45 protein-coding genes (1 of these 45 running past the window's edge) are annotated in these 57,671 nt (G+C 62.2%); 36 read left to right on the forward strand and 9 right to left on the reverse strand.

The window, feature by feature from the left end:
* Window positions 1-212: 212 nt before the first annotated feature.
* The 4 genes from speA to AC07XZ_RS09620 all read right to left on the reverse strand — a co-directional run bounded on the left by speA (window position 213) and on the right by AC07XZ_RS09620 (window position 4,531).
* A complete protein-coding gene (gene speA, locus AC07XZ_RS09605; RefSeq protein ID WP_011332271.1) occupies window positions 213-2,126 on the reverse strand; it encodes an arginine decarboxylase in 1,914 nt (637 codons plus the stop codon).
* A gap of 218 nt (window positions 2,127-2,344) precedes the next feature.
* Entirely contained in the window at window positions 2,345-2,716 is a 372-nt protein-coding gene (locus tag AC07XZ_RS09610) for a translation initiation factor Sui1 (protein WP_007951016.1), read from the reverse strand.
* 186 nt (window positions 2,717-2,902) lie between these two features.
* The gene (locus AC07XZ_RS09615) at window positions 2,903-3,460 is read right to left on the reverse strand and encodes an NUDIX hydrolase (protein ID WP_085746565.1); all 558 of its coding nucleotides are present in this window, start codon (window positions 3,458-3,460) and stop codon (window positions 2,903-2,905) included.
* Window positions 3,461-3,463: 3 nt separating this feature from the next.
* Complete coding sequence (locus AC07XZ_RS09620) at window positions 3,464-4,531, reverse strand: DUF2333 family protein (protein ID WP_102688343.1); 1,068 nt, start codon at window positions 4,529-4,531, stop codon at window positions 3,464-3,466.
* Between the two features lie 428 nt (window positions 4,532-4,959).
* Between AC07XZ_RS09620 and gcbA the strand changes: the two genes are divergently transcribed.
* The 14 genes from gcbA to AC07XZ_RS09690 all read left to right on the forward strand — a co-directional run bounded on the left by gcbA (window position 4,960) and on the right by AC07XZ_RS09690 (window position 23,517).
* The gene (gcbA, locus tag AC07XZ_RS09625) at window positions 4,960-6,630 is read left to right on the forward strand and encodes a diguanylate cyclase GcbA (RefSeq protein WP_102688344.1); all 1,671 of its coding nucleotides are present in this window, start codon (window positions 4,960-4,962) and stop codon (window positions 6,628-6,630) included.
* A gap of 953 nt (window positions 6,631-7,583) precedes the next feature.
* Window positions 7,584-8,627, forward strand: a complete 1,044-nt coding sequence (locus AC07XZ_RS09630; RefSeq protein WP_371921040.1) for a methyl-accepting chemotaxis protein — start codon at window positions 7,584-7,586, stop codon at window positions 8,625-8,627.
* 58 nt (window positions 8,628-8,685) lie between these two features.
* On the forward strand, window positions 8,686-10,443 hold the full coding sequence (locus AC07XZ_RS09635) for a protein-disulfide reductase DsbD (protein ID WP_102688346.1): 1,758 nt from the start codon (window positions 8,686-8,688) through the stop codon (window positions 10,441-10,443).
* Window positions 10,444-10,575: 132 nt separating this feature from the next.
* Window positions 10,576-11,031: a type II 3-dehydroquinate dehydratase gene (gene aroQ / locus AC07XZ_RS09640; RefSeq protein ID WP_007951022.1), complete on the forward strand. Its 456-nt coding sequence runs from the start codon at window positions 10,576-10,578 to the stop codon at window positions 11,029-11,031.
* A 24-nt stretch (window positions 11,032-11,055) separates the two neighbouring features.
* Entirely contained in the window at window positions 11,056-11,523 is a 468-nt protein-coding gene (gene accB, locus AC07XZ_RS09645) for an acetyl-CoA carboxylase biotin carboxyl carrier protein (RefSeq protein ID WP_007951023.1), read from the forward strand.
* 17 nt (window positions 11,524-11,540) lie between these two features.
* On the forward strand, window positions 11,541-12,899 hold the full coding sequence (gene accC, locus AC07XZ_RS09650; RefSeq protein WP_064593229.1) for an acetyl-CoA carboxylase biotin carboxylase subunit: 1,359 nt from the start codon (window positions 11,541-11,543) through the stop codon (window positions 12,897-12,899).
* Window positions 12,900-13,134: 235 nt separating this feature from the next.
* On the forward strand, window positions 13,135-14,013 hold the full coding sequence (prmA, locus tag AC07XZ_RS09655; protein WP_007951025.1) for a 50S ribosomal protein L11 methyltransferase: 879 nt from the start codon (window positions 13,135-13,137) through the stop codon (window positions 14,011-14,013).
* A 30-nt stretch (window positions 14,014-14,043) separates the two neighbouring features.
* Window positions 14,044-15,309 (forward strand): DUF3426 domain-containing protein, encoded by a 1,266-nt coding sequence (locus AC07XZ_RS09660; RefSeq protein ID WP_102688347.1) that lies wholly within the window; start codon window positions 14,044-14,046, stop codon window positions 15,307-15,309.
* A 185-nt stretch (window positions 15,310-15,494) separates the two neighbouring features.
* On the forward strand, window positions 15,495-16,505 hold the full coding sequence (dusB, locus tag AC07XZ_RS09665; RefSeq protein ID WP_011332261.1) for a tRNA dihydrouridine synthase DusB: 1,011 nt from the start codon (window positions 15,495-15,497) through the stop codon (window positions 16,503-16,505).
* Window positions 16,502-16,822: a DNA-binding transcriptional regulator Fis gene (fis, locus tag AC07XZ_RS09670; RefSeq protein ID WP_002555375.1), complete on the forward strand. Its 321-nt coding sequence runs from the start codon at window positions 16,502-16,504 to the stop codon at window positions 16,820-16,822. The genes dusB and fis overlap by 4 nt, the downstream gene beginning before the upstream one ends.
* A gap of 82 nt (window positions 16,823-16,904) precedes the next feature.
* Window positions 16,905-18,512: a bifunctional phosphoribosylaminoimidazolecarboxamide formyltransferase/IMP cyclohydrolase gene (gene purH / locus AC07XZ_RS09675; RefSeq protein ID WP_102688348.1), complete on the forward strand. Its 1,608-nt coding sequence runs from the start codon at window positions 16,905-16,907 to the stop codon at window positions 18,510-18,512.
* Window positions 18,513-18,684: 172 nt separating this feature from the next.
* Window positions 18,685-19,977 (forward strand): phosphoribosylamine--glycine ligase, encoded by a 1,293-nt coding sequence (purD, locus tag AC07XZ_RS09680; RefSeq protein ID WP_007951030.1) that lies wholly within the window; start codon window positions 18,685-18,687, stop codon window positions 19,975-19,977.
* 102 nt (window positions 19,978-20,079) lie between these two features.
* Window positions 20,080-22,857, forward strand: a complete 2,778-nt coding sequence (locus AC07XZ_RS09685; protein WP_102688349.1) for a hybrid sensor histidine kinase/response regulator — start codon at window positions 20,080-20,082, stop codon at window positions 22,855-22,857.
* A 63-nt stretch (window positions 22,858-22,920) separates the two neighbouring features.
* Window positions 22,921-23,517: a MarC family protein gene (locus AC07XZ_RS09690; RefSeq protein WP_007951032.1), complete on the forward strand. Its 597-nt coding sequence runs from the start codon at window positions 22,921-22,923 to the stop codon at window positions 23,515-23,517.
* A 66-nt stretch (window positions 23,518-23,583) separates the two neighbouring features.
* Here AC07XZ_RS09690 and AC07XZ_RS09695 read toward each other — a convergent pair whose 3' ends face one another.
* The 5 genes from AC07XZ_RS09695 to cobG form a co-directional block, all read right to left on the reverse strand.
* On the reverse strand, window positions 23,584-30,723 hold the full coding sequence (locus AC07XZ_RS09695) for a TcdA/TcdB pore-forming domain-containing protein (protein ID WP_102688350.1): 7,140 nt from the start codon (window positions 30,721-30,723) through the stop codon (window positions 23,584-23,586).
* A gap of 324 nt (window positions 30,724-31,047) precedes the next feature.
* Window positions 31,048-32,751: a precorrin-3B C(17)-methyltransferase gene (cobJ, locus tag AC07XZ_RS09700; protein WP_102688351.1), complete on the reverse strand. Its 1,704-nt coding sequence runs from the start codon at window positions 32,749-32,751 to the stop codon at window positions 31,048-31,050.
* The gene (locus AC07XZ_RS09705) at window positions 32,751-33,485 is read right to left on the reverse strand and encodes a precorrin-2 C(20)-methyltransferase (RefSeq protein WP_007951035.1); all 735 of its coding nucleotides are present in this window, start codon (window positions 33,483-33,485) and stop codon (window positions 32,751-32,753) included. The genes cobJ and AC07XZ_RS09705 overlap by 1 nt, the downstream gene beginning before the upstream one ends.
* Entirely contained in the window at window positions 33,482-34,108 is a 627-nt protein-coding gene (locus AC07XZ_RS09710) for a precorrin-8X methylmutase (RefSeq protein WP_085609238.1), read from the reverse strand. The genes AC07XZ_RS09705 and AC07XZ_RS09710 overlap by 4 nt, the downstream gene beginning before the upstream one ends.
* A complete protein-coding gene (gene cobG, locus AC07XZ_RS09715; RefSeq protein ID WP_102688352.1) occupies window positions 34,101-35,399 on the reverse strand; it encodes a precorrin-3B synthase in 1,299 nt (432 codons plus the stop codon). The genes AC07XZ_RS09710 and cobG overlap by 8 nt, the downstream gene beginning before the upstream one ends.
* 144 nt (window positions 35,400-35,543) lie before the next feature.
* Here cobG and cbiE point away from each other — a divergent pair, with 144 nt between their 5' ends.
* The 22 genes from cbiE to AC07XZ_RS09825 form a co-directional block, all read left to right on the forward strand.
* Complete coding sequence (gene cbiE, locus AC07XZ_RS09720) at window positions 35,544-36,755, forward strand: precorrin-6y C5,15-methyltransferase (decarboxylating) subunit CbiE (RefSeq protein WP_102688353.1); 1,212 nt, start codon at window positions 35,544-35,546, stop codon at window positions 36,753-36,755.
* On the forward strand, window positions 36,748-37,845 hold the full coding sequence (locus AC07XZ_RS09725) for a cobalt-precorrin-5B (C(1))-methyltransferase (protein WP_102688354.1): 1,098 nt from the start codon (window positions 36,748-36,750) through the stop codon (window positions 37,843-37,845). The genes cbiE and AC07XZ_RS09725 overlap by 8 nt, the downstream gene beginning before the upstream one ends.
* Complete coding sequence (locus AC07XZ_RS09730) at window positions 37,842-38,561, forward strand: cobalt-precorrin-6A reductase (RefSeq protein ID WP_102688355.1); 720 nt, start codon at window positions 37,842-37,844, stop codon at window positions 38,559-38,561. Before AC07XZ_RS09725 ends, AC07XZ_RS09730 begins: the two co-directional genes overlap by 4 nt.
* 186 nt (window positions 38,562-38,747) lie before the next feature.
* Window positions 38,748-39,149, forward strand: coding sequence for a DUF2946 domain-containing protein (locus AC07XZ_RS09735; RefSeq protein WP_102688356.1), 402 nt, complete (start codon window positions 38,748-38,750; stop codon window positions 39,147-39,149).
* A gap of 48 nt (window positions 39,150-39,197) precedes the next feature.
* Window positions 39,198-39,677, forward strand: coding sequence for a copper chaperone PCu(A)C (locus tag AC07XZ_RS09740; RefSeq protein WP_102688357.1), 480 nt, complete (start codon window positions 39,198-39,200; stop codon window positions 39,675-39,677).
* Window positions 39,678-39,698: 21 nt separating this feature from the next.
* Entirely contained in the window at window positions 39,699-40,145 is a 447-nt protein-coding gene (locus tag AC07XZ_RS09745) for a DUF2946 domain-containing protein (protein ID WP_102688358.1), read from the forward strand.
* Window positions 40,146-40,229: 84 nt separating this feature from the next.
* Entirely contained in the window at window positions 40,230-42,350 is a 2,121-nt protein-coding gene (locus AC07XZ_RS09750; RefSeq protein WP_102688359.1) for a TonB-dependent copper receptor, read from the forward strand.
* Between the two features lie 79 nt (window positions 42,351-42,429).
* A complete protein-coding gene (locus AC07XZ_RS09755) occupies window positions 42,430-43,809 on the forward strand; it encodes a PepSY-associated TM helix domain-containing protein (RefSeq protein ID WP_102688360.1) in 1,380 nt (459 codons plus the stop codon).
* Window positions 43,810-43,971: 162 nt separating this feature from the next.
* A complete protein-coding gene (locus AC07XZ_RS09760) occupies window positions 43,972-46,098 on the forward strand; it encodes a TonB-dependent receptor (RefSeq protein WP_102688361.1) in 2,127 nt (708 codons plus the stop codon).
* Between the two features lie 222 nt (window positions 46,099-46,320).
* Complete coding sequence (locus AC07XZ_RS09765) at window positions 46,321-47,109, forward strand: ABC transporter ATP-binding protein (protein ID WP_102688362.1); 789 nt, start codon at window positions 46,321-46,323, stop codon at window positions 47,107-47,109.
* Complete coding sequence (locus AC07XZ_RS09770) at window positions 47,106-48,053, forward strand: ABC transporter substrate-binding protein (protein WP_102688363.1); 948 nt, start codon at window positions 47,106-47,108, stop codon at window positions 48,051-48,053. Before AC07XZ_RS09765 ends, AC07XZ_RS09770 begins: the two co-directional genes overlap by 4 nt.
* Window positions 48,050-49,060 (forward strand): FecCD family ABC transporter permease, encoded by a 1,011-nt coding sequence (locus AC07XZ_RS09775; protein WP_102688364.1) that lies wholly within the window; start codon window positions 48,050-48,052, stop codon window positions 49,058-49,060. The genes AC07XZ_RS09770 and AC07XZ_RS09775 overlap by 4 nt, the downstream gene beginning before the upstream one ends.
* A 205-nt stretch (window positions 49,061-49,265) precedes the next feature.
* The gene (gene urtA / locus AC07XZ_RS09780; RefSeq protein ID WP_007950596.1) at window positions 49,266-50,531 is read left to right on the forward strand and encodes an urea ABC transporter substrate-binding protein; all 1,266 of its coding nucleotides are present in this window, start codon (window positions 49,266-49,268) and stop codon (window positions 50,529-50,531) included.
* A gap of 252 nt (window positions 50,532-50,783) precedes the next feature.
* Window positions 50,784-52,286 (forward strand): urea ABC transporter permease subunit UrtB, encoded by a 1,503-nt coding sequence (gene urtB / locus AC07XZ_RS09785; RefSeq protein WP_102688365.1) that lies wholly within the window; start codon window positions 50,784-50,786, stop codon window positions 52,284-52,286.
* Entirely contained in the window at window positions 52,286-53,365 is a 1,080-nt protein-coding gene (gene urtC, locus AC07XZ_RS09790; protein WP_102688366.1) for an urea ABC transporter permease subunit UrtC, read from the forward strand. Before urtB ends, urtC begins: the two co-directional genes overlap by 1 nt.
* Entirely contained in the window at window positions 53,362-54,231 is an 870-nt protein-coding gene (gene urtD / locus AC07XZ_RS09795) for an urea ABC transporter ATP-binding protein UrtD (protein ID WP_007950599.1), read from the forward strand. Before urtC ends, urtD begins: the two co-directional genes overlap by 4 nt.
* 154 nt (window positions 54,232-54,385) lie before the next feature.
* Complete coding sequence (gene urtE / locus AC07XZ_RS09800; RefSeq protein WP_102688367.1) at window positions 54,386-55,084, forward strand: urea ABC transporter ATP-binding subunit UrtE; 699 nt, start codon at window positions 54,386-54,388, stop codon at window positions 55,082-55,084.
* A gap of 43 nt (window positions 55,085-55,127) precedes the next feature.
* Window positions 55,128-55,967 (forward strand): urease accessory protein UreD, encoded by an 840-nt coding sequence (locus tag AC07XZ_RS09805; RefSeq protein WP_102688368.1) that lies wholly within the window; start codon window positions 55,128-55,130, stop codon window positions 55,965-55,967.
* Between the two features lie 226 nt (window positions 55,968-56,193).
* Window positions 56,194-56,496, forward strand: coding sequence for an urease subunit gamma (ureA, locus tag AC07XZ_RS09810; RefSeq protein WP_039766748.1), 303 nt, complete (start codon window positions 56,194-56,196; stop codon window positions 56,494-56,496).
* A gap of 9 nt (window positions 56,497-56,505) precedes the next feature.
* A complete protein-coding gene (locus AC07XZ_RS09815) occupies window positions 56,506-57,039 on the forward strand; it encodes a GNAT family N-acetyltransferase (protein WP_007950603.1) in 534 nt (177 codons plus the stop codon).
* A gap of 5 nt (window positions 57,040-57,044) precedes the next feature.
* A complete protein-coding gene (locus AC07XZ_RS09820) occupies window positions 57,045-57,578 on the forward strand; it encodes a GNAT family N-acetyltransferase (RefSeq protein ID WP_039766745.1) in 534 nt (177 codons plus the stop codon).
* A protein-coding gene (locus tag AC07XZ_RS09825) for an urease subunit beta (RefSeq protein ID WP_007950605.1) crosses the window boundary here: on the forward strand, window positions 57,578-57,671 show its beginning. It continues 212 nt past the right edge of the window; only the first 94 of its 306 coding nucleotides appear in the window; the start codon lies at window positions 57,578-57,580; its stop codon lies beyond the right edge, outside the window. Before AC07XZ_RS09820 ends, AC07XZ_RS09825 begins: the two co-directional genes overlap by 1 nt.

Here is a 57,671-nt window from a genome sequence, read left to right on the forward strand (position 1 = left end):
GGCGGGCGGGGATTCTCGCCGAGAGCCATGGCCGAGTAGAGAGCCGAAGTACAAATTCGGAAATGACCTACGCGAAAAGCAGACGACATCACTTTGCTCGTCTGGACGAAAGCATTTTCGCGAAGAGAAAAAGAAGCGTCTCACCTGGTTGTCTGAAACGTCCGCAGTAAGCGGAACAATTTCAGACAACCAGATGAAAGCGGAACCTGGCCTCAGGAAGACAGGTAAGAGGAGCGGGTCAGACCCAGACGCAATGCATCGAGAAACTGAGTGCGCTCGCTGGCGCTGATGCGGGCACTGGCGCACTTGTCGCGGTAGTGGGTCATCAGCTCTTCCGGCGACAGGTGCACGTAGCGCAGCATGTCTTCGATGGTGTCGTGGGTTTCAATACCGGCGTGGTACACGCTGCCGTCGGCGTTCTGGTAGATGTTCACCGAGTCGGTGTCACCGAACAGGTTGTGCATGTCGCCGAGGATTTCCTGATAGGCGCCGACCAGGAATACGCCCAGCAAGTAATCTTCACCTTCGTTCAGCGCGTGCACCGGCAGGCTGGTCTCGATGCTCTGCTCGTCGACGTACTGGTTGATCTTGCCGTCGGAGTCGCAGGTCAGGTCTTGCAGAACGGCACGACGCAGCGGCTCTTCGTCGAGACGGTGCAGCGGGATGATCGGCAGGACCTGATCGATCGCCCAGGTGTCCGGCAGGCTCTGGAACACCGAGAAATTGCAGATGTACTTGTCGGCCAGCTTGTCGTTGAGTTCGTCCAGCACCTGACGGTGCGAACGCTGACGCGCTTTCAGCGAGTTGTGCAGGCGACGGCACACGGCGAAGTAGCACTGCTCGGCCAGTGCTTTCTCGGCCAGGGTCAGTTTGCCGTCGGCGTACTGGGCGGCCACGTCGCTCATGTAGTGGGTGGCGCGCCAGTAGGTTTCGGTGACCATTTCGATGTCGGTCGGGCCGAGCAGGTCAACCAGCCACTGCACGGTTTCCGGCAGCGCTTCCTTGTTCTCGATCTGTGGCACGTCGTCGTTGTGCTTCTCGACGTCGGTCACCTGCACCACCAGCATCGCGTGGTGGGCGGTCAGCGAGCGGCCGCTTTCGGAGAAAATGTGCGGATGCGGCAGAGCCTGCGCGTCGCAGAACTCTTTGAGCATGCCGACCACGACACCGGCGTAGTCGTCCATGTCGTAGTTGATCGAACTGGCGTTGCGCGAGTGCGTACCGTCGTAGTCCACACCCAGACCACCGCCGACGTCGATGTGATCGACCGGCAGACCGAGGTTGCGCAGTTCGCCGTAGTAACGGATCGCTTCCTTGAAGCCGTGCTGGTAGTCAGCGAGATTGGCGATCTGCGAACCCATGTGGAAGTGCAGCAGACGAATGCCCTGATCCAGGCCCGCCGCGCGGAAGCGCTCGACCACCGACAGCAGTTGCGCCGCCGACAGGCCGAACTTGGATTTCTCGCCACCGGTGTCCGCCCACTTCGACGACGCCAGCGACGACAGACGCACGCGCAGGCCGACCTGTGGCTTGACCTTCAGCGAGGCGGCTTCTTCGATCACCAGTCCGACTTCGGATTCTTTCTCGATCACGATGAACACGTTGTGGCCGAGCTTCTGGCCCATCAGCGCCAGACGGATGAACTCGCGGTCCTTGTAACCGTTGCAGACGATGGTGCCGCCCTTCGGCGCCAGCGCCAGCACCGCCAGCAGCTCAGGCTTGGAGCCGGCTTCCAGACCGATGGAAACGTTCTGGGTGGCGATGATGTTCTCGATCACCGCTTCCTGCTGGTTGACCTTGATCGGGTACAGCGCGGTGTATTTGCTCTGGTATTCCAGACGCTCGATGTTCGCATCGAAAGCGCCGGTCAGCTGACGGACGCGGTCTTGCAGGATGTCGGGGAAACGCACCAGCAGCGGCAGGGACAAGCCACTCTTGCGCAACTGGTCGACTTGTTCGAACAGATCGATAGGCGAGCTGCTTGGGCCGTTCGGACGAACTTCGACGCGACCGGCGTCATTGATCGCGAAATACCCGGCCCCCCAATGGCGAATCCCGTAAACACTGCGGCTGTCCGCAACTGTCCATTGGCTGCCATCGTCTTTGCGTGTGCGTCGTACGGACATCGAAGTCCCCTATAAAGAAGTCATAGTGCGTCGCCTGATCTCAGGCCGGCGCAGTCTAAAGAATGAAAATGACGGTTCGTCAGCGGGGCGGTAGACCGCGCTGACAGCGTTGAGTTTAGAAACCGGTCATGAACAGGCTCTGTGAAAACCATGGAAACGACGTCAGGCCCAGAAACGCTGGAGCTGAATCAAGCCGCCGGTGGGTTTCACAGAGGCTGCTAGCCGCCGGACTTCTTGGCCTTGAAACCGTGCTTGACCAACTCGGCCAGGAGCAGCTCGACATGGTCGCCCTGAATCTCGATGATCCCGTCTTTCAACGCACCGCCGGTGCCGCAACGTTTCTTCAACGTTGTCGCCAGCTCCTTGAGTGCGTCTTCGGCCAGGGGCACGCCGGTGATGGTGGTCACCGTCTTGCCGCCACGGCCCTTGCTCTCGCGGCGCACGCGGGCAATGCCGTCGCCGGCCGGGATCACGGTTTGTTTGCAGATACAGGCGTCCACCGGCTTGCTGCATTCCGGGCAATGACGACCTGCGTCGGTGGAAAATACCAGGCCGCCCAGGGCGGCGAAGGATGCGGCTTTTTTGGCCACCGGCAATCCTCTCGGGAGGACAAAGACTGATCGCAGCCTTGGGCAAGGCTATCGACCGCGAAGCCCCACTCAGGCAGGGGCAGCGCTACTGTGCCATCGGCTCGTGAAAGCGGGCCGGCACAGCTTGAAAAGGTCGCGCAGTGTAACGGCAAAAACGCCGATTGCTAAGTGCCAATCGGCGCCAATTTATGTGTTCTTTGCGACGTCGCTTTGCTGAGCCTTCAGATAGCGTTTCAACGCGGCCAGAGAGTCCGGGCAATAAGGCTTTTGCTGGATTTCCAGCATGACCTGCGCGACCGGAATGAAGCGCGCTTCGAGCACTTCTTCGGGCTGCAGGATCAGCGGCCCGTCCCACACCGCCGAAAACGCCGAACACCACAGGCGATTGCCGGTGTCTTCGAAGTAGAAATGGTCGTGGGCCGTCAGCTCGACGCCGCTCACCCCCAACTCTTCCTCCAGTTCACGGGCCGCCGACTCGGCGTACGTCTCGTTCGCCTGCACCATGCCGCCTGCCGCCACGTCCCAGTAACCGGGATAAATGGCTTTGCTCAACGTGCGCCGATGCACGCAAAGTTCACCGGCGGAGTTGAACAGCATGATGTAGGTGCCACGGCCGATCAGCCCGCGCTCGCGCAGGTCGGCGCGCACCAGGGAACCGAGCAGGTTGTCCTGCTCGTCGACCCACGCAATCTGCTCGGCATCCGAGGCGGCGCGGTGGGCCGCCTCTCTGGCGCTCTCGTCCATGACTCAGCCCTGATTGAGCAGTTGACGCAAATCGATCACGGCGGCGTTGGCCCGGGAAATGTAGTTGGCCATCACCAGCGAGTGGTTGGCCAGCACACCGAAGCCGCTGCCATTGAGGATCATCGGGCTCCAGACCGGCTCCTGGGAGGCTTCCAGCTCACGAATGATCTGACGCACGCTGACGGTCGCGTTCTTCTTCGCCAGCACGTCGGCGAAATCGACCTCGATTGCGCGCAGCAGGTGCGACAGCGCCCAGGCCTGGCCGCGGGCTTCGTAGAACACGTTGTCGATCTGCATCCACGGAGTCTCGACGACTTCCTCGTCGACCTGCGGCACTTCACCCACCGCCGGCACTTCGGTTTTCAGCGCGGTGTTGAGCTTGACCCGGCCAACGCTGGCCGACAGCCGTTGCGACAGCGAACCGAGACGGGTGCCAACATCGCCCAGCCAGTTGTTCAGGTTGTCGGCGCGGGCGTAGAACAGCGCGTTTTTCTGGGTCGGGTCGGACAGGCGCGCCTGATAACGGCTCAGGGAATTGATGCCTTCCTGATATTCCGACTCGCTGGACGGCAGGATCCAACTCTTGTTGTCGAAGTTGAAGCGCGGCTCGGCCTTGGCCAGGTCGGCGTCTTCAGCCGATTGCGACTGCGAGCGGGCGAAGTCCTTGCGCAGGGCGCGGGTCAAATCGCGAACCTGCACCAGCACGCCGTATTCCCAGCTCGGCATGTTGTCCATCCACAGGCCCGGCGGGAAACGGTCGTTGGAAATGTAGCCGCCCGGCTTGTCGAGCAACGTGCCGGCAACGGTTTTCAGGGTTTCGACGGTGGTGTAGCCGACCACCATCTGCTTGCCCTCTTTCTCGGCGGCAACCTGAGCGTTCTGCGCCACGGGAAACAGCGCCGGCTCCTGGCTCCAGTACCAGCCAAGGGCAATAGTCACCAACAGGTAAATGGCGACCAGCGTGGCCAGCGCCCGGCTGAACAACAGCCCGCCGACATAGCTGCGGGTGGCCGACTTGGGCTCGGCGGCACGTTCAGGCGCGCTGCCCGCGCGGTTCTTCCAGTCCAGCATGGCGATATCCTTTCAATCTTGGGTTCAACGGTTCGACCACAACCATACAACAACGTGCCTCGACCGGGCACCCGTCAATATTGACAGGCGTTATCTCGCTACCCGACACGAGGCCTGTACAGACCGCCCTAAGGGATTCCCCGATATCCAATTCACCACCAATTCGATGCCGATACCCGCAACGCGACAGCACAAACACCCTGCCCCACCTTTCTCATACTCCGATAAATTCACCGGCGTACAGATCGGCAAATGTCCGGTAGATGGGGACTTCCGCGACGATCAGGGTCAAATTGAAACCCGGGAGTCAGAAACTGAATGATGTCGTACCGCAGATTATTGACGTACGACACTCATGTAAGGGAAAAGAGGTGCTAGCATAGAGCCACCAGTCGATCTCAGCATGCACCCTAACTAGTAGTCAGGATATGACCGAGCCAGAAGACCCCAGCCGTGAGCGCCTCAAGCACCACTTTGCCCAGCGGGTAATTCATCAGGCACGTCAGATTCTTGAGATATGGCAGCGCCTGCAACGCAGTGAGTGGTCCACTGCCGATCTCGCCGAACTGAGCGAGGCCAATTTGCGCCTGCTGCGTTTTGCCGAGCGTTTCGAACAGCCCGAACACACGCAGCTGGCCCGCCACATCAGCCAGTCGCTGGACGCGGTGGACGCCAATCGCGGACGCCTGAGCAGCGGCCTGATCACCGATCTCAACCGTTTGATGCAGCGTCTGTCGCGCACCGGCCTGCGCCATGGCGATCAGCTTGATCAAACCTTCCTGCCGCCCCTGCGCAAACCGATCTACGTGATGCTGCAGGATCACGACCGCGCCGAGCGGCTGGCCAAACAGCTGGAGTTTTTCGGTCTGAGCGCCCAGGCGCTGGACAGCGTGTCGGCGTTTCGCTCGTCGATGGTCGAGCGCCTGCCGGCCGCGATCGTCATGGACGTGGATTTCAGCGGCGCCGGCGTCGGCCTGAAACTCGCCGCCGAAGCCCAGCAAGGTCTGGAAGAACCGCTGCCCCTGCTGTTCTTCAGCCTGCACGAAACCGACACCCCGACCCGCCTCGCGGCAGTGCGCGCCGGTGGCCAGGAATTCCTCACCGGCACCCTCGAAGCCTCGAGCCTGCTGGAGAAGATCGAGGTCCTGACCTGCGTCGCCCAGTACGAACCCTATAAAGTGCTGATCATCGACGACTCCCGCGCCCAGGCCCTGCACACCGAACGCCTGCTCAACAGCGCCGGGATCGTCACCCGCACCCTGATCGAACCGATCCAGGCCATGGCCGAGCTGGCGGACTTCCAGCCGGACCTGATCATCCTCGACATGTACATGCCGGCCTGCACCGGCACCGAGCTGGCCAAGGTCATCCGTCACAACGACCGCTATGTCAGCGTGCCGATCATTTATCTGTCGGCCGAGGACGATCTGGACAAACAGCTCGACGCCATGAGCGAAGGCGGCGATGACTTCCTGACCAAGCCGATCAAGCCGCGCCACCTGATCACCACCGTGCGCAACCGCGCCGCCCGTGCGCGTAACCTGAAAGCACGGATGGTTCGCGACAGCCTCACCGGCCTGTACAACCACACGCACATTCTGCAATTGCTCGAAGACTGCTCGTTCCGCGCCCGCCGCGAGAACAAGCCGTTGAGCTTTGCGATGCTCGACATCGACCACTTCAAGCGGGTCAATGACAGCCACGGCCATCCCATGGGCGACCGGGTGATCAAGAGCCTGGCGCTGTTTCTCAAGCAGCGTCTGCGCAAGACCGATTTCATCGGTCGTTACGGCGGCGAAGAATTCGCCATCGTCATGCCGGACACCGATATAGAAGCGGCGCACAAAGTGCTCGACGAGATCCGCCAGCGCTTTGCCGAGATTCACTATCCGGCCCAGCCGCAGGATCTGTGGTGCACCTTCAGCGCCGGCGTGGTGGAAATGCACGACGACTCCGACAGCCTGATGATGGCCAGCCAGGCCGACGAGGCGCTGTATCGCGCCAAGGGCGAAGGACGCAATCGGGTGCAGACCGCGCGCGACTCAAAGCAAAGTGCCACTTTTTCATCGGATTCGACCCAATCGGTCATAACCCTGTAACAGAACCGCAATAAATTCAGGCGCTTACCATTCTGCCGTTGGTAGCCGTCATGCGCCTGAAGTTGCTCACCAATCTCAATACTCTGTTGCTGGTCGCCGTCTGCGTGGCCCTCGGCGCCACGCTGTGGTGGTCGCAGAAAGCCCTGGAGCGCCCGTATCTGTTGATGGAGCGATACCTGGGGCTGTCGCAGCAATTTCAGAATGACGTGGCACGCAACGTCGAGGATTACCTCGCCAGCGGCGACGCCCTGCGCCTGAGCAGAGCCAGCCAGGCCATCGATCAGTTGCAGAAGGAGCTCGACGAGCTGCCGCCGGCGCTGGCCGACACCTTGCGCCCGAGCCTCACCGGCCTCGATGAATTCAGCAAGACCGACCTGCTGGCCGCCGGCAAACTGGCCGGCGATCCGCAGGCCCTGCTGTTGCAGGCCGAGCGCGAATTGAGCGCCAGCCTCGATCAGCTCAGCACGTATGCAGGCGGCAACGCGACCTATCTCACGCCTCTGCTCGTTGCCTCTCAACATCTGGGCAAACTGTCGCTGGCCCGAGACAAACTGGTCAGCAGCGGGCGCAGTGAACTGGCCGCCGATGTCGAACGCGAAGTCAGCAACATCCGCGCCCAGGCCCAGACGATCGATGCCCTGCCCTTGCTCGGCGTGGTCGCCAGCAGTGAATCCGGCAGCGACGATTTCGCCGCGATGATGGGCATCGAAAGCACGGAAAAAGCCGCTGCCGAAGATGCTGGTGTCGGCCTCAAACGCGAGCTCAACAGCCTGCTGGGGCGTTACCCGGCGGAGCTGGCGCGCACCCGCGAGCAGATCCAGAAACGCACCGACCTGAGCACCGCGACCCACCAGAAAATCGCCGCCGTGCAGCAGGCCATCGCCGGTCTCGAACCCGTGGTGCGCGCCCAGCACGGGCAGATCCAGGGCGAAGTGCGGCTGATGCAAGGCGTGATGATCGGCCTGATTCTGCTGATCGCGCTGCTGATCGACACCCTGCAGCGACGCCTCGCCCGCACCCTGACCAACCTCGCGCCGGCGCTGTCGACCTGGGCCGAAGGCGACTTCAGCCGCGACATTCATCTGGGCAAGACCAACCGCGAACTGCACGACATCGAAGCCTCGCTCAATCGCCTGCGCGCCTATCTGGTGGATCTGGTCGGGACGATTCGCGGCAATGCCGAGCAAGTGGCCGGCAGCAGCCGCACCCTCGCCGAGCTGAGCAATGACTTGCACAGCGGCGCCGAACATCAGGCCGGCGATACCGCGCTGATCCGTGACTCCCTCGGCGAACTGGAAGCGACCATCCAGCAAGTGGCCGGCGATGCGCGCCAGGCCGCCGACGCCAGTCGCCATGCCGGGCTGGCCGTCGAACACGGGCAACAAGTGATCGGCCAGAGCCTCACCGGCTTGCACGTGCTGGTCGGCGAAGTGCAAGGCAACGCGCAGATGATCGAACACCTGGCCGAAGAATCGGCAACCATCGGCGGCGTGCTGACGGTGATCCGCTCGATTGCCGACCAGACCAACCTGCTGGCGCTCAACGCGGCGATCGAAGCCGCTCGGGCCGGGGAAATGGGCCGTGGGTTTGCCGTGGTGGCCGAGGAAGTGCGCTCGCTGGCGCAACGCACCGCCGGCGCCACCGCCGAAATCCAGACCCTGATCGCCGGCCTGCAAACCGCCGCCCGGCAATCGGTCGAGGGCATGCGCGCGCAGGTCGAACACGCCGAGGCCACGGCCAATCAGGCGCAATCAGCGGACGGTGCGCTGGACAAGATTGTCGGCGCGATCCAGACCATCTCCGACACCGCGATCCGCATCGCCGACATCACCGCGCAACAGAGCGGTGCGGTCAGCGAGATCCGCGATCACAGCGAGCGGATTCACCAGTTGGGCGGAGACAATCTGCTGCGCATCGGCCAGGGCCGCGAGCAAGGCGAGAACCTGCTGTTGCTGGGCGGTCAGCTGCACACCGCCGTGCAAGCGTTCCGCGTGTGACACACAGCGCAGGGCCAAGTCCGCTATCATTCCCGCACCTTTGATTCGCGAGATTGTCATGCGCCGTCTGCTCTGCCTGCTGTTTTTCGTCTTCGCCCTGCCGGCCGGAGCCGCCGGTCTGTTCGACAGCAAACCCAGCGCCACACTGGGCTCGGTCAACAACAGCGCCGATTTCCTGCCGGTGCGTGAAGCCTTTCAACTGAGCCTGGTCGAGAGCACGCCGCAATCGGTCAAACTGCGCTTCGTCGCCACCGAAGGCTATTACCTCTACCGCCATCGTTTCCAGTTTCGTGCCGAGCCTGCCGAGGTAAAACTTGGCGCCGCACAATTGCCGCAAGGCGAACAGAAACACGACGAGTACTTCGGCGACGTCGAGGTCTATCACGGCATCCTCGATGTAGAACTGCCGCGCAATGATCCCCGGGCTTTCACGCTGGCCGTCACCTATCAGGGCTGCGCCGACAAGGGTTTGTGCTACCCACCGGAAACCGAACGCCTGAGCATCGAGGGCAACGCAGCGGCGAATGACGCGCCCGCTCCGGTGACGGGTTGGGACTGGCGTGATCTGGCGCTGTTTTTCCTGGCAGGCCTGGGCTTGACCTTCACGCCTTGTGTATTGCCGATGCTGCCGATCCTGTCCGGCGTGGTGTTACGCGGTCAGGTCGGTGGTTTGCGTGGCTTCAATCTGTCCCTCGCTTATGTGCTGCCGATGGCTGCGTGCTTCGCGCTGCTTGGGGCGCTGATGGGGCTGTTCGGCGCGCAACTGAATTTGCAGGCGCGGCTGCAGTCAGCGTGGGTGCTTGTGCCGTTCGCGATGTTCTTTGCGGTGTTCGCGCTGGCGATGTTCGGCGTATTCGAGCTGAAACTGCCGCACTTCATCAGCAGCCGTCTCGACCGGATCGCCGGCCGCACTGAAGGCGGCTCGCTGTGGGGTGCCGCGGTATTGGGTGTGGTGTCGAGTCTGCTGGTATCGCCATGCGTTTCCGCCCCGCTGGCCGGCGCGCTGCTTTATATAAGCGCCAGCGGCGATGCGCTGGGCGGCGGCCTGAAGCTGTTCATGCTCGGGCTGGGCATGGGCGCACCGCTGTTGCTGGTGGCTACCGGCGGCGCGGCGTGGCTGCCGAAAAGCGGGCCGTGGATGATGTACGTGAAGAATGGCATCGGCGTGTTGCTGCTCGGGCTGGCCATCGGCCTGCTCAGCCGCGTGTTGCCGGGGCAGATCACCTTGCTGCTGATCGGCTTGCTGGCTGGTGGCGTTGGCCTGTTCCTCGGTGCTCTGGAATTTGTCTACAAACCGCCGCGCAAACGCCTCGGCCAGCTGCTCGGCCTGTTCCTGCTGTTTTATGCGCTGGCCTGCTGGTACGGCGCGTTCAGCGGGCAGACCGACCCGTTGAATCCGATAGCCCCGGCACGCCTTGCCGACAGCGGCTCGACTGCGCAAAACAGCGGTTCGTGGCAGACCGTCAGCACCCCGGCGGAACTGGATCGAGTGCTGCTCGAAGCGAAAACCGTCGGCACCCCGCTGCTGCTCGACTGGTACGCCGACTGGTGCATCAGTTGCAAAGTCATCGAACACGAAGTGCTCAATGACGCCACGGTCGTGGATCGGCTCAAGGGCTATCGGCTGATCCGCTTCGATATCACCGCAAGCAATGCCGAACAGCGCACCCTGCTCGACCGCTACAGCCTGTTCGGCCCACCGGCGCTGATGTTCTTCGGCAAGGACGGGGCGGAACGTCGCGATGTGCGGGTGACCGGCGAGATCAACGCCAGCGACTTCGCCGAACGTGTCGCCAAAGCGAATGACCGGATTTAATCAGTCAGTCACATATTTTGCGCAAACATCGGACATCGTGCTGGCTATTGCAGAGAACTGGACAGTCACAAAGTCTTTGCGGCATAGTCGCCGGGTTCTGACGAAGGCTCACCCATAACAAGGAACACGCAGATGGCAACGCTACTGGTGCTGCACGGCCCCAACCTGAACCTGCTCGGCACCCGGGAACCCGGGACCTACGGGTCGACCACCCTGGCGCAGATCAATCAGGATCTGGAACGCCGCGCCCGTGAAGCCGGCCATCATCTGCTGTATCTGCAAAGCAACGCCGAGTACGAATTGATCGACCGCATCCACGCCGCACGCGGCGAGGGCGTGGACTTCATTCTGATCAACCCGGCAGCATTTACACACACAAGTGTCGCATTACGTGACGCGCTGCTGGGAGTGAGCATCCCATTCATCGAAGTGCATTTGTCCAACGTGCACAAACGCGAACCTTTCCGCCATCACTCTTACTTCTCCGACGTAGCGGTAGGAGTGATCTGCGGCCTTGGCGCCAGCGGTTATCGACTGGCCCTGGAGGCTGCACTAGAGCAGCTTGAACAACAAGCTATACGCCCCTGACCGACCCTTGGGAGTTGATGATTCATGGATATCCGTAAAGTTAAGAAACTGATCGAATTGCTGGAAGAGTCCGGCATCGACGAGCTCGAGATCAAGGAAGGCGAAGAGTCCGTACGCATCAGCCGTCACAGCAAGACCCCGGCGCAGCAGTACTACGCTCCGGCTCCGATGCAGGCTCCGGCCGCTGCACCTGCCGCCGCTGCCGCTCCGGTTGCTGCTGCCGCAGCTCCAGCTGCCGCTGCTGCTCCAGCGCTGAACGGCACCGTTGCCCGTTCGCCGATGGTCGGCACCTTCTATCGCAAATCTTCGCCAACCTCGCCGTCCTTCGTTGAAGTCGGCCAGACCGTGAAGAAAGGCGACACCCTGTGCATCGTCGAAGCCATGAAGATGATGAACCACATCGAAGCTGAAACCAGCGGTGTGATCGAGTCCATCCTCGTCGAAGACGGCCAGCCGGTTGAGTACGACCAACCGCTGTTCACCATCGTTTGAACTGCGGAGAGCCTTTGATGACTGCGAAGTTGGAAAAAGTTCTGATCGCTAACCGCGGTGAGATCGCCCTGCGGATTCTGCGTGCCTGCAAAGAGATGGGCATCAAGACCGTCGCCGTTTACTCCAAGGCCGACAAAGAGCTGATGCACCTGGGTCTGGCAGACGAATCTGTCTGCATCGGCCCGGCTTCTGCCGCTCAGTCCTACCTGCACATCCCGGCAATCATTGCGGCCGCTGAAGTGACTGGCGCTACCGCCATTCACCCAGGCTACGGTTTCCTCGCGGAAAACGCTGATTTCGCCGAGCAGGTCGAGAACTCCGGCTTCGCCTTCATCGGCCCGAAAGCCGAAACCATTCGCCTGATGGGCGACAAGGTATCGGCCAAGCACGCGATGATCGAAGCGGGCGTGCCAACCGTTCCAGGTTCCGACGGCCCGCTGCCGGAAGACGAGGAAACGGCACTGCGCATCGGTCGTGAAGTCGGCTACCCGGTGATCATCAAGGCCGCCGGCGGCGGTGGTGGTCGCGGCATGCGCGTGGTGCACAAGGAAGAAGACCTGATCGCCTCGGCGAAACTGACCCGCTCCGAAGCAGGCGCGGCGTTCGGCAACCCGATGGTCTATCTGGAAAAATTCCTGACCAACCCGCGTCACGTCGAAGTGCAGGTTCTGTCCGACGGCCAGGGCAACGCCATCCATCTGGGTGACCGCGATTGCTCGCTGCAACGCCGTCACCAGAAGGTTCTCGAAGAAGCGCCGGCACCGGGCATCGACGAGAACGCGCGCAAGGAAGTCCTGGCCCGCTGCGTCAAGGCGTGCATCGACATCGGCTACCGTGGCGCCGGCACCTTCGAGTTCCTGTACGAGAACGGTCGTTTCTACTTCATCGAAATGAACACCCGTGTTCAGGTGGAGCACCCGGTTTCGGAGATGGTCACCGGTATCGACATCGTCAAGGAGATGCTCAGCATCGCCGCTGGCAACAAGCTGTCGTATACCCAGGATGATGTGGTGATCCGCGGTCACTCGCTGGAATGCCGGATCAACGCCGAAGACCCGAAAACCTTCATGCCGAGCCCGGGTACGGTCAAGCATTTCCACGCTCCAGGCGGCAACGGCGTTCGCGTCGATTCGCACCTGTACAGCGGTTATGCCGTTCCGCCGAACTACGACTCGCTGATCGGCAAGCTGATCACTTACGGCGCGACCCGCGACGAAGCCATGGCCCGCATGCGCAATGCCCTGGACGAAATCGTGGTCGACGGGATCAAGACCAACATCCCGCTGCACCGTGATCTGACCCGTGACGAAGGCTTCTGCAAAGGGGGCGTGAACATTCACTACCTCGAGCACAAGCTGGCTGGCGAGAAGCACTAAGCTTCAGCCCGCACCAGACAAGGCCGCCTTCGGGCGGCTTTGTTGTTTCTGCAGATTGCAAAAAACCTGTGGGAGCGAGCTTGCTCGCGAAGGCGGCGCATCAGTCAGCATCAAAGTGACTGGCAATCCGCTTTCGCGAGCAAGCTCGCTCCCACAAAAGCTTTGAGCTCGCGTAAACTTGCGCGCTTCTCGCTGGCCGCTAGGCTGCAATCAATCTTTTTCACAGGTGCCCGCCATGCCTTGGCTGCAAGTAAGACTCGCCATCAGCCCAGAACAAGCCGAAACCTACGAAGACGCTTTCCTTGAAGTGGGCGCCGTTTCGGTGACCTTCATGGACGCCGAAGATCAGCCGATCTTCGAACCGGAACTCAATACCACCCCGCTGTGGGCGCACACCCACCTGCTGGCCCTGTTCGAGGGCGGCACCGAAGCCGCTCCGGTACTGGCCCATCTGGAACTGCTGACTGGCAGCCCGCTGCCCGAGCACCACAGCGAAGTGATCGAAGACCAGGACTGGGAACGCAGCTGGATGGACGGTTTCCAGCCAATGCGTTTCGGTCAGCGCCTGTGGATCGTGCCGAGCTGGCACGCCGCACCGGAGCCGGACGCGGTCAACCTGCTGCTGGATCCGGGCCTGGCGTTCGGCACCGGCACTCACCCGACCACCGCCCTGTGCCTGGAATGGCTGGACGGCCAGGATCTGAAAGACTGCAACGTGCTGGACTTCGGCTGCGGCTCGGGGATTCTGGCGATTGCCGCCCTGCTGCTCGGCGCGAAAGAAGCCGTGGGCACCGACATCGACGTGCAGGCACTTGAAGCCTCCCGCGACAACGCCGGGCGCAACAACATCGCTGACGAATTGTTCCCGCTGTACCTGCCGGAAGACCTGCCGCAGGTCAAAGCCGACGTGCTGGTGGCCAACATTCTGGCCGGCCCGCTGGTTTCCCTGGCGCCGCAACTGTCCGGCCTGGTCAAGTCCGGCGGGCGTCTGGCGCTGTCAGGGATTCTTGCCGAACAAGGTGACGAAGTCGCTGCCGCCTACGCGCAGGACTTCGATCTCGACCCGATCGCCAATCGTGATGGCTGGGTGCGCATCACCGGCCGTCGGCGCTAGAATGACCGCCTGCTCAATCCGGATCGCCGCATGACCGACAGCTTCGTCACCCAGTGCCCGCATTGCCAAACCAGTTTCCGTGTCAGCCACGCTCAGTTGAGCGTGGCCCGCGGGGTGGTTCGTTGCGGCTCCTGCCTGCAAGTGTTCAATGCCGCCAAGCAATTGCTGGAGCAACACGCAAGCAAGGAAGCGGTCACACCGGTGGCGCCGCTAATCAGCGAGCCGCCGATCAGCGAGCCTGAGCCCGTCGAGCCACCGGCCATCGTCGAAGCGCCCGAGCCGCGCGCCATCAGCCAGAAGCAATGGAGCGCCGCCGAGCTGGATCTGGACAGCCTGGATCTGGACGAAGAACTGGCCCGCCTCGAACAACGGGAAATCCAGCCGACCACCGAGTTCGGTCGCCCGCGCGAAGACTCCCTGAGCGCTCGCCGCGATAGCCACGAACCGGAAGACACGACGTGGCCGGACAGCCTGTTCAGCGAACCGGCAGATGAGCGCGCCCCCGAAGTCGAAGATGAACCCGAAGCCATCGAGCCCGAACCGGTCCGACCGGAGCGCACCGAACCTTCGCTGTCGCTGGAGCCGGTGGATCTCGACGACGAACCGCCGATTCCGCAACTGCGCCTGCACGATCCGATCGACCCGAATGCCCGCCGCGAACGCCTGTCGGCCAGCGACGACGTCGATGACGAACTGCCACTGATCGAAGCCCCGCGCAAAAAGCGCGAACGCGTCGAATCCAGTGTTCGCGCCGAAGCCTTGCAGGACCTGACCGACGACCCGCTGCAACTGGACTGGCAGAAACGCCGCTCGCCCTGGGGCCGTCGCCTGCTCTGGCTGTTGCTCATCGTGCTGGCCGCCGCCGGCCTGGGCGGACAATACATCGCCTATCACTTCGACGAACTGGCGCGCCAGGATCAATACCGGCCGTGGTTCCAGCAACTCTGCCCGCAAGTCGGCTGCACGGTGCCGTCCAAGGTGGATATCGCCAAGATCAAGAGCAGCAACCTGGTAGTGCGCAGCCACCCGGAATTCAGCGGTGCGCTGGTGGTGGACGCGATCATTTACAACCGCGCGCCGTTCTCGCAGCCGTTTCCGCTGCTGGAGCTGCGCTTCGCCGACCTCAACGGTCACCTGATCGCCAGTCGTCGCTTCAAGCCCGGCGAATACCTCAACGGCGACCTCGAAGGCATGGCGGAAATGCCGCCGCAGACGCCGATCCACATCGCCCTGGACATCCTCGATCCAGGCCCGAAAGCCGTGAACTACAGCCTGAGTTTCCACTCGCCCGAGTGAAACGCTTCACCGCTCCCGGATTGACGGCAGTTTTCTGACTGCGCAGCGCGCGACCAAACCGCCGGTAATAACAGAATAACTGTTCAGATTTTGTTCAATTCAGCCTTTATCCAGTCATCGAGAGCGGGTATCATGCCAACCCTTTTTCAAACTCTCATGATCCGGCCCCACTTCAGGGAAGTCCTATGTCGGCGGTACGCATCGGCCCATATACATTGCAGAACGGCTTGATCCTCGCCCCGATGGCGGGCGTCACCGACCAGCCCTTTCGTCAGCTGTGCAAGCGTTTGGGCGCAGGGCTTGTAGTCTCGGAAATGGTCACCAGTGACATGAGCCTGTGGAACACCCGCAAGTCGCGCATGCGCATGATCCACGAAGGCGATCCCGAGCCACGCTCGGTGCAGATCGCCGGTGGCGATGCGCAGATGCTGGCGGATGCGGCCCGGGCCAACGTCGAACTGGGCGCACAGATTATTGATATCAACATGGGTTGCCCGGCGAAGAAGGTCTGCAACAAGGCCGCCGGCTCCGCGTTGTTGAAGGATGAGGCACTGGTTACCGAGATCCTGAACGCCGTCGTGGCGGCAGTTGATGTGCCGGTGACCTTGAAGATCCGCACCGGATGGGATCGCGACAACAAGAACGGCCTGACCGTGGCGAAGATCGCCGAGCAGGCCGGGATCACGGCGCTGGCGGTGCATGGCCGCACCCGCGCCGACCTGTACACCGGCGAAGCCGAGTACGACACCATTGCCGCGATCAAGCAGGCGGTGTCGATTCCGGTCTTTGCCAACGGCGACATCGTATCGCCGGAAAAGGCCCGCTACGTGCTCGACGCGACCGGTGCCGATGGCCTGTTGATCGGCCGGGCCGCCCAGGGGCGGCCATGGATTTTTCGCGAGATCGAACACTTCCTGCGTACCGGCGAAAAACTGCCGGCGCCGGAGCTGATCGAGGTGGAACGCATTCTGCTTGAGCATCTGGCCGCCCTCCACGCCTTCTATGGGGACGTGATGGGCGTGCGAATTGCCCGCAAGCATGTGGGCTGGTATCTCGCAACCTTGCCGGGCGCCAGGGAATTTCGCGCCCACTTCAATCGTTTGGATGGTACGGAAACACAATGCGCCAACGTTCGGGAGTTCTTCGCCGAACGTTACAAGAGCCTGACAGGGGACGGAGAAGGGGTGGCCGCATGACGATGATGACCGAGACTTTAGTGAGTGGAACAACACCCGTGAGCGACAACGTGAATTTGAAACAGCACCTCAATACCCCGAGCGAAGAAGGCCAGACCCTTCGCGGGAGTGTCGAGAAGGCGCTGCACAATTATTTCGCCCACCTTGAGGGCGCGTCCGTCACGGACGTGTACAACCTGGTGCTCTCCGAAGTCGAGGCTCCCCTGCTCGAAAGCGTGATGAACTACGTCAAGGGCAACCAGACCAAGGCCAGCGAGCTGCTCGGACTGAACCGCGGCACGCTGCGCAAGAAACTCAAACAGTACGATCTGCTGTAAGCATTCAATCAAACCAGAAAGGCGCCCGCGTAAAACCGGTCGCCTTTTTTGCTGACTTCCCTTGCTTTTGATGGAAATTGAGATGACCGACCAGACTACCCGCCTGCCGATCCGCCGCGCCTTGATCAGTGTTTCCGACAAGACCGGGATCCTCGAATTCGCCAGGGAGCTGGAAGCCCTGGGCGTGGAAATCCTTTCCACCGGCGGGACCTTCAAACTGCTGCAGGACAACGGCGTGGCCGCAGTGGAAGTCGCGGATTACACCGGTTTCGCAGAGATGATGGACGGTCGGGTGAAAACCCTGCACCCGAAAATCCACGGCGGGATCCTCGGTCGTCGCGGTATCGACGACGCAATCATGAACGAGCACGGCATCAAGCCGATCGATCTGGTAGCCGTCAACCTGTACCCGTTCGAAGCCACCATCAGCAAGCCAGGCTGTGACCTGCCGACCGCCATCGAGAACATCGACATCGGCGGCCCGACCATGGTCCGTTCGGCGGCGAAAAACCACAAAGACGTGGCCATCGTGGTGAATGCCAGCGATTACGCCAACGTCCTGGAAAACCTCAAGGCCGGCGGCCTGACCTACGCTCAGCGTTTCGACCTGATGCTCAAGGCGTTCGAACACACCGCCGCCTACGACGGCATGATCGCCAACTACATGGGCACCGTGAACCAGGCTGCTGACACCCTGAGCACCGAAGGTCGCAGCGAATTCCCGCGCACCTTCAACAGCCAGTTCATCAAGGCCCAGGAAATGCGCTACGGCGAGAACCCGCACCAGAGCGCGGCGTTCTATGTTGAAGCCAAGCCTGCCGAAGTCGGCATCGCCACCGCCACCCAGCTGCAAGGCAAGGAACTGTCGTACAACAACGTGGCCGACACCGACGCCGCGCTGGAATGCGTGAAGAGCTTCGTCAAACCGGCCTGCGTGATCGTCAAGCACGCCAACCCGTGCGGCGTGGCCGTGAGCCCGGACGCCGAAGGCGGCATCCGTCAGGCCTACGAACTGGCCTACGCCACTGACACCGAATCGGCGTTCGGCGGCATCATCGCCTTCAACCGTGAACTGGATGCCGAGACCGCCAAGGCGATCGTCGAGCGTCAGTTCGTTGAAGTGATCATCGCACCAAGCGTCAGCGAAGAAGCCCGCGCCATCGTTGCTGCCAAAGCCAACGTACGCCTGCTGGCCTGCGGCGAGTGGTCGGCGGATCGCGTTCCGGCCTGGGACTACAAGCGCGTCAACGGCGGCCTGCTGGTACAGAGCCGCGACATCGGCATGATCGGCGCCGACGATCTGAAAGTGGTGACCAAGCGCGCGCCGACCGAACAGGAAGTCCACGACCTGATCTTCGCCTGGAAAGTGGCCAAGTTCGTCAAATCCAACGCCATCGTCTACGCCAAAAACCGCCAGACCATCGGTGTCGGCGCCGGCCAGATGAGCCGCGTGAACTCCGCGCGTATCGCGGCGATCAAGGCTGAGCACGCCGGTCTGCAAGTGGCGGGTTCGGTAATGGCGTCGGACGCGTTCTTCCCGTTCCGCGACGGTCTGGACAATGCGGCCAAGGTCGGTATCACTGCCGTGATCCAGCCAGGTGGCTCGATGCGTGATGCTGAAGTGATTGCTGCTGCTGATGAAGCCGGCATCGCGATGGTGTTCACGGGAATGCGTCATTTCCGTCACTGATACACGGCAGCTACAAGCCTCAAGCTGCAAGCTGCAAGAAAGAGCAGTCAGGTATCGCTCCTTCTTGCAGTTGCAGCCTCATTAATTCAGAGCCATAAGCTGTAATCGAGAGTCACACACTCGCTCTTGCTTGCAGCTTGTAGCTTGCAGCTTTCTCCGAAGGAGTCTCTCTTTGAACGTTTTGATCATTGGCAGCGGTGGCCGCGAACACGCACTGGCCTGGAAAGTGGCTCAGGATCCGCGTGTGCAGAAAGTTTTCGTGGCACCGGGCAACGCCGGCACCGCGATTGAAGCCAAGTGCGAGAACGTCGCCATCGACGTGCTGGCCCTCGAGCAGCTCGCTGACTTCGCCGAGAAAAACGTTTCCCTGACCATCGTCGGTCCGGAAGTGCCATTGGTGGCCGGCGTCGTCGACCTCTTCCGCTCCCGTGGCCTGGACTGCTTCGGCCCGACCGCTGGTGCCGCGCAGCTGGAAGGCTCGAAAGCCTTCACCAAGGATTTCCTGGCGCGCCACAAGATCCCGACGGCCGATTACCAGAACTTCACCGAGATCGAGCCGGCCCTGGCTTATCTGCGTGAAAAAGGCGCACCGATCGTGATCAAGGCCGACGGCCTGGCCGCCGGTAAAGGCGTGATCGTCGCCATGACCCTGGCCGAAGCCGAAGATGCCGTGCGCGACATGCTCGCCGGCAATTCCTTCGGCGACGCCGGTTCGCGCGTTGTCATCGAAGAATTCCTCGACGGCGAAGAAGCCAGCTTCATCGTCATGGTCGATGGCAAGAACGTTCTGCCGATGGCCACCAGCCAGGACCACAAACGCGTCGGCGACGGCGACAGCGGCCCGAACACCGGCGGCATGGGTGCTTACTCCCCTGCTCCGGTGGTCACCGCCGACGTGCACCAGCGCGTGATGGACCAGGTGATCTGGCCGACCGTGCGCGGCATGGCCGACGAAGGCAACGTCTACACCGGTTTCCTGTACGCCGGTCTGATGATCGACAAGGCCGGCAATCCGAAGGTCATCGAGTTCAACTGCCGTTTCGGCGACCCGGAAACCCAACCGGTGATGCTGCGTCTGCAATCGAGCCTGGTGCTGCTGGTCGAAGCTGCTCTGGCTCAAGCGCTGGACAAGGTTGAAGCACAGTGGGATCCACGTCCGAGCGTCGGCATCGTGCTGGCCGCTGGCGGCTACCCGGGCGACTACGCCAAGGGCGCGCCGATCAACGGTCTGGACGCAGCCGCCGCACTGGAAGGCAAGGTCTTCCACGCCGGTACTGCGCTCAAGGACGGCAACGTCGTGACGGCCGGTGGTCGGGTGCTGTGCGCCACCGCCATGGGCGCCAGCGTCGGCGCCGCCCAGGAGCAGGCCTACAAACTGGCCAAGGCCATCGACTGGGAAGGCTGCTTCTACCGCACCGACATTGGCTACCGCGCCATTGCCCGTGAACGCGGTGAGTCACAGTAATAAGCTACGCTGTGTTTCCGGCAGGGGCTCATCGCCCTTGCCGGACTGTTCCGACGCTGCGCATCGTTATATTCTGGCATCAACCTACGAAGGGATTTCGCCGTGCGCTGGCTCAGGATTGCCATAGGCTTCACCGTCACGCTGTTGACCTTGCTCTGCATGCTCCCGGCCCAAGCCGCGCAAGGCAGTGGCTGGTCGGTATTGCTTGACGATCAGGGCAACCTCCAGCTGAGCGACATCCGCTCCGCCCGCTACACCAATCAATTCAGCCCTATCGAACTTGACCGCCTGACCGCGGCCGAACCCGATGGCGCCCTGTGGCTGCGCTTCAGGCTGGCGCCCGGCAAGCACGAACAAGTGCTGCGGATCTTCGCCCCCGACCTGTCGCACCTCAATCTGTATGTCCTCGACGGCGATCGCCTGATCGAGCAACGCGACACCGGCACCACCCAGCCCCAGGTGGAGCGGCCGCTGCCCAGCAGCGACTTCATGCTGCCGTTGCCGCAGAGCGACAAACCCCTCGACGTCTACCTGCGACTGGTTTCCGATCACCAGTTGCGCCCTTACATCACCTTGCAATCGGCGGTGATGGCTGCGGCCAATCACAACCAGACGCTGATCTACGGCCTGCTGTTCGGCTGTCTGGCGATGCTGATCCTGCATAACCTGATCCGCTACGCCTACACCCGCTCGCGCAGCAGCCTGTGGCTCGCAGTGTGTGAAGGCCTGTTGAGCCTGAGCCTGTTGCTGTTGCTCAACCTCGCCGGTCCGTGGCTGCCGAACTGGCATGCGATCCAGACCCCCGGCGCCTATCTGGCCCTGCTGCTGACCGCTCCGGCGGGCCTGATGTTCGCCTACCGCTTCTTCGCGCCGCTCGGCCCGCATCCGCTGAACAAGCTGCTGATCGGCGACATCCTGTTCATCGTGATCTGCAGCCTGCTGCTGTTGTTCGTCAACACCCTGCCGCTGAACATCATTACCTACGCGCTGGTGGCCCTGGCCGGGCTGAGCATGTTGCTGGTGGCGTTCTATCACTGGCAGAAAGGCTACCGCCCTGCCCGCTTGTTCGTCGCCGCGATGGTGGTGTTCAACATCGGCACGCTGATCATCCTCCCGGCCTTGCTGGGGCTGACCCTGGTCGCGCCGCAAGGCCTGATCATGACCCTGATGGGTTTCATCTGCATCAGTGGCCTGCTGATGAGCATCGCCCTCGGCGAGCGTCAGCGCAGCATCACCGAAAGCCGTTTCAGCATCAGCCGCGACCTTGCGGCGAGCAACGCCGAGATCAATGCCAAGGCCGAATTCCTGGCCAAGATCAGCCACGAAATCCGCACGCCGATGAACGGCGTACTGGGCATGACCGAACTGCTGCTCGGCACGCCGCTGTCGGTCAAGCAACGCGACTATGTGCAAACCATCCACAGCGCCGGCAACGAGTTGCTGACGTTGATCAACGAGATCCTCGACATCTCGCGGCTCGAGTCCGGGCAGATCGAACTGGACGATGTACAGTTCGACCTCAACGCGCTGATCGACGATTGCCTGAGCATCTACCGCGCCAAGGCCGAACAGCAGAACGTCGAGCTGATCAGCTTTATCCAGCCGCAAGTGCCACGGGTCATCAGTGGTGATCCGACGCGCCTGCGCCAGACGTTGCTGAGCCTGCTGGAAAACGCCCTGAAGAAAACCGAAGAAGGTGAAGTGCTGGTAGTCGTCGCCCTCGACGAACGCAGTACCGGTCCACGTCTGCGCATTGCCGTGCAGGACAGCGGCCAGCCGATGGATCAGGAAGAACGCGACGCGCTGATGCACGCCGAGTTGCACAGCAAGCACTTCCTGTCGGCCAACCGTCTGGGCGGCAACCTCGGGCTGGTGATCGCCCGCCAATTGATCCGTCTGATGCAGGGCGAGTTCGGCATCAAGAGCGGCGCCAGCCAGGGCAGCACGCTGTGGCTGACCCTGCCGCTGGACCCTGATCGCCTGGAACATCCGACCTCGGACCTCGACAGCCCGCTGCAAGGCGCACGCGTGCTGGTGGTCGACGACAACGACACCTGCCGCAAGGTGCTGGTGCAACAATGCAGCGCCTGGGGCCTGAACGTCAGCGCCGTGCCGTCGGGCAAGGAAGCGCTGGCCCTGCTACGCACCAAGGCGCATTTGCGTGATTACTTCGACGTGGTCCTGCTCGACCAGAACATGCCCGGCATGACCGGCATGCAACTGGCCGCCAAGATCAAGGAAGACCCGAGTCTGAACCACGACATCCTGCTGATCATGCTCACCGGCATCAGCAATGCGCCGAGCAAGATCATCGCGCGCAACTCGGGGATCAAGCGCATCCTGGCCAAACCGGTGGCCGGCTACACCCTCAAGACCACGCTGGCTGACGAACTGAACCAGCGCAATCGTGGCCAGGTGGTGTTCCAGCCACAGGTTGCGAGCCCCGCAGCACCGGTCAAGGTACCGAGTGACTTCCGCATCCTGGTGGCCGAAGACAACACCATTTCGACCAAGGTGATCCGGGGCATGCTCGGTAAACTCAACCTGCAGCCAGACACCGCCAGCAACGGCGAGGAAGCCTTGCAAGCGATGAAAGCCCAACGCTACGACCTGGTGCTGATGGACTGCGAAATGCCGATCCTCGACGGGTTCTCCGCCACCCAGCAACTGCGGGCCTGGGAAGTCGGCAATCAGCGCATCCGCACGCCGATCGTGGCGCTGACCGCGCACATCCTCGCCGAACACAAGGAGCGTGCGCGCCAGGCCGGGATGGACGGGCACATGGCCAAACCGGTGGAGCTGTCGCAACTGCGTGAGCTGATCGAGCACTGGGTGGCCCAGCGTGATCAGCAGAACCGTGCGACGACACAACCGTCGTGAGCCGACAGACACGATAGCGCCTGTTAGACTCCCCCCGACTTTCCCCGCCAGCGAGCCCGCGCCATGCTCCACGTGTTATTCAGTGTTTACCTGAAGATGCTGGTGCTCTACAGCCCGTTCTTCGTGTTGTCCTGCTTCATCAGCCTGACCCGCGGTTACTCGCGCAAGGAGCAACGCCGTCTGGCCTGGAAAGTGGCGGTCGCCACCCTGGTTTCGAGCGTGTTGCTCTACCTGTTCGGGCGGGTGATTTTCGATGTGTTCGGCATCACGGTGGACGCCTTCCGCATCGGCGCCGGCAGCGTGCTGTTCATTTCCGCTCTGGGCATGGCGCAGGGCAAGTCGGCCGTGCAGACCGACAACGTGCAGCAGGACGTGACGATCGTTCCGCTGACCATTCCACTGACCGTCGGCCCCGGCACCATCGGTGCGTTGCTGGTGATGGGCGTCAGCCAGCCGCACTGGGACGACAAGCTGTTCGCGATCATGAGCATCGCCCTCGCCAGTTTCACGGTTGGCGTGGTGCTGTACCTGTCGAACCGCATCGAACGCATTCTCGGCGATCAGGGTTTGCAGATCGTCAGCCGCCTGATGGGGCTGTTCGTGTGCGCACTGGCGGCGCAGATCATCTTCACCGGGGTCAAAGGCTATCTGGTGCCTTGAACCCTGAAACGAAAAGACCGCCGACGGCAACGTCGGCGGTCTTTTTTCGTCAGCGCCCGCGCACCGTCAACCCGCAGACTCGACGGTTTTCTTCGCATCCGCCTGATCGATCAGCGCTTTCAGCGTCACGCCCTCGGCGCCCTCCTTGCGCGCCTTCAGCCAGCGCACCAGCGTCGACACCTGGCACGGACGCAGGCCCTTGACCTCAAGCATGGCATCGCCCCGCAGCGAGGGATCTGATGCATCCGCATTGCGTATCAGCACACAGTGCTCACTGTCGGGATCGATCACCACCAGGTGATCGTCGACCATCCCCACTTCGAGCTTGTGTGGATCAGCCATGGTCAGGATCAAGCGACTCATGACCGCGGGAAACCCCACCAGCGGATAACGGCAATCAACCACCAACGAATCGAGCTTGCGCATCAGCGCCTCGGACAGATGCCACTTCATCCAACCGCGCCCTACCCGCAGAACCAGCGTGCGCACATCGTCCGGGATCACCGGCAGAAGATCGTAGACATCCACCCGTCCCTCGAGCACCAGCACGTCACCCGTGCGCTGGACGTAATCCAGCGGCTTGATCTGGCGCATGCTCGGATAACCCTGAACGACCCGCTCGCGCGATTCATGCAACAAGACTTCAGCGTACTTTCGGGTTCCAAGCAGCTCGTAATCCTCCGGCAGGTCGACAGCGGGAATCTGGATCAGCCGTGCACTGTCAGCGATATACCACTGCACACTGGCCTCCTGAGAAGCGATAGAGATGAATGGACGATGCGCTGCGTTCGCCAGCAAGGCTTGCAAGTCTCTGATCAGATGCTCGCCATGGGCCGCCAGCCAATCGTGTTGCACGCCAATGATCTGCGGTGGTTCCTGATGCTCCAGTTGCAGCACCACGCCTTCGCGCGTCGTGCCCAAGAGACCGGCACCGTCGACCCGTACATCGGCAAAGCGCCACGCCGTCCACTGCCGCTCTGGTTTTGGCAGCATCCGGCTTTGCAACAACTGCGAGCCGTCTCCGAATGCCGCCTGCAGTTGATGCGGATCGATAAACGTCTGGCGCCAGACCTCGCCACTTTCGGGCTCGAACAGCCACGCCGATTGATTGTCCGGTGTCATGCCCAGCAACCGGAGCTGTGTTGGTTGCGCGTCACACAACAACAAGCGGTTGTCCACGTACCAGGCGTGCAAGCGCGCATCCCCGGCAGTATTGGCAATGCCGACAATCGGGAACTGCTCCACTGCATATTGTCGGGCGATGGCGTCGAGCGCCAGCCACCATTGTTTGCGCCCCTTGAGCCAGGACTCGGTCAGACCCGCAAAACGCACTTCACCGTCAGCGCCGATTTCGAATGACAATCCGTCCCCGGTGCGGGCCTGATAGCCATTGTGTTCAGCCGTCACCTGCTTCAGGCGCTCGGGCTGCACCCAGCGGTGCGACCACTGAATCTGTTCCAGCGTCACGGTGCGCTGCACCCGGCACAGGCTCTGGAACTGCCGGTCGTAGATGACAAACACGTCGCCGTCATCACTGGGCGTCAGCAGCATCAGCTCGTTCAGGTTCTGGATCGAGTCGGGCCAGGCGCGGGCATGGTGGCGGCGCGGTACCGGGCGCACGATCAGGTTGTCACGAGTACGGACCCAGGCCATGTCCCGAGCGTTGTCTTCGATCTTCCAGCAGACCGAAACGTAAGCAGCGAACTGCCAGTCGACCGTGGCGTAGCCTTTGTCTGCATCGACCGGTTTGAGCGATACCCAATCACCCAGTACCGATGTCCAGGCAGGCAACGGCGTGCCGTCATCGAGCAACATCTGGAAACCCGGCTCAAGTCCACGGGTAACCGAGCTCAGCCACAGTTCACCTTCATGAATCAGGTAGTTGAGGCGCTCACGCGTACCGTCCTCATACGCGTATTCCTGCACCACATGGACGACACCCTGCCCATCGGCTTCGACGCTAAGAATCGTGCTGACGCCGGTGCGTCGAAACATCAAACGAAAGCGATGACTGAGCAGGCCGGTGCCGGCATCGACCTGACAGATTTCGTAGCCAATCGGATCATGGAAAAATGCCGAATCGCCGGCCACCACCGACAACAGCCCTTCATCGTCGAACACCTCGTCGTTGCGGATATAGAGGATCCGGTCCTGCACAGCGTCATACCAGCCATTGGTGTAACGCGGCGCCTTGATGTTCTCGAACGGAATCAGGTAGTCGTGGATCGGCGTATAGCGCAGCGCCAATCGATGGGCTCGCGCCAGGTCTTGCAGATGATCCTGCAGGACCTGGCCGTCCAGGCCTCTGGGCGCCTGTTCTTCCAGAAGATCCAGTTCAGTCCGTTTATTGCCGGCAATCCGGAAGAGCCGGCCATTTTCGATCAGCAGGGAAATCTCCGGGGCAATGTCCGCCGTCACCTTGAACTCGCAACCTTTGATACCGAACTGCCCGTTGCTGCCCAGCACGATGTCCTTCTCGACGGCCCACGGCGCGACAATGATCCAGCGGTCCTTTTGTTTGCCCACTGACGTCAGTCCGACATTGACGCCGGGGTTGAGCACGAGTGTGCATGTGCCTCCACCACCCTGAATCCGATAGCTGATCTGCTCGCGCCAAGGCTCGGGGATCACCGGCACAACCAGTTTGCGCGCCTGCGCATCCAGCGTGACCCGGATCTCGGTCGGGCGATAATCGGGGTACATCCGATGGACAATGTAATGGCTGGGGAACGAGTAGAACGAAAACAGGAACAGCCACTGACCGTCCGCTTTTTTCTTCTCCAGACGCCGGGCGATGTCGAAACCCTTGTCGTGGCGCTGTGATGCGAACGGCAGGATCTGGTACTCGTAGCGATAGCAGGTAAGCGGCGTGCACGGCAAGACAATGGCCTGCTCGGCGGACGGTGAGAACTTCATCTCGGCTGGATAGCTCAGTTCTTTGCTGAGGTGAATAGCTCGCGGGTAATCGACCTCGAACTCCGGCACGCCGAAATGATCGCGCAGCGGGTAAAGACGGGTGCTGTCGAGCAGCAGTTTGCCGGTGCTCAGGTCCAGACCATTGATGATCAGCGACGGTCGTGGCAACCAGGCACCTTGCTCGCCGCTGTAGTGAAATCCGTCCCCGTGATGCGCCTGCTCCAGTTCCGCAAAAAACAGCCCGACCGCCTTCGCTTCTTCAGCGATGGTGGCAAAGCTCTGCGCCAGCGCAGTCACGCCGACCGCAAGGCCACCCAGAATCACCCCGGCGCCTCCCAGCACCGCTGCTGCCGTACCCGCACCGGCAAACGCTGCGCCAAGTCCCGCGCCGGTGAGGGCCAGACTGCTGGCATCGAAGGTCAGCTGGGTGGCGTAGGTGGCTGTCTCCACATCATTACGTGCCGTCGCCAACTGATAGATATCGAAACCGACATTGGCCAGACCCAACACCGCGCCGACGCCTTCGTTGCCCAAATGCCCGGCCACAGTGCCGAGGGATCTGCCGATCAACGGCTCGAGCGCTTCGCCGACCACCTTCGCAGTGGTGCGGGCGATCAGTTTTTCATCGCGCAGCGCGGCCTGCACCAGACCGATCAGTCCCGCCACATCGACCACATTGCCATGCACCAGTTGTGCGTAATTGACGTAGGCATGCCACTGCACCGCCGTTGTCAGTGTGCGGTCTTCGCCTTCGCGACCACGCAAAGCATTCATCAAGGCCTGCACCGCGAAACCGGCATTGAGCGTATGCACTGCCGCTGCCTCGGTCGGATCCACAGCATCACCGACCGGACGCTTGCGCCCGAGGATTGAAAACAGGTCAGTCAGGTAATTTTTGATTCGCAGCAGGCGATCATCCCGGCTGACGACCGTGGCGACCAACTCGCCGGTCTGTGGATCGATCATGCCCACCCGATAACTGCCCTCGGGCGTCACTTCCAGCGAGTCGAACAACGGCACAAGAGGCGTCACCGAGTCATGGCCCTCCTGCAACCGCGCCGTCATGTCGGCAATCTCCCCGCCCCACCAGTCATTGTCTGAAGACAACAGTGCCTTGCCCAGCCGCGAGTTCTCCATCAGCGTTCGTCCGTGAGCACTGTTCATCCTCTGGCGAACCGACCTGAACGGTTTGTCCGGCAGCGGCTCGTCCCTGAGCAATTGACTTACCTTGCTGCCGTTCGACAGGTTCAGATCGGCGACTTTTTCCCCATGCACATCGATCAGATCGAACTGTGGCCGGCCAGGTTTGCCGTACACGGCGTAATGACGGGCGATCTGTGCCTGCTTGAAAAATTGCCCAAGGGCCATTCTGAAGGTTACGGAGCTGTCGAACTGGAACAGGCCGAAGTTCGGATCGTAGAAGTGATAAATGACCGTACTCCCGTGTACAGTCCGAGCCACCAGCATCGAGTGGTTATCCGAGTTGAGCATCAGGGTTCGCGGCCCCACGGACGCCTCGAGTGTCGCGACCATCTTGTCCAGATCGCCCCGCCCCAGCGCCGTGCCCACATCGGCTGCGTTCACGCCACGCATTTCCTCCAGCGCGGCCAGAAACGCCTTCGAGTCCGGGTGCTCCGGCTCAAGCACCGCCAGAAAGAATCGCTCGCGCAATTGCCGGGTCGCTCCCTCGCCCTGTGTGAGGGCGGCCCCCATCGCCAGCGCCAGCGGAAAACAGCGGCCGGCCGCAGTGTCACCCGGCCCGTGCATCAACAAATCCTGAGGCACCATTTTGACAGTGCCGGCCTCGAACTGACTGAGCACCTGTTCCAGCCGCTCCAGAACCTGTTCGCGGTGTTCCTGAGTGGCGAGCCGCTGGATCTGCGCCACATGACGCCCCCAGTCAAACAGTGTCGCAGTGTTGGCCAAGGCATTCTTTTTCAGGCCAAGTGCGGTGACCGGATGCGCGGGCAATTCATCACCCACACTGGACATGCCTGCCATGAACGCAGGTGCGCGGTGCTGATAGAGATGCTGTTCAATCGCCGCATAGCGCCCTGCCGTACCGCGCTCACTGAGGCTGTTGATCAGATTGTCCAGCGTACTGCGCAAGGCGGAAAAGCTTTGAGCGTCCAGTGAATCAGCGCCCAGCAATGCTCCGATGGTCAAACGCTGCAACGGGGTGAGCTGTTCGAGTTGCCAGGAACCGGCGCCCAACCCGATCAACAGCTCATCCAGTGCGAGGCTCTGGGCAACCGGATTTTTCGGGAATGCCGGTGGCCGCAGGCGAGTGTCCTGATTGCGGATGGCCTGACGATCATCGAAGCTCAGCGGCAATCTTTCAGCGAACACAAGGGTGCCGTCGTGACCGTTCGTCATCGCCTTGGTGAACGGCTCGCCGAGGTGATCAGCCATCCGCTGCAACAGCTCGGTATTCAGGACATGACGTCCTTCGATGAGCGGCCAGCCGAGTTCGAATTCGACGGTCGTCTGTTTCAACAACTCAGCGATGTTCCCGGCGTAGCGGCTCTTGAATTGGCCATCGCGCCAGCGTTGCTGCTCAGTCTCGAGCCACTTCTGAGTATCGGTTTCGTTTTCCTTCCAGGAGTGATCCAGTTCCTCTTCAGTGAGTTGATTGACCGTCTGCAGAGGTGCGATGGCCATTTCCCGCCGTGACGCCTGCGCGCCCTCGGGCGTTAAAAATGCCTTTTCGAAATCGCCGGTGCCATCCTTGATCGCGACCGGTCCGGTCAAATAAATGGTCCCCTCATTTTTTGGTCGGATACCTTCGTTGTGGTATCCGGCTGCGGCATTTGCCAGATAAGACGCAAAGATGGCTTCCATTCCGGGCAAATCAAACAAAGGCCCGTAAGACTTTTCCAGCACTTCACCAGCCAGTGTATCCATGGCTTCATGCTCTTGAAGACTGATACCTTTGTCAGTGGCCAACCGTGCGGTGTCATCGATCAATTCATAGTTGAACCTGAAGCGCTGGAGCACGGACTCAAGTACCGCCGAGCCGGCATGCGCCATCATGTAGGCATTGCTGATCGTGTTTCCCTTTGCCACCGCGCGCAATGCGTAGGGACGGACAAGCAGATCCTGTGGAGGCTGAAACACTTGGGTCAAAGGCGGCCGGCTTTTGGCAAACGCTTGCAGTACCGTGCGATGCTCTTCGGGTATTTGCAACAGCTTGTCTCTGTATTGCCCCCGCAACGCTTGTCGACCTGGCATCCAGTCAGGATTCTGATCCAGCATCAACTGCAAAACACCGAGTCGAGCATCCTCACCAAAGTCGCTTATATCGACACCTGCAATTTCCTTCAGCAACGGCGGCAAGTTATCGACATCGGTGTAACTGCCGCCCTCAAAGTACAAGACCTCTGCTCTTACGATATCCGATGCCGCCGCCAGGTTGCCCCGCATGCGCATTTCCCGCTGGTAAATATCCCGCAACTTCAAAGGTATTTCCGAACCCGCCAGATCGCGCACGCGAACGTCACCTCCGACCAGCGCATCAATACTTTCACGGTTCTTTGCCTTCAACACCCGTAAGTCCTGAGAACTCTGACCATAAGCACGGCTCAACAACTGCACCCTTGCTTCATCGGCTGATTCGCCCTTCGCAACTGCCGCATCAATGTGTTCGCTCATTTGTTGCTTCAACGCAATAGCGCGGGCCACATACATTTCGCCCAATACCTTATCGGAAGTGCTATCGACGCCCCCGTGCTCCATGGCGTCCGCCTTCGCCGCATCGACCATCAAGCGATTGGCCTGCCAGGCCAGCAACGCATCACTGTCATACCAGACGTTGATCTGATAACCCTGACCAGCCAATACCTGCTTCCAGACATTGATGTAGTCGCGCTGAATCTCGCCGATGCCGCCACCCAGCCAGATGAAGTGCAGGATCTTCGGCACTTGCGTAGCGGGCGTTTTCATCAGTTCGACGCTGTAACTCAGACGCGACTCAAAATCGGCGACTCTGGCGCCGATTTCTGAAAGATCAGGTGTCTTCTTGCTGTCCAGGCCCGGAGCAGGCGCCTGTTCCACTTCACGTCGTACCCGCAGGCCATCGAACTCTGCAAGCGCCCGCTTGAATAGCGCGAGCGGTTGCAGAAGCCTTGGCGAATCGAGCAAACCGACACAAGCAAAGTAGTAACGGATCACTTCGTCATGACGAACAGTATTCTTGTAGGGCAACAGCGCCTGTTCAAGATCAGACAACTTGAACAGATTGACGAACTTCACATAGCCGCCATCGACAACATCAACATTAGCATCCTGCATTTTAATACTTCCCTGAGTGGTGAACCATGTGCACTGCCAATCGGCTGGCACACGTCTGCACTGCAAGTAACAAGACTTGCAACACTTAAAAATCATCAATATAAAAAATTGAGCAAGCTTCACAAAATTGAAACTAGTACAAAACAAAAACCAAAAACACACACAAAACACTTCAAACAATGTCCAGGGAAATATTCAATAACATCGAGCCAACTATCGAAATAAACAAGCCATTAAAAAGCACATAAAAAAACAAGGCCGCGAATGGCGAATTCGCGGCCTTGTTTGTTTTATCGATCATTGCCACTCGACAGTGCGGGGATATCAGCCGGCCGGTTTTTCCCCGTACCAGCGCGGCGTATAAACCCACTCCCCGCCCTCGGCTCGAGGGAAAGTGCAGGTAGTGGAAGAACCGATCAGCACCATGGTGCGCATGTCCACTTGCTCCGGAGTCAGCGCGCCCAGTGTCGTGACGCGCAGCGTCTGCCCCGGCCGACCGATATCGCGGCCCAGCACCACCGGTGTTTGCGGCGTGCGGTGTTGCGCGACGATTTCCAGCGCTCGCCCCAGTTGCCACGGACGGGCACGGGAGATCGGGTTATAGAAGGCCAATGCCAGATCCGCCTCGGCGGCCAGATCCAGACGCTTCTCGATGATCGACCACGGTTTGAGGTTGTCCGACAGCGACATCACGCAGAAGTCATGGCCCAGCGGCGCACCGGCCTGAGCGGCGGTGGCGAGCGACGCCGAAACACCCGGCAGGATTTCCAGATCGACGCTGTGCCACGCCGGATCCGTCGACTCGTGCAATGCTTCAAGCACCGCCGCCGCCATGGCGAACACGCCCGGATCGCCGGACGAAACCACGATCACCGAACGACCCTCAGCGGCCAACCGGAAGGCGTGACGGGCACGCTGCATTTCTTCGCGGTTGTCGGTGCAATGCTGCACCTGATCGTCGCGGAACGGGCCGGCCATGCGCACATAGGTTTCGTAACCCAGCACGTCAGTGGCGCGGGCCAGTTCGGCTTTCACCGCCGGCACCATCAACTCTGCCGCACCCGGGCCAAGGCCAATGACAGCAAGGCGACCACGCGGACGACCGATCTGCGAAACATCCAGCGGCTGTTCGGCCACGGCGATGGCAAGGTCGCGGGATGTTGTGATGATTCGAGCGTCGGGGACTGCATCGCGAACCAGCTCAACGATGTCACTCGCCGGCGCGACAAAGCGCAACGGCACAGCCAGTTCAAGCGCGGCGTCACGCAACGCCGGACTGGCCATCTGAGTATCAGCCGCCACCAGACAGGCCAGCGATTGAATTGCCACACCGGCCTGAAGTAACGCATCGCGAATTACATCCGGTAGATCGGCCACATCTGTATCGACCGCCACCGCCACGCTACGCGGATAAATCAGCAACTCACTGGCGTTCGCCGCGCGGGCATCGCTGCCCACATGAATCGAGCGCTGCGCCTGTGGATCTTCCGGCAGTTGCGCCTGCTCAAGCCACGGCGCAGCACCGTCGATGCGTACGCTGTGGCCGGCGAGCAAGTCGGAGACAAAACGCTTGCCCTGCTCCAGATCGCCGAGGGCATAACCGCCGGGCGGGTTGAGCAGGCAGGTGCCGAAACGCAACTCGCCGCTGGTGGTAATCGCCGCTGCCACTTCAAGCGCAGACGCAATCTCGCGGGCCATGACGTTCACCCCGCCGAGGCCACCGAGCAGCGGCACCACGGCGCTGCCGTCTTCAGCCACGGCGAGCACCGCTGGCTCGACGCCTTTTTCCAGCAACAGCGGCACCAGGGTGCGAATGACAATGCCGGCCGCGCACAGGGCAATGATCGGCGTGTCCTGTTGATACAGCTCGCGCAGGGTTGCGCCGAAGTCGCTGTAAGTCAGGTCCGCGCCTTCGACGCGCCCTTTTAGTCCATGAATCTGCGCGGCCGGATAGACCTGCTGAAGACGACGGGCCGTGCCCAGTGCGCCCTGGCCGAGAATGACGATGGCCGGTGTGGAATGGGTCATCAGCCTTGCCACCGTTCGCCGGGCACAATGATCAGCGAGAAGTACGGCGACGACATCGGCTCGACCTCATCCAGCGGTACGATCTTCTGGTTGGCCATGGTCGCGCGCTCGACGTACAGCGCACGCTCGGCCAGACCCAGCTCTGCCAACACGTCGCGCACCTTCGGGAAGTTGCGCCCCAGTTTCATGATCACCGCCGCATCGGCATCCGCCAGGCGACGCTTGAGTTCATCGTGAGGCAGCACGCCGGACAGCACCGACAGGCTCTGATTGCGATACACCAGCGGCGCGCCCAGTACCGAAGCGCCGCCGAGCATCGAGCAGACGCCCGGCACCACTTCGGCTTCGTAACGGCTGGCGAGGCGATCGTGCAGGTACATGTAGGAGCCGTAGAAGAACGGGTCACCTTCGCAGATCACCGCCACGTCGCGACCGGCGTCCAGATGCGCGGCCACTTCTTCTGCCGCGTCATCGTAGAAATCGCTGATCACCTGTTCGTAGGACAGCGGCGCCGGCAGCACTTCGGTGGTCACCGGGTACACCAGCGGCAGTAGATTCTGGGCGTCCTGCAGGTGCGCTTCGATGATGCCGAACGCGTTGCCCTTCTTGCCCTTGGCCACGAAGTACGCCACCACCGGCGATTCGCGCAGCAGGCGCAAGGCCTTGACGGTAATCAGTTCCGGATCACCGGGGCCGACGCCCAGGCCAATCAAACGTCCTTGAGCCTGCATCATTCGATCTCCGTGGCGAGAGCATTGACCGCAGCGGCGGCCATGGCGCTGCCGCCGAGGCGGCCCTGCATGATCACGAACGGCACGCCACGGCTGTTGGCGGCCAGTTCGGCCTTGGATTCGGCGGCGCCGACGAAGCCCACCGGGAAGCCGAGGATCAACGCCGGTTTCGGGGCGCCGGCGTCGAGCATTTCCAGCAGATAGAACAGCGCGGTCGGCGCGTTGCCGATCACCACCACGCTGCCTTCCAGATGCGGACGCCACAGTTCCAGCGCGGCAGCGGAGCGGGTGTTGCCCAGCTCGCGCGCCAGCTCCGGCACGCTGTCATCGCGCAAGGTGCAAATCACCTCGTTGTTGGCCGGCAGGCGCGCACGGGTCACGCCCTCGGAAACCATCCGCGCATCGCACAGGATCGGCGCGCCAGCGGCCAGCGCATCGCGCCCGGCCTTGCCGGCGCCTTCGGAGAATTGCAACCCGTCGATGGCCTCGACCATGCCGCAGGCGTGGATCACCCGCACCGCGAGTTTTTCCAGGTCGGCCGGGATGCGAGCCAGGTTGGCCTCGCTGCGAATGATCGCGAAGGAGTTGCGATAGATCTCCTGACCGTCGCGGATGTAATCAAGCATCAAGGGGGCTCCGTGAGCGGGCGGCGAGCAGGGTCGCGGCCGCTTCGATAGTAAGGTTGTGAGCGTGCAGCGCGCCGAAACCCGGCAGGGCTGCACCGCGAAAATAGAGATCGTAGTGGCCGGGGCCGACCGCCAGCAGAGTCACCGCTGCCCGATGTGCGGCGGCGCAGGAACGCGGGCAACCGGACAGGTGCACATCAACGGCGTGTGGCAACAGCGTAGCCAGCAGGCGGGCATCGTGTTTGGTGTCGGCCAGGCCTTTGCCGCAGCCGTTGGCGCCGGTGCAGGCGATCAGGTGTGACAGGGGGTCTTCGATGCGGGTCAGCAGGTTCAGCTTGCTCAATTTGTCGAGCACTTGAACCGCATCGGTTTCCTGCACATTGGGCAGCAACAGACTCTGCCAAGGGGTGAAACGCAGGCTGCCGTCACCAAAGGTTCTGGCCAGGTGTGCGGCGCCACGCAGCATGTCCGGATCAAGGCGGCCAAGCGCCGGGGCAGCACCGACATAGACCTGACCGGCCGATTGCTGAGGGTGGATGCCAAGGTGCAAACCCTCCGGTCCGGCTTCGCGCTGCCAATCAGCAGCGGCTTTCAGGCTGATCCGCTGAGCGATTTTTTCCAGGAACACCGGCGCCGGGCATTCATCCAGCAGATGGCGCATTCGCGTCTGCTCCGGTCGGGCCAGATCGAGGAACAGTTCCAGCACCGCGACCACCAGCGCATGTCCGTGCGCAAGCGCCACAGCGGCCAGCGGTCGATCCGTCGGACAACCCGCCAGGCCGAACGCCAGCAGCGTGTCGCCGCGATCTTCGAATGCCGACAACCACAGGTCATGGGGATGTTCGAGCATCGCCAGCGCTTCACCGCCGTCCAGTTGCACGGCGAACTTGGCGCTCAGCTCGTGGAAGCGCGGATGACTTTGCAGGGTTTCGAGGATCTGCCCGGCCAGTGGACGAGTATCGAAGCGCATCTGCGGGTCGATGCCGGCGGCGGGGCTGAGCATCAGGTTGCGCACATCGTCGCCCGCTGCGGTTCGCGGCCCGAGACCGGCGGCCAGCAGGCTTTCGATCAGCGCGGCGGACTGCTCGCCGATCCCGCGAATCTGCAGATTGCCCCGGTTGGTCGCCTCGATCGCCCCGCCGGCAAACCGCTCGGCGGCATTGGCCACCGCATCGGCCTGATCGGCCGTGATAGAACCGCCATCGAGCTTGATCCGGCAGATCCCGCCGTCCAGCGCCTGGACGATACGCAGCAACCCCGGACAGGCCGAGGGGCGTATGGCGTTGGACATCGGACGTTCGTTCAAGGGCTGGCAGCTCTGTGGGAAAGGCGCTTCGCGGGCGAAGGCGCGGTATTATGCCTGCTTTGTCCGACGGCATGAAAAGTCTGCCCGTCGGAACGGCGCGTTTGCGGACACTTTTTTGAGGGGCTACAGATGTCACCCTGGCTGACAGTAGTAGGAATCGGTGAAGACGGCTTCAAGGGCCTGGGCAAGAATGCCCGGCGCGCCTTGATGGGCGCTTCGCGGATCATCGGCGGTCAGCGTCAGCTGGATCTGTTGCCGGTGTGCATCCGTGGCGAGCGCCAGTTGTGGCCGAGCCCGTTTTCCCTGGCCCCGGTGCTCGAGCATCGCGGTGAAGCGGTGTGCGTGCTGGCCAGCGGTGATCCGATGTTCTACGGCGTTGGCGCAAGCCTGGCGCGGCAGGTGCCGGGGGCCGAGATGCTGGTTCTGCCGGCGCCGTCGTCCTGCTCGCTGGCGGCGGCCCGACTGGGCTGGCCGTTGCAGGATGTCAGTGTGCTGTCTCTGGTGGCTCGCCCGCTGGCGGCCCTCAACGCACAACTATTCAGCGGCGTGCGCCTGTTGTTGCTGAGCAATGACGGACAAAGTCCGGCGGCTGTTGCCGCGTTACTGCGTGAGCGCGGATTCGGCGCCAGTCGCCTGAGCATCCTGGAACATCTGGGCGGCAGCGACGAGCGCCGCATCGACGGCACCGCCAACGACTGGAATGATCCGCTCATTGCCGACCTCAACGTGATCGCCATCGAGTGCCTGGGCGATCCAGATACACCACGTCTGTCGCGCCTCGCCGGCCTGCCTGACTCGGCTTTCCAGCATGACGGCCAACTGACCAAACGCGACGTGCGCGCAATCACCCTCGCCCGCCTCGCCCCGACACCGGGCGAACTGCTGTGGGACGTCGGCGCGGGCAGCGGCTCGATCGGCATCGAGTGGATGCGCGCTCACCCGAGCTGCCGCGCTCTGGCCATCGAGGCCGATGATGGCCGACAACAGTTGATCGAACACAACCGCGACGCTTTGGGCGTTCCCGGTCTGCAACTGATTCGCGGCAGTGCCCCGCAGGCTCTCGCCGGGCTGGAATGTCCGGACGCGATTTTCATCGGCGGCGGCGTGACGCGCGAAGGCGTGCTCGACACCTGCTGGGAACAACTCAAACCCGGCGGCCGACTGGTCGCCAACGCCGTGACCCTGCAAAGCGAAATGACCTTGATGAGCTGGCGCGAACGCCACGGCGGCGAACTGACCCGCATCCACATTGCCCAGGCGCAGCCGCTGGGCGAGTTCGACACCTGGCGCCAGGCCCTGCCGATCACCCTGCTCGATCTGGTCAAACCCCTCGATGCGTGACGAAACCGCCGAACAACCCGCGCCCTTGCGCAGCGGCCTGACCACCGGCAGCTGCGCCACGGCCACCAGCCTCGCCGCGGCGCGCCTGCTGCTCGGCGGAGCGGTGGCGGACGCCGTGCAGATCGTGTTGCCCAAGGGCAAGCAGGTGCAGATGCGTCTGGAGTTCTGCCGGCTGACCGAAGACGGCGCTGAAGCCGGGACGATCAAAGATGCGGGCGACGACCCGGACGTGACTCACGGTGCCCTGCTTTATTCGAGAGTGCGGCTGATGGCCGAGCCGGGAATCCGCTTCATTGCCGGCAAAGGCGTCGGCACCGTCACTCGGCCGGGGCTGGTGCTGGGCGTCGGCGAGCCGGCGATCAATCCAGTGCCGCGCAAGATGATCAGCGATCACCTGACGCTGCTCGCCGAAGAAACCGGCTATCGCGGCGGCTTCGAGGTGACGGTCAATGTCGAGGGTGGCGAAGCCCTGGCGCTGAAAACCATGAACCCGCGTCTGGGCATTCTCGGCGGCCTGTCGATCCTCGGCACCAGCGGCATCGTCAGGCCGTTTTCCTGCGCGGCATACATTGCCTCGATCCATCAAGGCATCGACGTCGCGAAAACCAACGGCTACCTGCACATCGCCGCCTGTACCGGCAACGCCAGCGAGGACACCATGCGCCGGGTCTACAACCTGCCGGAAATCGCCCTGATCGAAATGGGCGACTTCGTCGGCGCCGTGCTCAAGCACCTGCGCAAAGTGCCTGTGGATAAACTCAGCCTGTGCGGCGGCTTCGGCAAGATCAGCAAACTGGCGGCCGGGCACATGGATCTGCACTCGCGCCATTCGAGCATCGACTTGCCGCAACTGGCCGAATGGGCGGCGGCGATTGGTGCCGACGACGATTTGCAGCAAGCCATTCGCGGGGCGAACACCAGTCAGCAGGCATTGGCGATGGCCAGTGCGGCGGGCGTTGCGCTGGGCGATGAAGTCTGCCGCCATGCTTTGGAGTTCGCCCGTAGCGTGGTGCCGGCGCAGGTTCAGGTCGAGGTGTTTGCGATTGATCGTCAGGGCGGCATCGTTGGCCATGCGGGAGCCTTTGTATGAAGCGAATCTTGTTGCTCGGCGGCGTGACTGAAGCGCTGGCCATCGCGCGCACGTTGGGGCCGGAACACATTTACAGCCTGGCCGGGGTCGGCCGGGTGCCGACCGATCTGACGTGTCAGGTGCGCGTCGGCGGCTACGGTGGCGCCGAAGGTCTGGCGCAGTTCATTCGCGACGAAGGCATCACACTTTTGCTCGACGCGACCCACCCCTACGCCGCACAGATCAGCCAGAACGCCGCCACCGCTGCGCAACTCACCGGCACCCCCTGCTGGGCCCTGCGCCGCCCCGCGTGGCAACCGCAACCCGGCGATGACTGGCGCGAAGTAGCCGACTGGGCCGAACTGATCACCGCCCTCGAACCCTTCCGCCGCCCACTGTTCACCCTTGGCCGCGAACCGCTGCAACACCTCGACGAAATCCCCGCGCACCAGTTCTGGACCCTGCGCGCCCTCGACGTCTACCCCGGCAACGAACGCTGCGAAGTCATCGGCGCCCGTGGGCCGTTTCTGCTGGAAGATGAGCGGGCACTGTTCGAACGCCGGCAGATCGACGTGCTGATCAGCAAGAACAGCGGCAGCACCGCAACCGAGCCGAAACTGGAAGTGGCGCGGGAGCTTGGGGTGCCGGTGCTGGTGTTGAAGCGGCCGGTGTTGGCGGGGGTTGATCGGGAGTTTGCGACGGTTGATGACGTCAGCTCGGCTCTTGAAAAACCTTGATCAGGACGGAGCTTTTCCTCTCGCGATAGCTTCAGTTGTTGATGCAAGTCCCATGCAATGCAAATTCGAGCCGCTACACTCTCTTGAAAGATCGCTGCGACACCAAACCGCACGACGCTTTTTTACTTATCGGCCCTGATCAGGCTAAATAGCCGCGCCTGATCGCCCACCCTACGGATCTGTCCCATGAACCGACACCGGCTCGCATTTGCCTGGATCGCCTGCTTTGCAGTGCTGTTCAACATGCTCGCCATGCCGTTGACGGGAGCGATGGCGCAGGCGGCGCAGACGCCGGCCGAGCAGTTGCTGTGGAGCAGTTTCTGCACCGGCAGCGGGACGAAGATGGTGGCGATCGACATCGGCAGCCTCGATCAGAAAGCGCCGCAGAGTGGTGACAGTCATTCGACCATGCAGCATTGCTGGTGCTGTTCCGGATCGGCGCCGGTGGTGGCGTTGCCGGGGCATTCGCCGCAGCTGTATTTCGCTCAATACGAAAGCAATCGCAGCGTGGCGCCCGCCGTGCTGCAAACTCCGACACCGCGTCAGCAATGGCCGAGCCTCAATCCCCGCGCTTCCCCTCTGGTTTGATTTGTTCCCGCATTTGACCTGCGTTTCAAATCGTTCTGGAGAACTGCCATGTTGAACAAATTCATCGTCATCGCTGCGCTGTTGCTGCCTGCGTGCTTCGCCCATGCCCACGAATACAAGGCCGGCGAGCTGGAAATCGCCCACCCGTGGTCACAGGAACTGCCGCCGAACGCGCCGACGGTTGCCGCGTATTTCATCATTCACAACGGTGGCAAGACGGCTGACCGCCTGCTCAGCGTCGACTCGCCGATCGCCCCGACAGCGGAACTGCACGAGCACGTGATGCAGGGTGATCTGATGAAGATGCAACAGGTGTCGAACGTGGCCATCCCGGCCGGTGGAAACGTGACCTTCGCGCCGATGGCCTATCACGTGATGCTGATGAATCCGACCGACCGCAGTCTGCTGACCGACGGCAAGCGCTTCCCGCTGACCCTGCACTTCGAAAAGGCCGGTGACGTGACCGTCGAAGTCGCCGTGCAGAAGAAGCCGCCGGAAGCCACGCAAGCCCACGCGCACGCCCAGTAACCGTTCCGGCAGACTCCGCCCATGCGCCCCCTGAGCGCCAGGCCCTCCCTGCAACGCCGTCAGACTGAACACCTGACCCGCGGCAGCTGGATCGCCCTGTTCGCCATGTTGATGATCTTCATCGGCCCGCTGATTTCCCAGTCGATGCCGATGGATCAGCACGCCTCGACCTCCATGCCGATGAGCATGGACATGTCGATGGACATGCCGGGCATGGATCATTCCGGGCACAGTGCACAGCCCTCCACCGAACACTGCCCACCGCAATCCTCGCACCATGTGCTGTGGGAAAAGTGCGGCTATTGCAGCCTGCTGTTCAACTGCCCAGCGCTGACCGGTGGCGGCAGCTTCGCCACTTTCAGCATTCCACTCGTCAACACCTTCACCCCGCCCTCCCCGCGTCTGGGCCATGCCCGGCAGACCTTCTTCCCCGGCGCCCGCACCCGCGCCCCGCCCGTCGCAGCGTAAACACCCACCTCTGATTGCACACGGTTGAGAAGACAGCTTCAGGCTGCCGGCCGTGTCGTTTACGACTGTTTGATGGAAATTGTCATGTCCAGGTTTTCTGCTGTCCCACGCCCGGGTTCTGCCCCGGCGTCCTTTGCCCTGAACGAATCCCGCGTTCGTTTCAGGCACGCTACCGCCGTCCTTTGCGGCGTCCTGCTGTCCCCGCTGGTCCACGCCGACGAACACGCCGGCCACACTGATGAGCTGAGCCCGACGGTGATCACCGCCATCGCCCCGAGCTCGCCGCTGACCATCGTCACCAACCCGAAAGACCCGCGCCAACCGGTGCCGGCCAGCGACGGCGGCGACTACCTGAAGACCATTCCCGGCTTCGCCCTGGTGCGCAACGGCGGCACCAACGGTGATCCGGTGCTGCGCGGGATGTTCGGTTCGCGCCTGAACATCCTCACCAACGGCAGCATGATGCTCGGCGCCTGCCCCGGCCGGATGGACGCGCCGACCTCGTACATCTCACCCGAGACCTACGACAAACTCACCGTGATCAAAGGCCCGCAAACCGTGCTCTACGGGCCCGGCGCGTCGGCCGGCACGATCCTGTTCGACCGCGAGCCGGAAAGCTTCGGCGAGCTCGGCACCCGCGTGAACGCCAGCGTGCTGGCCGGCTCCCACGGGCGCCTCGACAAAGTCGTCGATGCGGCAGCCGGCGGCTCGCTGGGCTACGTGCGGGTGATCGGCAACACCGCGCATTCCGACGACTACCGCGACGGCAACAACGACATCGCTGCCTCGCGCTATGACAAGTGGAACGGCGACGTGGCGCTGGGCTGGACCCCGGATGCCGACACCCTGATCGAACTCACCGCCGGCAAGGGCGACGGCGAAGCACGCTACGCAGGACGCGGCATGGACGGCTCGCAATTCCTGCGCGAAAGCCTCGGTCTGCGCGTCGAGAAATCCAACATCACCGATGTGCTGGAGAAGCTCGAAGCCCAGGTCTACTACAACTACGCCGACCACGTGATGGACAACTACACCCTGCGCACGCCGTCCGGCACGGGGATGATGGCCGGGCCCATGGCGTCCAACGTCGACCGCCGCACCCTCGGCGCACAGATCAAGGCCACCTGGCGCTGGGCCGATATCCAGCTGATCACCGGCCTCGACGCGCAGACCAACGAACACCGGCAGCGCAGCGGCATGGGCATCGATACCTACAAGGATCAGCCGTACACCAAGGACGCCGACTTCCATAACTACGGGGTGTTCAGCGAAATGACCTGGTACGCCGCCGACCGCGACCGGCTGATCACCGGCGCCCGGGTCGACCGTGCCTCGGCCAGGGATTTCCGGCAGACCACCGGCTCGGGAATGATGTCCCGGCCGAATCCGACCGCTGGCGATACCCGCGCCGACACCCTGCCGAGCGGCTTCGTCCGTTACGAGCATGACCTGGCCGACAGCCCGACCACGCTCTACGCCGGCCTCGGCCACGCCCAGCGTTTCCCGGATTACTGGGAGCTGTTTTCGCCCAAATCCGGCCCGGCCGGTTCGGTCAATGCGTTCGATTCGATCAAGCCGGAAAAGACCACTCAGCTCGACTTCGGCGTGAACTACAAGAGCGCCGAGCTCGAAGCCTGGGCCTCCGGTTACATCGGCCAGGTGCGCGATTACATCCTCTTCGATTACACCCCCGGGATGATGGGCATGAGCACGTCCCGCGCCGAGAACATCGACGCGCGGATCATGGGCGGCGAACTCGGTGCCGCCTACAAACTCACCGACAACTGGAAAGCCGATGCGACCCTGGCCTACGCCTGGGGCAAGAACAGCAGCGACGGCAAGGCTCTGCCGCAGATGCCGCCGCTGGATGCGCGCTTCGGTCTGACCTATACCGAAGACAACTGGAGCGCCGGCGCACTGTGGAGGGTGGTTGCCGCGCAAAACCGTATCGACCAGAACAAGGGCAACGTGGTCGGCAAGGATTACGACAAGAGTTCGGGCTTCGGCGTGTTCTCGCTCAACGGCGCCTACCGGATCAACAAACACTGGAAGGTCAGTACCGGCGTCGACAACCTGTTCGGCAAGGCTTACGCCGAACACCTGAACCTGGCGGGCAACGCCGGGTTCGGCTACCCGGCCAACGACCCGCAAGCGATCAATGAACCGGGGCGCACGCTCTGGACCAAGGTGGACATGAGTTTCTAACCCTCAAGGGCGCTCGCTCCCTTGAGGGAGCGGGCGGCAACAGACAACGAGAAGATCCAAGCCAAGCGGAGCACACGTGATGAAACAGCCCAAACCGAATTTCTACAACCTGGCCTGGCGTTGGCATTTCTATGCCGGATTGTTCGTCGCGCCATTCATGGTGATGCTGGCCCTGACCGGCATCATTTACCTGTTCAAGCCGCAGCTCGATTCGCTGATGTACAGCAGCCTGCTGAACGTCCCCGCCGGGCATCACACCGTGCCGGCCGATGACTTGCTGCAAAAGGTCAAAAGCGCTTATCCACAGGGCCAGGTCACCCAGTACCTGCCACCGGCGAATGCCGAGCGCAGCGCGCAGTTTGTCGTGGCCAATGCCGGCCATGAACTGAACGTATTCGTCGATCCGTACCACGGCGACATCCTCGGCGAGCAGGATGCCAAGCAGAACCTGCAAGCCATCGCCCGGGCGATTCACGGCGAACTGATGATCGGCACCGTCGGTGACCGACTGATCGAAATGGCCGCCGGCTGGGGCGTGGTGCTGGTGGTGTCCGGGGTTTTCCTGTGGTGGCCGCGAGGTCAGGCAGCGGGAATTTTGTGGCCACGCCTGAGCAGTCGCGGCCGCGTGCTGTGGCGTGACCTGCATGCCGTGACCGGATTCTGGGGCGCGGCCTTGCTGCTGGTGATGCTGCTCAGCGGCATGACCTGGACCGGCTTCTGGGGCAAGCAGTACGCGCAGGTGTGGAACGTGTTCCCGGCGGCGATGTGGGACAACGTGCCGACCTCCGACGTCGAGGCCGGCAGCCTCAACAACGCTGCGCGCCAGACCGTACCGTGGGCGATGGAAAACACGCCGATGCCGATGTCCGGCGACCACGCCGAACACATGGCCCACGGCGGCATGCAACACGGCCCCGCTGCACCGACCATCCGCCTGCAGGATGTGCAAAACATCGCCATCGAGCGCAAGGTCGAGCCGGGCTACAGCATCACCCTGCCGACCACTGCCACCGGCGTGTTCACCATCGCGGTATTCGCCGACGACCCGCGTAACGATGCGACCCTGCACGTCGATCAGTACACCGGCAAAGTTTTGGCCGACGTGCGCTTCGAGCAGTACGGCGCTGTTGCCCGGGCTACCGAGATCGGCGTGATGCTCCACGAAGGCAAGATGTTCGGCACCTTCAACCAGATCATCGTGTTGCTGATCTGCCTGATGATCCTGCTCAGCGCTGTCAGCGGCGTGGTGATCTGGTGGAAGCGCCGGCCACAGGGCAAGTTCGGCGTGCCGCCGCTGCGCCACGACCTGCCGAAGTGGAAAACCGGGGTGGCGATCATGCTGGTGCTGGCGGTGGTGTTTCCGCTGGTGGGGGCTTCGCTGGTGGTGGTGTGGTTGCTGGATCGGCTGCTGGTGTCGCGTCTGGGCCGACAAGCTGAATCTGCCTCAACTTCATCATGAAACAGGCGAGATGCGCGATTTAGACAGATCTTTAAACTGCCGGGGCTTAAACTCCGGCAATTTTTAGTGTTACTGTATAACGCAAATTTGCTGTTCTGCCCGCAGCCATGCACCGTCATGAGCCTGCGGGCTTTTCTTTTGAAGAAGTGATTCACCGCCCCGATGAACAAGTACCTCTTGTCCAGCCTCTGTCTGTTCGCCTTGAACAACAGCGCCCACGCCGACAATGCCCCGCTGACGCTGCCCACCGGCACCATCACCGCCCCGGCCAATGACGACCAGACCGTCAGCCTGACCACGCCGACCAGTGCCGGCTCGCGTCTCAACCTCAGCGCGATGGAAACCCCGGCCAGCGTCGAAAGCCTCAGCGGCGAGCAAGTCCGCGCCCGTGGCGATCGCAGCGTGCAGGACGCGGTGTCGCGCAGCACCGGCATCAGCCGCACCGGCACGCCGGGCGATGGCGGCACCTCGTTGCAGGCTCGGGGTTTTACTGGGCAGAGTTCGGTGATGCAGTTGTATGACGGTAACCGCATGTACACCGGCATGGGCACCGTGACGTTCCCGGTCGACACCTGGTCGGTGGAGCGCGTCGATGTCCTGCGCGGCCCGGCCTCGGTGCTGTACGGCGAAGGCGCGACCGGTGCGGTGGTCAACGTGATCCCGAAGAAACCGTTCGAAGGCGAAATCGAAAACCACGTGCGCGTCGGCTACGGCTCGTTCGACCGCCAGCAACAGGCGTTCGACAGCGGCGGTTCGCTGACCGACACCCTGAGCTATCGCCTCAACCTCAACCGCCTGCGCAGCAATGGCTGGGTCGATCGCGGTGATTCATTCAGCGACTTCATCAGCGCCGCCCTGCGCTGGCAGGCCACTGACGACCTGACCTTCACCTTCGCCCACGATTACGGCGATCAACGCCCACAGAACTACTTCGGCACGCCGCTGATCAACGGCCAGTTGAAAGACAGCCTGCGCAACAAAAACTACAACGTGCACGACGACAAGCAGCACTACAACGATCAATGGACGCGCCTGACCACGGACTGGCAGATCAACGATGCAGTCAGCGCCAGCAACGAGCTGTACTACCTCAAGGCCCAACGCCGCTGGCAGAACGCCGAGAACTACAACTTCGACGCTGGCAGCCAACAACTCAGCCGCAGCGGTTACTTCGGCATCGGCCACAAACAGGAACAGGTCGGCGACCGCCAGACCTTCACCTTCAAGCATTCGCTGTTCGGCCTCGACAGCCAGACCGTGACCGGCGTCGACTACAACCGCATACGCTTCCAGCTCGACAGCAACTCGCCATTCAATGACGTATTGCCGAACGGCCAACCGCTGGATCTGTACCACCCGCAAACCGGTTACTTCGAGAGCGCCGACCCGTATCGCGATCAGTTCGACAGCACCACCAGACAGATGTCGGTGTTCGCCGAAAACCGCACGCAACTGAGCGAACGCTGGTCGTTGGTAACCGGTGTGCGCCGCGACTACGTGCATGTGGATCGCAACAACCTGGTCGACGGCAGCCAGAGTGACAAGACCCTGACCGGCAACAACTGGAAGGCCGGCCTGGTGTTCGCACTGACGCAGGACACTTCGTTCTATGGCCAGGTCGCCACCAGCACCGATGGCATCGGCGGTCTGATTTCCCTGAGCCCGAGTCAGCAGCAATATGATCTATCCACCGCGCGGCAAACCGAGATCGGCTTGAAGCAGCTGTTCTGGGATCAGCGCGGCGAGTTCACCCTGGCGGCGTATCGCATCGTGAAGAAGAAGCTGCTGACCGACGATCCGGGCAACCCGACGCTCAAGCAGCAGGTCGGCCAGCAATCGTCGAACGGCCTGGAAGCCAGCCTCGATCTGCAATTGCCGAACGCCTGGCAGCTGCAGGCCAACGCCGCCATCGTCAAAGCCAAGTACGACGATTTCGAAGAAGTGGTCGGTGGCGTCCCCGTGTCGCGCAACGGCAATCGCCCGGTGGACGTACCACGGCGCACCGCCAATCTTTGGCTGAGCAAGGCGCTGACCGATGACCTGAAAGCCGGTGCCGGTGTGCGTTACGTCGATGCGCGCTACGCCGACATGGCCAACCGTAACGAGCTGCCGAGCTACACCGTAATCGATGCGACGCTGTCGTGGAAAGCCCTGCGCAACACCACGCTGGGATTGCAGGTGAACAATCTGTTTGACCGAACGTACGCGCAAAGCCAATACAATGAGGGCCAGCAGTGGATTCTGGGTGAACCTCGTTCGTTCTTTGTCACGGCTGACTACACCTTTTGACTCACTGGCCCCGCCCTCACCCTAACCCTCTCCCGGAGGGAGAGGGGACTGACCGAGGTGTTTGGGCAAGTTACACCGACCTGAAATACCGAGTCGAACTCAGGTTTTGAAGAGCACGAAGATCGGCTCCCTTTCCCCCTCGCCCCCTTGGGGGAGAGGGCTGGGGTGAGGGGGATGGATCTACCAGACAGACATAACCTTAGAAATCACACTGAACCTCACATGACCTCACTGTCCCTCACTAATCTCGCTTGGTCCCCCTTGGGCCACGGCCACTGTCATCACCAGTTCCAGCTGCGTGACGCCTCGCTGCAAGTGGCCGCCGGTGAGTTCGTCGGGCTGATCGGGCCCAATGGCAGCGGCAAGACCAGCCTGTTGCGTTGCGCCTACCGCTTCAGTCAGCCGGAAACCGGTGAGGTCAGACTCGATCACCACAACGTGTGGAAGCAATCCTCGCGCTGGTGCGCGCAACGCATCGCCGTGGTGCTGCAGGAATTCCCCGACGCCTTCGGCCTGACCGTCGAAGAAGTGGTCGCCATGGGCCGCACGCCGCACAAAGGCCTGTTCGACGGCGACACGCTGGAAGACCGCCACCTCGCCACCCAGGCCCTCAAATCCGTGGGCCTCGACGGCTTCGAAGACCACGCGTTCGCCACGTTGTCCGGTGGTGAAAAACAACGCGTGATCCTCGCCCGGGCCCTGACCCAGCAACCGCAACTGCTGATCCTCGACGAGCCGACCAACCACCTCGACCCGCGCTATCAGCTGGAACTGCTGCAACTGGTCAAGCGTTTGCAGATCGGCACGCTGGCGAGCATCCACGACCTGAACCTGGCTGCCGCGTTCTGCGACCGGCTGTATGTGATCAACCACGGTCGCATCGTCGCCAGCGGCACCCCGCAACAAGTCCTGACCGTCGAACTGCTGCGCGACGTGTTCGGCGTCGAAGCATTGATCGATCCTCACCCCCTTCACGGCTACCCGCGAATCACCTGGATAACCCGACCATGACTGTGCGCTCCCTGCTTTGCCTCGCTCTGTTGCTGGGCACCACCCACGCCTTCGCCGAGGCCACGAAGTACCCGCTGACGATCCAGAGCTGCAACCGTGAAGTCACCTTCAAGGAAGCGCCGAAGCACGCGGTCAGTCACGACATCAACATGACCCAGATGATGCTCGCCCTCGGCCTCAAGTCGAAGATGGCCGGCTACAGCGGCGTCAGTGGCTGGAAGTCGGTAACGCCTGAAATGCAGAGTCTTCTCGACGGTCTGCCGGAGCTGGCAGCCAAGTACCCGTCGGTGGAAACCCTGCTCAACGCCAACGTCGATTTCTTCTTCGCCGGCTGGGATTACGGCATGCGTGTCGGCGGCGATCTCACGCCGCAGACCCTGCAACCGCTGGGCATCAACGTCTATGAACTGACCGAGTCCTGCGCCTTCGTGATGAATCGCCCGGCCGCGACGTTGGACGACACCTACAACGACCTGCGCAATCTCGGAAAGATTTTCGACGTGCAGGATCGCGCCAACGCGCTGATCGCTGACATGCAAAGTCAGGTCGCCGAAATCCGCAAAGACCTGCCCGCTGAAAAACCACGGGTGTTCCTGTACGACAGCGGCGAAGACCGCGCCATGACCTCCGGCCGCCTCGGCATGCCGCAAGCGCTGATCGACGCGGCCGGTGGGCGCAACGTTCTCAATGACGTCGAAGCGAGCTGGACCCGGGTCAACTGGGAAACCGTGGTCGAGCGCAATCCGCAGGTGATCGTGATCGTCGACTACAGCGAAATCACAGCCGAGCAGAAGATTGAATTCCTGCTGAAGAACAAGGCGCTGCAATCGGTGGACGCGATCAAGAACCAGCGCTTCATCGTCATCCCTTACGTGCAGGCCACGCCGGGGATCGACAACGTGCTGGCGGTGGAAACCCTGGCCAAAGGTTTCCACGGCGAATGATCAATCGTCGTTACGGCTGGTTGCTGATAGCCCTCGGTGCGGTGCTGCTGGTGTCGTGCGTGGTGTCGCTGGGCTTCGGTCCGGCACGGGTGCCGGTGGACGTGGTGTGGCGGATTCTGCTGCACAAACTGTTCGGCCTCGGTGTGCCGGACTGGAGCGCCGGTCAGGAACACATCGTCTGGCTGATCCGCGTACCGCGCATGCTGCTCGGTGCATTGGTCGGTGCCGGGCTGGCGCTGATCGGCGCGGTGTTGCAAGCGGTTACGCGCAATCCGCTGGCCGATCCGCACCTGCTTGGCGTCACCTCCGGCGCCACCCTCGGCGCAGTGATCGTGGTGCTGCACGTCGGTGAAATCGTCGGCCTGCTGACCTTGCCGATTGCCGCATTCATCGGCGCATTGTTGAGCATGTTTCTGGTACTGGGCATCGCCAACCGTCACGGACGACTGGACAGTGATCGCCTGCTGCTGTGTGGCGTGGCGGTGTCGTTCGTAATGATGGCGATCGCCAATCTGCTGTTGTTCATGGGCGATCACCGGGCCAGTTCGGCGGTGATGTTCTGGATGCTCGGCGGCCTGGGTCTGGCGCGCTGGGAGTTGTTGGCGGTGCCGGCGCTCAGTGTGTTGCTCGGACTGATTCTGCTGATCGGCATGGCCCGTCCGCTGAACGCCTTGATGGCCGGCGAACAGACCGCCGTCACCCTCGGCCTGAACGCCCGGGCGGTGCGTCTGCGGGTGTTCGTGATTGCTTCATTGATGACCGGGGTGCTGGTGTCGATCAGCGGCTCCATCGGCTTTGTCGGGCTGATGGTGCCGCACATTGCCCGGCGCCTGATCGGTGCCGAGCACCGACGTCTGCTGCCAGTGTGCGTGTTGCTCGGCAGTGTGTTTCTGGTGTGGGTCGACGTCGCGGCGCGGACGCTGATCGCCCCCGAAGACCTGCCCATCGGCGTCGCCACCGCCGCCCTCGGCGGGCTGTTCTTCATCGGCTTGATGCGCCGCCGCTGAATCCTCCGGGTGCGCCCCAATCTGGCGCACCCCGCTGCACCTTTGCATGCAACACGTCCCCTCATGGTGCGCCAACTCCGTGCACAACCGCTCTAAACCGACATTTCCCTGCCCAAACCCGACCGGGCACAGCCCTTGCAAAACAGCCTTCAGTCGTTCGCATCTGCCAACCATAAAAAACTTTAACGTTCATGGAGATCGCACAATGAAGCGTCGCAGTTTGATCAAGGCTTTCACACTCACGGCATCCATTGCCGCGATGGGCATGACCTGGACCGTACAGGCCGCCGAGACCATCAAGGTCGGGATTCTGCATTCGTTGTCCGGCACCATGGCGATCTCCGAAACGTCGCTCAAGGACATGGCGTTGATGACCATCGACGAGATCAACGCCAAGGGCGGGGTGAACGGCAAGATGCTTGAGCCGGTGGTGGTCGACCCGGCGTCGAACTGGCCGCTGTTCGCGGAAAAGGGCCGGCAGTTGCTGACCCAGGACAAGGTCGCGGTGGTGTTCGGCTGCTGGACCTCGGTGTCGCGCAAATCGGTGCTGCCGGTGTTCGAAGAACTCAACGGCCTGCTGTTCTACCCGGTGCAATACGAAGGTGAAGAGATGTCGCCGAACGTGTTCTACACCGGCGCCGCGCCAAACCAGCAAGCGATCCCGGCGGTTGAATACCTGATGAGCGAAGAAGGCGGCAGCGCCAAGCGCTACTTCCTGCTCGGCACCGACTATGTATACCCGCGCACCACCAACAAGATCCTGCGTTCGTTCCTGCATTCCAAAGGCGTAGCGGACAAAGACATCGAAGAGGTCTACACCCCGTTCGGTCATAGCGACTATCAAACCATCGTCGCCAACATCAAAAAATTCTCGGCCGGCGGCAAGACCGCTGTGATCTCCACCGTCAACGGCGACTCCAACGTGCCGTTCTACAAAGAGCTGGCCAACCAGGGCCTGAAGGCCACCGACGTACCGGTGGTGGCGTTCTCGGTGGGTGAAGAAGAACTGCGCGGCATCGACACCAAGCCGCTGGTGGGCAACCTCGCGGCGTGGAACTACTTCGAGTCGGTGGATAACCCGGCTAACAAGAAATTCGTCGCCGACTGGAAAGCCTACGCGAAGAAACACAACCTGCCGGGCGCCGACAAAGCGGTGACCAACGACCCGATGGAAGCCACTTACGTCGGCATCCACATGTGGGCGCAGGCGGCGGAGAAAGCCAAATCGACCGACGTCGACAAGGTCCGCGAAGCCCTCGGCGGCCAGACCTTTGCCGCGCCGTCCGGCTACACCCTGACCATGGACAAGACCAATCACCACCTGCACAAACCGGTGATGATCGGCGAAATCCAGAGCGATGGTCAGTTCAACGTGGTGTGGCAGACCGAGGGGCCGATTCGTGCGCAGCCTTGGAGCCCGTTCATTCCGGGTAATGACAAGAAGCCGGAGTATGCGGTGAAGAGCAACTGAGGCGGATTCAGACCTTGAGGCGGACTTGAGACCTTCCCCCTCACCCCAGCCCTCTCCCTCAGGGAGAGGGGGAAAGGGAGCAGATCTCCATCGTTTTCAAAGCCTGAGTTCGACTCTGTTTTTTCAGGTCGATGCTTGATGAACAGACAACTCGGTCAGTCCCCTCTCCCTCCGGGAGAGGGCTAGGGTGAGGGCTGGATTTCGCAGTCGGACACCGCTCCATCGGCCACCGCAACACAGGAAGCACCACCCATGCCCACTGCCTTTTACCGCATTATCCTGGCCATCTTGCTCCTGTTGCCCATGATGACCCACGCCAGCGACGCCGAAGACTTCGTCGCCGCCAACCCGATGCAACAGGCCAAACTGCTGGAAGCCTGGGCCGCGCAGCCCGATCCGGCGCGTATCGAACTGATCAACGCCCTGCAACAAGGCGAACTGACCGTCGACGGCCAACCCAAAACCCTGCGCCTGAACAACCGCCTGCGGGGTCTGATCGACACCGCTCTGGCCAGCCACCAATTGCTCGCCGCCGACGCCAAAACCCGTCTGACCGCCGCGCAGCAATTGCAGAAAAGCGCCAAACCGGCGCAGCTGAAATTCCTCGACCAGCAACTGGCTGGCGAACAAGACGAAAGCGTCCACGCCGCCCTGAGCCTGGCACTGGCCAACCTGCAACTGGTCGACACCGACCCGGCGGTGCGCCTCGCGGCCGTGCGTCTGCTCGGTGAAACCGGCGATCCACTGGCCCGCACCCGCCTCGAAGGCCTGCTCGAACCCGGCGTCGAAACCGATGCCAACGTGCGCACCGCCGCCGAAACCAGCCTCGCCCAGGTCAAGCGCAAACTGCTGGTCGGCGAACTGCTCGGCCAGGCCTTCAGTGGCATGTCCCTCGGTTCGATTCTGTTGCTCGCGGCACTTGGCCTGGCGATCACCTTCGGCCTGCTCGGCGTGATCAACATGGCCCACGGCGAAATGCTGATGCTCGGCGCCTACTCGACCTACGTCGTGCAGCTGATGTTCCAGCGCTACGCGCCGAATGCCATCGAGTTCTATCCGCTGATCGCGCTGCCGGTGGCGTTCTTCGTCACGGCCGCCATCGGCATGGCCCTGGAGCGCACGGTGATCCGTCACCTCTACGGCCGCCCACTGGAAACCCTGCTCGCCACCTGGGGCATCAGCCTGATGCTGATTCAGCTGGTGCGACTGGTGTTCGGTGCGCAGAACGTTGAAGTGGCGAACCCGGCGTGGCTGTCCGGCGGGATTCAGGTGCTGCCGAATCTGGTGCTGCCGTACAACCGCATCGTGATCATCGCCTTTGCGTTGTTCGTGGTGGTGCTGACCTGGCTGCTGCTGAACAAGACCCGCCTCGGCCTGAACGTGCGCGCCGTCACCCAGAATCGCAACATGGCCGCCTGCTGCGGCGTGCCGACCGGGCGCGTCGACATGCTCGCCTTCGGCCTCGGTTCGGGCATCGCCGGGCTCGGTGGCGTGGCCCTGAGCCAGATTGGCAACGTCGGCCCTGACCTCGGCCAGAGCTACATCATCGACTCGTTCCTGGTGGTGGTGCTCGGCGGCGTCGGCCAACTGGCCGGCAGCGTGTTCGCCGCATTCGGCCTGGGCATCGCCAACAAGATTCTCGAACCGCAGATCGGTGCGGTGCTCGGCAAGATCCTGATCCTCGCGCTGATCATTCTGTTCATCCAGAAACGTCCGCAAGGCCTCTTCGCACTGAAAGGACGGGTGATCGACTGATGAACCAGCCTCTACTAGTCACGGCCACACAAAAGGCCGGCCCGAAAGTCACCCTCGCCATCGGCGCGGTGGTGCTCGCCTTGCTGATCGCCCTGCCGCTGCTGTCGCTGTTGCCGGCGGACAGTGCGCTGCATGTTTCGGCCTACACCCTGACGCTGGTCGGCAAGATTCTCTGCTACGCCATCGTCGCCCTGGCGCTGGATCTGGTCTGGGGTTACGCAGGTCTCTTGTCGCTGGGTCACGGTCTGTTCTTCGCCCTCGGCGGTTATGCAATGGGCATGTACCTGATGCGTCAGGCCGCCGGTGATGGTCTGCCGGCGTTCATGACCTTCCTGTCGTGGACCGAGTTGCCGTGGTACTGGAGCGGCACCGGCAGCTTCCTCTGGGCGATGTGCCTGGTGGTGTTGGCGCCGGGGTTGCTGGCACTGGTGTTCGGTTTCTTCGCCTTCCGTTCGCGGATCAAGGGCGTGTATTTCTCGATCATGACCCAGGCCCTGACCTTCGCCGGGATGCTGCTGTTTTTCCGCAACGAGACCGGCTTCGGCGGCAACAACGGCTTCACCAATTTCCGCACGATCCTCGGTTTCGGCATCACCGAACCCGGCACGCGCGCGGTGCTGTTTCTGGCGACGGTGTTGCTGCTGGTGGCGAGCCTGTTCATCGGCTGGCGCCTGGCCCGCAGCAAGTTCGGCCGGGTGCTGACCGCGTTGCGCGATGCAGAGAACCGCTTGATGTTCTGCGGCTACGATCCGCGCGGTTTCAAGCTGTTCGTCTGGGTCTTGAGCGCAGTGTTGTGTGGTCTGGCCGGTGCGTTATACGTGCCGCAAGTGGGGATCATCAACCCGAGCGAAATGTCGCCGACCAACTCGATCGAAGCCGCCGTGTGGGTGGCCCTTGGCGGGCGCGGCACCCTGATCGGCCCGCTGCTCGGCGCCGGCGTGGTCAACGGCATGAAGAGCTGGTTCACCGTGGCCTTCCCCGAATACTGGCTGTTCTTCCTCGGCGCGCTGTTCATCGTCGTGACGTTGTACCTGCCCAAAGGCGTGATCGGTCTGCTGAAGAAACGAGGTGAATCATGAGAGTCACGGCGAGCGCTGAATTCATGCTGGAACCGGCCTTTTTCCCGGTGGAACCGAACAAGGACGAAGGCACCAGCCGCGACTCGATCGGCCTCGGGCAACGCGTCGGTCCGGGCCTCGACACCCGCCACGGCACGATCCTGACCCTGGAAGACATCAGCGTCAGCTTCGACGGCTTCCGGGCGCTGAACAATCTGAACCTGTACATCGGCGTCGGCGAACTGCGCTGCATCATCGGCCCCAACGGCGCGGGCAAGACCACACTGATGGACGTGATCACCGGCAAGACCCGGCCGAGCCACGGCAAGGCATGGTTCGGCGAAACCCTCGACCTGACGCAGATGAGCGAAGTGCAGATCGCCCAGGCGGGCATCGGGCGCAAGTTCCAGAAACCGACGGTGTTCGAAGCGCTGAGCGTGTTCGAGAACCTGGAGCTGGCGCAGAAGACCGACAAGTCGGTGTGGGCCAGCCTGCGGGCGAAGTTGAGCGGCGAACAGAAAGACCGGATCAGCGAAGTGCTCGACACCATTCGCCTGACCACCTCGGTCAATCGCCCGGCGGGGCTGCTGTCCCACGGACAGAAACAATTCCTGGAAATCGGCATGTTGCTGATGCAGGACCCGCAACTGCTGCTGCTCGATGAACCGGTGGCCGGCATGACCGACGCCGAAACCGAGTTCACCGCCGAGCTGTTCAAGTCGCTGGCGGGCAAGCACTCGCTGATGGTGGTGGAACACGACATGGGGTTCGTCGGCTCGATTGCCGACCACGTCACCGTGTTGCACCAGGGCAGCGTGCTGGCCGAGGGGTCGCTGGAACAGGTGCAGGACAACGAGCGCGTGATCGAGGTTTACCTCGGTCGTTAGCCCTGCGATTCAGATCGTTCCCACGTCGAGGCGTCGAACCGTCCGCGTGGGAATGCCGCCATGGACGCTCCGCGTCCGCCGTTATGTGACGCGGAGCGTCACGGGATTCATTCCCACGCAGAGCGTGGGAACGATCACCGGGGAGAGTTTGAACATGCTGCAAGTCGACAAGCTGCACCAGTACTACGGCGGTAGCCACATCCTGCGCGGCCTGAGCTTTGACGTGAAGGTCGGCGAAGTGACCTGCCTGCTCGGGCGCAACGGCGTGGGCAAGACCACGTTGCTCAAGTGCCTGATGGGCCTGTTGCCGGCCAAGGAAGGCGCGGTGAACTGGAAAGGCAAACCGATCACCACGTTCAAGCCGCATCAGCGGGTGCACGCCGGGATCGCCTACGTGCCGCAGGGCCGGGAAATTTTCGGCCGGCTGACCGTGGAAGAGAACCTGCTGATGGGTCTGTCGCGATTCCCCGGCAGCGAAGCCAAAGAAGTGCCGGCGTTCATCTACGAGCTGTTCCCGGTGCTGTTGCAAATGAAACAGCGGCGCGGCGGCGACTTGTCCGGTGGTCAGCAACAGCAGCTCGCCATCGGCCGCGCACTGGCCAGCCGTCCGCGTTTGCTGATTCTCGACGAACCCACCGAAGGCATCCAGCCGTCGGTGATCAAGGAAATCGGCGCGGTGATCAAGAAGCTCGCGGCCCGGGGCGACATGGCGATTCTGCTGGTGGAGCAGTTCTACGATTTCGCCGCCGAACTGGCCGATCAGTACCTGGTGATGTCCCGGGGCGAGATCGTGCAGCAGGGCCGTGGCGAAAATATGGAAGCCGAAGGTGTACGCGGGCTGGTGACTATTTGAGGTTACGGTCTAATCTGTAGCGTCCTAACGATAATCAGAAAACATGAACTTACCTGTTGCGACTGCCCTGTTTACCCCGAGCTGGCATGCCGAGCTGGAGCTGGCCTACGCCCGCTTCGGCGATTGCACGCGGCCGACCCGACGCCGGCACCTCGGCCCGTTGCGGGTGCAAAAGCATCTGTACGCCGAAGGGCCCGAGGTCTGTCAGCACATCATCGTCCACCCGCCGGGCGGGATTGCCGGGGGTGACCGGCTGGACATCAGCGCCCGCGTCGAACAAGGCGCCTGGGCGCAGATCACCAGCCCCGGCGCGGCCAAGTGGTATCGCGCGGCGGGGCCCGCTTATCAGTCGCTGAACCTGCATGTCGCCGATGGCGCGACACTGGAATGGCTGCCCCAGGAGACCATCGTCTACAGCGCCGCCCAGGCTGAACTCACGACCTCGATCGAGCTTGAAGGCGATGCGCGACTGTTTTACTGGGACGTGGTGGCCCTCGGGCGTCCGGCCAGTGGCGAGCGTTTCGACCTCGGGCATTTCCAGGCGCATCTGGATATTCGCCGTGATGGCCGGCTGCTCTGGCATGAGCGCCAGCGCATCGTTGGCGATGACGGCTTGCTCGATTCGCCGATCGGGCTGGATGGTAATCCGGTGTTTGCGACATTGCTGGTGACTGGCGAGATCGATGCTGAATTGCTGGAGAGCTGCCGCTCACTAAACCACCACGTGAGTGGGGATCTGACGCAACTTCCAGGACTTTTGGTCGCCCGTTGCCTGGCCAGTGAAGCGTTGCTGGCGCGGGCGTGGCTTATTGAATTGTGGCGCTTGTTGCGGCCGAAATTGATGGGACGCGAGGCTGTACCGCCAAGAATATGGAACACCTGAAAACCAGCCCTCACCCCCCGCCCTCTCCCGGAGGGAGAGGGGGCCTGACCGAGGTGACCGCTGGAAATGTTTCAGACACGAGAATTCAACTGACTGAACTGGCCACTGAAAACGACCGAGATCAGTCCCCTCTCCCTCCGGGAGAGGGTTAGGGTGAGGGCTGGGTCTGACTGGCACCCCACTCACCACAAGAACCACACAAATCTGCCCAAATGGATTTAAAACGATGGACCTGACCCCACGCGAAAAAGACAAGCTGCTGATCTTCACCGCCGGCCTCGTTGCCGAGCGGCGACTGGCCCGTGGCGTGAAGCTCAACTACCCGGAAGCCATGGCCTACATCTCGGCGGCGCTGCTCGAAGGCGCCCGTGACGGCCAGACCGTGGCCGAACTGATGCACTACGGCACCACCCTGCTGACCCGCGATCAGGTGATGGAAGGCATCCCGGAAATGATCCCGGAGATCCAGGTCGAAGCGACGTTCCCCGACGGCACCAAACTGGTCACCGTCCACCAACCGATCGTCTGAGGCCGCGCCATGACTTACACCATCCGCGATGCACTGCACGCCGACCTGCCGGCGATCCGTGACATCTACAACGACGCCGTGCTCAACACCACGGCGATCTGGAATGAATCCGCCGTCGACCTCGGCAACCGTCAGGCGTGGTTCAGCGCCCGTCAGGCTCAGGGTTATCCGATCCTGGTGATCGTCGACGCCGACAACACCACCCTTGGCTACGCTTCGTTCGGTGACTGGCGGCCGTTCGACGGTTTCCGCCACACCGTCGAGCACTCGGTCTACGTGCGCAGCGACCAGCGCGGCAACGGCCTCGGCCCGCAACTGATGACCGCGCTGATCGAACGCGCGAAAACCTGCGACAAGCACGTCATGGTCGCCGCTATCGAGAGCGGCAACGCTGCGTCTATCCGCCTGCACGAGCGCGCCGGTTTCATCACCACCGGGCAGATGCCGCAAGTCGGCACCAAGTTCGGCCGCTGGCTCGACCTGACCTTCATGCAACTGACCCTCAATCCTGGCGCGGAGCCGCCGCCCGCCCACAAGGAGTGACACCGATGAACCCCGCCCAACTGCGACGCGTCAATGCTGAAAGTTTTGCGCACTATCGTCAGGGCCTGATTGACCTGTTGCTCGACGCCGTGGGTTATGGCGCCAGCGTCGGCTTCATGGCCGACCTCGATGCCACGCAGGCCCGCGCCTATTTCGACGACGTGCAGGACAACCTGAACAAGGGCAACGTCTTGCTGTGGGTGGTGGTCAAGGACGAACAGGTGCAGGCCAGCGTCCAGTTGAGCCTGTGCCAGAAGGCCAACGGCCTGAACCGCGCCGAGGTGCAGAAACTGCTGGTGCGCGAACACGCCCGGCGACGCGGCCTCGGCCAGCAGTTGATGCAAGCACTGGAACAGACCGCGCGTCAGTACAAGCGCGGCATGCTTTACCTCGACACCGAGGCCGGCTCCCCCGCCGAAGATTTCTACAAGGCCCTGGGTTACACCCGGGCCGGGGAAATCCCCGATTACGCTTGCGACCCGAACGGCACCTATCGCCCGACGGCCCTCTATTACAAAGTCCTGCAAGGAGCGAACTGATGATTCCCGGCGAATACAAAATCCAGCCCGGCGACATCGAACTCAACGTCGGTCGCCGCACTGTCAGCCTGAAAGTGGCGAACAGCGGCGACC

It is taken from the genome of Pseudomonas sp. GW458-11-26-14-LB4 (genome assembly GCF_059423925.1).

Coding starts and splice junctions, on each gene's coding strand:
- AC07XZ_RS09740 (WP_102688357.1), top strand. CDS start 39,198: ATGTTGAACAAATTCATCGTCATCGCTGCGCTGTTGCTGCCTGCGTGC.
- urtC (WP_102688366.1), top strand. CDS start 52,286: ATGAACCAGCCTCTACTAGTCACGGCCACACAAAAGGCCGGCCCGAAA.
- urtD (WP_007950599.1), top strand. CDS start 53,362: ATGAGAGTCACGGCGAGCGCTGAATTCATGCTGGAACCGGCCTTTTTC.
- AC07XZ_RS09710 (WP_085609238.1), bottom strand. CDS start 34,108: ATGCTTGATTACATCCGCGACGGTCAGGAGATCTATCGCAACTCCTTC.
- dusB (WP_011332261.1), top strand. CDS start 15,495: ATGTCGGCGGTACGCATCGGCCCATATACATTGCAGAACGGCTTGATC.
- ureA (WP_039766748.1), top strand. CDS start 56,194: ATGGACCTGACCCCACGCGAAAAAGACAAGCTGCTGATCTTCACCGCC.
- AC07XZ_RS09620 (WP_102688343.1), bottom strand. CDS start 4,531: ATGCTGGACTGGAAGAACCGCGCGGGCAGCGCGCCTGAACGTGCCGCC.
- cobG (WP_102688352.1), bottom strand. CDS start 35,399: ATGTCCAACGCCATACGCCCCTCGGCCTGTCCGGGGTTGCTGCGTATC.
- aroQ (WP_007951022.1), top strand. CDS start 10,576: ATGGCAACGCTACTGGTGCTGCACGGCCCCAACCTGAACCTGCTCGGC.
- fis (WP_002555375.1), top strand. CDS start 16,502: ATGACGATGATGACCGAGACTTTAGTGAGTGGAACAACACCCGTGAGC.
- urtB (WP_102688365.1), top strand. CDS start 50,784: ATGCCCACTGCCTTTTACCGCATTATCCTGGCCATCTTGCTCCTGTTG.
- AC07XZ_RS09815 (WP_007950603.1), top strand. CDS start 56,506: ATGACTTACACCATCCGCGATGCACTGCACGCCGACCTGCCGGCGATC.
- accC (WP_064593229.1), top strand. CDS start 11,541: ATGACTGCGAAGTTGGAAAAAGTTCTGATCGCTAACCGCGGTGAGATC.
- AC07XZ_RS09635 (WP_102688346.1), top strand. CDS start 8,686: ATGCGCCGTCTGCTCTGCCTGCTGTTTTTCGTCTTCGCCCTGCCGGCC.
- AC07XZ_RS09745 (WP_102688358.1), top strand. CDS start 39,699: ATGCGCCCCCTGAGCGCCAGGCCCTCCCTGCAACGCCGTCAGACTGAA.
- AC07XZ_RS09755 (WP_102688360.1), top strand. CDS start 42,430: ATGAAACAGCCCAAACCGAATTTCTACAACCTGGCCTGGCGTTGGCAT.
- cbiE (WP_102688353.1), top strand. CDS start 35,544: ATGTCACCCTGGCTGACAGTAGTAGGAATCGGTGAAGACGGCTTCAAG.
- AC07XZ_RS09765 (WP_102688362.1), top strand. CDS start 46,321: ATGACCTCACTGTCCCTCACTAATCTCGCTTGGTCCCCCTTGGGCCAC.
- purH (WP_102688348.1), top strand. CDS start 16,905: ATGACCGACCAGACTACCCGCCTGCCGATCCGCCGCGCCTTGATCAGT.
- gcbA (WP_102688344.1), top strand. CDS start 4,960: ATGACCGAGCCAGAAGACCCCAGCCGTGAGCGCCTCAAGCACCACTTT.
- AC07XZ_RS09615 (WP_085746565.1), bottom strand. CDS start 3,460: ATGGACGAGAGCGCCAGAGAGGCGGCCCACCGCGCCGCCTCGGATGCC.
- AC07XZ_RS09725 (WP_102688354.1), top strand. CDS start 36,748: ATGCGTGACGAAACCGCCGAACAACCCGCGCCCTTGCGCAGCGGCCTG.
- AC07XZ_RS09820 (WP_039766745.1), top strand. CDS start 57,045: ATGAACCCCGCCCAACTGCGACGCGTCAATGCTGAAAGTTTTGCGCAC.
- AC07XZ_RS09695 (WP_102688350.1), bottom strand. CDS start 30,723: ATGCAGGATGCTAATGTTGATGTTGTCGATGGCGGCTATGTGAAGTTC.
- AC07XZ_RS09690 (WP_007951032.1), top strand. CDS start 22,921: ATGCTCCACGTGTTATTCAGTGTTTACCTGAAGATGCTGGTGCTCTAC.
- urtA (WP_007950596.1), top strand. CDS start 49,266: ATGAAGCGTCGCAGTTTGATCAAGGCTTTCACACTCACGGCATCCATT.
- urtE (WP_102688367.1), top strand. CDS start 54,386: ATGCTGCAAGTCGACAAGCTGCACCAGTACTACGGCGGTAGCCACATC.
- AC07XZ_RS09775 (WP_102688364.1), top strand. CDS start 48,050: ATGATCAATCGTCGTTACGGCTGGTTGCTGATAGCCCTCGGTGCGGTG.
- AC07XZ_RS09770 (WP_102688363.1), top strand. CDS start 47,106: ATGACTGTGCGCTCCCTGCTTTGCCTCGCTCTGTTGCTGGGCACCACC.
- AC07XZ_RS09730 (WP_102688355.1), top strand. CDS start 37,842: ATGAAGCGAATCTTGTTGCTCGGCGGCGTGACTGAAGCGCTGGCCATC.
- AC07XZ_RS09660 (WP_102688347.1), top strand. CDS start 14,044: ATGACCGACAGCTTCGTCACCCAGTGCCCGCATTGCCAAACCAGTTTC.
- accB (WP_007951023.1), top strand. CDS start 11,056: ATGGATATCCGTAAAGTTAAGAAACTGATCGAATTGCTGGAAGAGTCC.
- cobJ (WP_102688351.1), bottom strand. CDS start 32,751: ATGACCCATTCCACACCGGCCATCGTCATTCTCGGCCAGGGCGCACTG.
- prmA (WP_007951025.1), top strand. CDS start 13,135: ATGCCTTGGCTGCAAGTAAGACTCGCCATCAGCCCAGAACAAGCCGAA.
- AC07XZ_RS09750 (WP_102688359.1), top strand. CDS start 40,230: ATGTCCAGGTTTTCTGCTGTCCCACGCCCGGGTTCTGCCCCGGCGTCC.
- AC07XZ_RS09630 (WP_371921040.1), top strand. CDS start 7,584: ATGATCGGCCTGATTCTGCTGATCGCGCTGCTGATCGACACCCTGCAG.
- AC07XZ_RS09705 (WP_007951035.1), bottom strand. CDS start 33,485: ATGATGCAGGCTCAAGGACGTTTGATTGGCCTGGGCGTCGGCCCCGGT.
- speA (WP_011332271.1), bottom strand. CDS start 2,126: ATGTCCGTACGACGCACACGCAAAGACGATGGCAGCCAATGGACAGTT.
- AC07XZ_RS09805 (WP_102688368.1), top strand. CDS start 55,128: ATGAACTTACCTGTTGCGACTGCCCTGTTTACCCCGAGCTGGCATGCC.
- AC07XZ_RS09760 (WP_102688361.1), top strand. CDS start 43,972: ATGAACAAGTACCTCTTGTCCAGCCTCTGTCTGTTCGCCTTGAACAAC.
- AC07XZ_RS09735 (WP_102688356.1), top strand. CDS start 38,748: ATGAACCGACACCGGCTCGCATTTGCCTGGATCGCCTGCTTTGCAGTG.